The sequence below is a fragment of the Massilia sp. ZL223 genome (assembly GCF_018119395.1).
GTDB lineage: Bacteria > Pseudomonadota > Gammaproteobacteria > Burkholderiales > Burkholderiaceae_D > Telluria.
In genome coordinates, this window is record NZ_JAGPWD010000009.1 from 1 (window position 1) to 56,534 (window position 56,534).

48 protein-coding genes (1 of these 48 running past the window's edge) are annotated in these 56,534 nt (G+C 68.2%); 26 read left to right on the plus strand and 22 right to left on the minus strand.

Annotated elements, in window-relative coordinates; genetic code table 11:
• Window positions 1-54 precede the first annotated feature (54 nt).
• Complete coding sequence (locus tag KBW95_RS08125; protein WP_211527938.1) at window positions 55-990, minus strand: class I SAM-dependent methyltransferase; 936 nt, start codon at window positions 988-990, stop codon at window positions 55-57.
• Between the two features lie 166 nt (window positions 991-1,156).
• On the opposite strand from KBW95_RS08125, the gene KBW95_RS08130 reads away from it, so the two are divergent.
• The 5 genes from KBW95_RS08130 to KBW95_RS08150 all read left to right on the plus strand — a co-directional run bounded on the left by KBW95_RS08130 (window position 1,157) and on the right by KBW95_RS08150 (window position 6,262).
• Window positions 1,157-1,342: a hypothetical protein gene (locus KBW95_RS08130; protein WP_211525461.1), complete on the plus strand. Its 186-nt coding sequence runs from the start codon at window positions 1,157-1,159 to the stop codon at window positions 1,340-1,342.
• 24 nt (window positions 1,343-1,366) lie between these two features.
• Window positions 1,367-2,227, plus strand: coding sequence for a neutral zinc metallopeptidase (locus tag KBW95_RS08135; protein WP_211525460.1), 861 nt, complete (start codon window positions 1,367-1,369; stop codon window positions 2,225-2,227).
• 182 nt (window positions 2,228-2,409) lie between these two features.
• Window positions 2,410-3,594, plus strand: a complete 1,185-nt coding sequence (locus KBW95_RS08140) for a zinc-dependent alcohol dehydrogenase (RefSeq protein ID WP_211527939.1) — start codon at window positions 2,410-2,412, stop codon at window positions 3,592-3,594.
• 9 nt (window positions 3,595-3,603) lie between these two features.
• Window positions 3,604-4,185 (plus strand): hypothetical protein, encoded by a 582-nt coding sequence (locus tag KBW95_RS08145; protein ID WP_211525458.1) that lies wholly within the window; start codon window positions 3,604-3,606, stop codon window positions 4,183-4,185.
• 256 nt (window positions 4,186-4,441) lie between these two features.
• Complete coding sequence (locus KBW95_RS08150) at window positions 4,442-6,262, plus strand: M4 family metallopeptidase (RefSeq protein WP_229429621.1); 1,821 nt, start codon at window positions 4,442-4,444, stop codon at window positions 6,260-6,262.
• On the opposite strand, the gene KBW95_RS08155 is transcribed toward KBW95_RS08150, so the two are convergent.
• Window positions 6,252-6,971: a M23 family metallopeptidase gene (locus KBW95_RS08155; RefSeq protein WP_229429622.1), complete on the minus strand. Its 720-nt coding sequence runs from the start codon at window positions 6,969-6,971 to the stop codon at window positions 6,252-6,254. The genes KBW95_RS08150 and KBW95_RS08155 overlap by 11 nt on opposite strands.
• A gap of 30 nt (window positions 6,972-7,001) precedes the next feature.
• Entirely contained in the window at window positions 7,002-8,075 is a 1,074-nt protein-coding gene (locus KBW95_RS08160) for a L,D-transpeptidase (protein WP_211527940.1), read from the minus strand.
• A gap of 123 nt (window positions 8,076-8,198) precedes the next feature.
• Here KBW95_RS08160 and KBW95_RS08165 point away from each other — a divergent pair, with 123 nt between their 5' ends.
• Window positions 8,199-8,510: a 2Fe-2S iron-sulfur cluster-binding protein gene (locus KBW95_RS08165; protein ID WP_211525456.1), complete on the plus strand. Its 312-nt coding sequence runs from the start codon at window positions 8,199-8,201 to the stop codon at window positions 8,508-8,510.
• Here KBW95_RS08165 and KBW95_RS08170 read toward each other — a convergent pair.
• The gene (locus KBW95_RS08170) at window positions 8,500-9,390 is read right to left on the minus strand and encodes an alpha/beta hydrolase (RefSeq protein ID WP_211525455.1); all 891 of its coding nucleotides are present in this window, start codon (window positions 9,388-9,390) and stop codon (window positions 8,500-8,502) included. The two genes, KBW95_RS08165 and KBW95_RS08170, sit on opposite strands and share 11 nt — an antisense overlap.
• A 120-nt stretch (window positions 9,391-9,510) precedes the next feature.
• On the opposite strand from KBW95_RS08170, the gene KBW95_RS08175 reads away from it, so the two are divergent.
• Both KBW95_RS08175 and KBW95_RS08180 read left to right on the plus strand, forming a co-directional pair.
• Window positions 9,511-9,696, plus strand: a complete 186-nt coding sequence (locus KBW95_RS08175; protein WP_211525454.1) for a hypothetical protein — start codon at window positions 9,511-9,513, stop codon at window positions 9,694-9,696.
• 146 nt (window positions 9,697-9,842) lie between these two features.
• Window positions 9,843-10,037 carry a hypothetical protein gene (locus KBW95_RS08180; protein WP_229429623.1) on the plus strand — a complete coding sequence of 65 codons (195 nt, stop codon included), beginning with the start codon at window positions 9,843-9,845 and terminating at the stop codon, window positions 10,035-10,037.
• Window positions 10,038-10,062: 25 nt separating this feature from the next.
• On the opposite strand, the gene KBW95_RS08185 is transcribed toward KBW95_RS08180, so the two are convergent.
• Complete coding sequence (locus KBW95_RS08185; protein ID WP_211527941.1) at window positions 10,063-10,302, minus strand: hypothetical protein; 240 nt, start codon at window positions 10,300-10,302, stop codon at window positions 10,063-10,065.
• A 189-nt stretch (window positions 10,303-10,491) separates the two neighbouring features.
• Between KBW95_RS08185 and KBW95_RS24710 the strand changes: the two genes are divergently transcribed.
• Together KBW95_RS24710 and KBW95_RS08190 are read left to right on the plus strand one after the other, a co-directional pair.
• On the plus strand, window positions 10,492-10,626 hold the full coding sequence (locus KBW95_RS24710) for a hypothetical protein (protein ID WP_267875444.1): 135 nt from the start codon (window positions 10,492-10,494) through the stop codon (window positions 10,624-10,626).
• Window positions 10,627-10,711: 85 nt separating this feature from the next.
• A complete protein-coding gene (locus KBW95_RS08190) occupies window positions 10,712-11,083 on the plus strand; it encodes a hypothetical protein (RefSeq protein WP_211525452.1) in 372 nt (123 codons plus the stop codon).
• A 104-nt stretch (window positions 11,084-11,187) separates the two neighbouring features.
• Here the strand turns inward: KBW95_RS08190 and KBW95_RS08195 are convergent, their stop codons facing one another.
• From KBW95_RS08195 to KBW95_RS08205, 3 genes are all read right to left on the minus strand, one after another.
• Entirely contained in the window at window positions 11,188-11,397 is a 210-nt protein-coding gene (locus KBW95_RS08195; RefSeq protein WP_211525451.1) for a hypothetical protein, read from the minus strand.
• Between the two features lie 157 nt (window positions 11,398-11,554).
• Complete coding sequence (locus KBW95_RS08200; RefSeq protein ID WP_211527942.1) at window positions 11,555-14,404, minus strand: EAL domain-containing protein; 2,850 nt, start codon at window positions 14,402-14,404, stop codon at window positions 11,555-11,557.
• A gap of 146 nt (window positions 14,405-14,550) precedes the next feature.
• Window positions 14,551-15,324, minus strand: a complete 774-nt coding sequence (locus tag KBW95_RS08205; RefSeq protein WP_211527995.1) for a fused MFS/spermidine synthase — start codon at window positions 15,322-15,324, stop codon at window positions 14,551-14,553.
• A 110-nt stretch (window positions 15,325-15,434) separates the two neighbouring features.
• Here KBW95_RS08205 and KBW95_RS08210 point away from each other — a divergent pair, with 110 nt between their 5' ends.
• From KBW95_RS08210 to KBW95_RS08220, 3 genes are all read left to right on the plus strand, one after another.
• Window positions 15,435-15,710 (plus strand): hypothetical protein, encoded by a 276-nt coding sequence (locus tag KBW95_RS08210; protein WP_211525449.1) that lies wholly within the window; start codon window positions 15,435-15,437, stop codon window positions 15,708-15,710.
• Between the two features lies 1 nt (window position 15,711).
• Window positions 15,712-16,884, plus strand: a complete 1,173-nt coding sequence (locus KBW95_RS08215) for a sensor domain-containing diguanylate cyclase (protein WP_211527943.1) — start codon at window positions 15,712-15,714, stop codon at window positions 16,882-16,884.
• 65 nt (window positions 16,885-16,949) lie between these two features.
• A complete protein-coding gene (locus KBW95_RS08220) occupies window positions 16,950-17,870 on the plus strand; it encodes a hypothetical protein (RefSeq protein ID WP_211527944.1) in 921 nt (306 codons plus the stop codon).
• A 149-nt stretch (window positions 17,871-18,019) separates the two neighbouring features.
• Here the strand turns inward: KBW95_RS08220 and KBW95_RS08225 are convergent, their stop codons facing one another.
• Window positions 18,020-18,991 (minus strand): MYG1 family protein, encoded by a 972-nt coding sequence (locus KBW95_RS08225; RefSeq protein WP_211527945.1) that lies wholly within the window; start codon window positions 18,989-18,991, stop codon window positions 18,020-18,022.
• A 189-nt stretch (window positions 18,992-19,180) separates the two neighbouring features.
• Between KBW95_RS08225 and KBW95_RS08230 the strand changes: the two genes are divergently transcribed.
• The 4 genes from KBW95_RS08230 to KBW95_RS08245 all read left to right on the plus strand — a co-directional run bounded on the left by KBW95_RS08230 (window position 19,181) and on the right by KBW95_RS08245 (window position 24,741).
• Window positions 19,181-19,972 carry an ABC transporter substrate-binding protein gene (locus KBW95_RS08230; RefSeq protein ID WP_229429624.1) on the plus strand — a complete coding sequence of 264 codons (792 nt, stop codon included), beginning with the start codon at window positions 19,181-19,183 and terminating at the stop codon, window positions 19,970-19,972.
• Complete coding sequence (locus KBW95_RS08235) at window positions 19,953-23,060, plus strand: hybrid sensor histidine kinase/response regulator (protein ID WP_211527946.1); 3,108 nt, start codon at window positions 19,953-19,955, stop codon at window positions 23,058-23,060. Before KBW95_RS08230 ends, KBW95_RS08235 begins: the two co-directional genes overlap by 20 nt.
• On the plus strand, window positions 23,057-24,205 hold the full coding sequence (locus KBW95_RS08240) for a two-component system response regulator (protein WP_211527947.1): 1,149 nt from the start codon (window positions 23,057-23,059) through the stop codon (window positions 24,203-24,205). The genes KBW95_RS08235 and KBW95_RS08240 overlap by 4 nt, the downstream gene beginning before the upstream one ends.
• Window positions 24,206-24,273: 68 nt before the next feature.
• Entirely contained in the window at window positions 24,274-24,741 is a 468-nt protein-coding gene (locus tag KBW95_RS08245) for a hypothetical protein (protein WP_211527948.1), read from the plus strand.
• Here KBW95_RS08245 and KBW95_RS08250 read toward each other — a convergent pair.
• The 6 genes from KBW95_RS08250 to KBW95_RS08275 form a co-directional block, all read right to left on the minus strand.
• Window positions 24,738-25,028: a hypothetical protein gene (locus tag KBW95_RS08250; protein WP_211525441.1), complete on the minus strand. Its 291-nt coding sequence runs from the start codon at window positions 25,026-25,028 to the stop codon at window positions 24,738-24,740. The two genes, KBW95_RS08245 and KBW95_RS08250, sit on opposite strands and share 4 nt — an antisense overlap.
• Before the next feature lie 189 nt (window positions 25,029-25,217).
• The gene (locus tag KBW95_RS08255; protein ID WP_211527949.1) at window positions 25,218-25,862 is read right to left on the minus strand and encodes an ABC transporter ATP-binding protein; all 645 of its coding nucleotides are present in this window, start codon (window positions 25,860-25,862) and stop codon (window positions 25,218-25,220) included.
• Between the two features lie 25 nt (window positions 25,863-25,887).
• Complete coding sequence (gene phnE, locus KBW95_RS08260) at window positions 25,888-26,673, minus strand: phosphonate ABC transporter, permease protein PhnE (RefSeq protein WP_211527950.1); 786 nt, start codon at window positions 26,671-26,673, stop codon at window positions 25,888-25,890.
• Window positions 26,670-27,491 (minus strand): ABC transporter permease, encoded by an 822-nt coding sequence (locus tag KBW95_RS08265; RefSeq protein ID WP_211527951.1) that lies wholly within the window; start codon window positions 27,489-27,491, stop codon window positions 26,670-26,672. Before KBW95_RS08265 ends, phnE begins: the two co-directional genes overlap by 4 nt.
• A gap of 1 nt (window position 27,492) precedes the next feature.
• Entirely contained in the window at window positions 27,493-28,308 is an 816-nt protein-coding gene (locus KBW95_RS08270; RefSeq protein ID WP_211527952.1) for a phosphonate ABC transporter ATP-binding protein, read from the minus strand.
• Between the two features lie 13 nt (window positions 28,309-28,321).
• Window positions 28,322-29,203, minus strand: coding sequence for a putative selenate ABC transporter substrate-binding protein (locus KBW95_RS08275; protein WP_211527953.1), 882 nt, complete (start codon window positions 29,201-29,203; stop codon window positions 28,322-28,324).
• Window positions 29,204-29,407: 204 nt separating this feature from the next.
• Between KBW95_RS08275 and egtD the strand changes: the two genes are divergently transcribed.
• The 3 genes from egtD to KBW95_RS08290 are packed head-to-tail and all read left to right on the plus strand — an operon-like array spanning window position 29,408 to window position 32,535.
• A complete protein-coding gene (gene egtD, locus KBW95_RS08280; RefSeq protein WP_229429635.1) occupies window positions 29,408-30,340 on the plus strand; it encodes an L-histidine N(alpha)-methyltransferase in 933 nt (310 codons plus the stop codon).
• On the plus strand, window positions 30,341-31,579 hold the full coding sequence (gene egtB, locus KBW95_RS08285; protein ID WP_211527955.1) for an ergothioneine biosynthesis protein EgtB: 1,239 nt from the start codon (window positions 30,341-30,343) through the stop codon (window positions 31,577-31,579).
• Window positions 31,576-32,535 carry a YihY/virulence factor BrkB family protein gene (locus KBW95_RS08290; protein ID WP_211527956.1) on the plus strand — a complete coding sequence of 320 codons (960 nt, stop codon included), beginning with the start codon at window positions 31,576-31,578 and terminating at the stop codon, window positions 32,533-32,535. Before egtB ends, KBW95_RS08290 begins: the two co-directional genes overlap by 4 nt.
• Window positions 32,536-32,673: 138 nt before the next feature.
• On the opposite strand, the gene KBW95_RS08295 is transcribed toward KBW95_RS08290, so the two are convergent.
• On the minus strand, window positions 32,674-33,870 hold the full coding sequence (locus tag KBW95_RS08295; RefSeq protein WP_211527957.1) for an RNA-guided endonuclease TnpB family protein: 1,197 nt from the start codon (window positions 33,868-33,870) through the stop codon (window positions 32,674-32,676).
• A gap of 96 nt (window positions 33,871-33,966) precedes the next feature.
• Here KBW95_RS08295 and KBW95_RS08300 point away from each other — a divergent pair, with 96 nt between their 5' ends.
• Window positions 33,967-34,236 carry a hypothetical protein gene (locus KBW95_RS08300; protein WP_211527958.1) on the plus strand — a complete coding sequence of 90 codons (270 nt, stop codon included), beginning with the start codon at window positions 33,967-33,969 and terminating at the stop codon, window positions 34,234-34,236.
• Between the two features lie 49 nt (window positions 34,237-34,285).
• Entirely contained in the window at window positions 34,286-35,479 is a 1,194-nt protein-coding gene (locus tag KBW95_RS08305) for a glycosyltransferase (protein WP_211527959.1), read from the plus strand.
• Here the strand turns inward: KBW95_RS08305 and selD are convergent.
• From selD to KBW95_RS08325, 4 genes are all read right to left on the minus strand, one after another.
• The gene (selD, locus tag KBW95_RS08310) at window positions 35,476-36,531 is read right to left on the minus strand and encodes a selenide, water dikinase SelD (protein ID WP_211527960.1); all 1,056 of its coding nucleotides are present in this window, start codon (window positions 36,529-36,531) and stop codon (window positions 35,476-35,478) included. The two genes, KBW95_RS08305 and selD, sit on opposite strands and share 4 nt — an antisense overlap.
• A 26-nt stretch (window positions 36,532-36,557) precedes the next feature.
• Window positions 36,558-37,097, minus strand: coding sequence for a glycosyltransferase (locus KBW95_RS08315; RefSeq protein ID WP_307727640.1), 540 nt, complete (start codon window positions 37,095-37,097; stop codon window positions 36,558-36,560).
• Window positions 37,098-37,166: 69 nt separating this feature from the next.
• Window positions 37,167-38,000 carry a CheR family methyltransferase gene (locus tag KBW95_RS08320; RefSeq protein WP_211524399.1) on the minus strand — a complete coding sequence of 278 codons (834 nt, stop codon included), beginning with the start codon at window positions 37,998-38,000 and terminating at the stop codon, window positions 37,167-37,169.
• 31 nt (window positions 38,001-38,031) lie between these two features.
• On the minus strand, window positions 38,032-42,936 hold the full coding sequence (locus tag KBW95_RS08325; RefSeq protein ID WP_211527961.1) for a response regulator: 4,905 nt from the start codon (window positions 42,934-42,936) through the stop codon (window positions 38,032-38,034).
• 379 nt (window positions 42,937-43,315) lie between these two features.
• On the opposite strand from KBW95_RS08325, the gene KBW95_RS08330 reads away from it, so the two are divergent.
• Window positions 43,316-44,053 (plus strand): LuxR family transcriptional regulator, encoded by a 738-nt coding sequence (locus tag KBW95_RS08330; protein ID WP_229429625.1) that lies wholly within the window; start codon window positions 43,316-43,318, stop codon window positions 44,051-44,053.
• Here the strand turns inward: KBW95_RS08330 and KBW95_RS08335 are convergent.
• Both KBW95_RS08335 and KBW95_RS08340 read right to left on the minus strand, forming a co-directional pair.
• On the minus strand, window positions 44,028-44,303 hold the full coding sequence (locus tag KBW95_RS08335) for a DNA-binding transcriptional regulator (protein WP_211524358.1): 276 nt from the start codon (window positions 44,301-44,303) through the stop codon (window positions 44,028-44,030). The two genes, KBW95_RS08330 and KBW95_RS08335, sit on opposite strands and share 26 nt — an antisense overlap.
• Before the next feature lie 116 nt (window positions 44,304-44,419).
• Complete coding sequence (locus tag KBW95_RS08340) at window positions 44,420-46,480, minus strand: prolyl oligopeptidase family protein (RefSeq protein WP_211527962.1); 2,061 nt, start codon at window positions 46,478-46,480, stop codon at window positions 44,420-44,422.
• Window positions 46,481-46,564: 84 nt separating this feature from the next.
• Between KBW95_RS08340 and KBW95_RS08345 the strand changes: the two genes are divergently transcribed.
• From KBW95_RS08345 to recB, 3 genes are all read left to right on the plus strand, one after another.
• On the plus strand, window positions 46,565-49,693 hold the full coding sequence (locus tag KBW95_RS08345; protein WP_229429626.1) for a CHASE domain-containing protein: 3,129 nt from the start codon (window positions 46,565-46,567) through the stop codon (window positions 49,691-49,693).
• A 96-nt stretch (window positions 49,694-49,789) separates the two neighbouring features.
• Window positions 49,790-53,173 carry an exodeoxyribonuclease V subunit gamma gene (gene recC / locus KBW95_RS08350; protein ID WP_211527963.1) on the plus strand — a complete coding sequence of 1,128 codons (3,384 nt, stop codon included), beginning with the start codon at window positions 49,790-49,792 and terminating at the stop codon, window positions 53,171-53,173.
• Window positions 53,170-56,534, plus strand: the 5' portion of a protein-coding gene (recB, locus tag KBW95_RS08355; protein WP_211527964.1) for an exodeoxyribonuclease V subunit beta. It continues 280 nt past the right edge of the window; the window shows 3,365 of its 3,645 coding nt (coding positions 1-3,365); its start codon is at window positions 53,170-53,172; the stop codon falls past the right edge of the window. The genes recC and recB overlap by 4 nt, the downstream gene beginning before the upstream one ends.

Consider the following 56,534-nt stretch of genomic DNA (forward strand, 5'->3'; position numbering starts at 1 on the left):
CCCCGGCCCCGGGGGGGGGGGGGGGGGGGGGGGGCCGGGGGCGCCCCCCCCGCTTCAGCGCTTCACCGCATGCAGCCAAACGGCCGCGATGCGTTCCACCTCTTCATAGCCGGGCTCCCCGAGCTGTCCACCGAAAATATCCGGGTCCAGCTCCTCGTAATGCCAGTTGCCGCAGGCCCGCTCCAGCAGCGCCCGCACGCTGTCCAGGAAATGATCGTCCGGGCCGCTGATCGCTACCCCGGTGTACAACATGAGGCTGCCTCCCGGCCGCAGCCGTTCAAGCCCCTCTTCGACGATCCGGCGCGAGATTTCCGCGCCGCGCTCGCCGCCGCCATGGCGGTAGGGCCGCTCGTCCTCATCCAGGATGTAGGGAGGGTTCGAGACGATCAGGTCGAAGTCGCCTTCCAGCCCATCGAACAGGTCGCTCCGCCGCAGCGCCAGGTTGGCGGTACGCGCCAGGCGCCCGTTCACGGCGGCCAGCGCCAGAGCCTTCTCGTTGACGTCGGTCCCGATCACTTCCGCGTGCGGGAACTTGTGGGCGATCGTGATCGCCGCCGCGCCGCCTCCGCAGCCGATGTCGACCGCCCGCGTCGGCCCCGAACCCAGCCAGGGAAAGGCCCGTTCCATGGTGCCCACGAAGCGGTAGGTATCCGGACCGAAGAATACCGAGTCGTCCGCGTCGGTCGGGTAGGCCGAGTGGAACAGCAGCTGTTCGCCCAAGGTGGAGACCCGCAGGGTCGAGCGCAGCAGGCTGCCTTCCTCCTTCACGATGCCGGCTTCGCGCATCAGCGCGAGCATGCGCGGCGGCAGCAGGTCCGGCGCGAAAGGCCGGCTCCAGCCGAAGATGCCGCGCAGGTCCAGCGCGCGCTCGTTCCCGGGGCGGCAGTTGATGCGCCGGTGGGTGGAGGGCGTGACGGTCATGAAACGGTAGCCTGCCTGGCGCAGACTGTTGCCCAGTGAAAGCAGGGCGGTGGCGTGGGACGGGTTCATGCTCCCAGCCTCGCACGCGGGCGAAGCGGCTTCCGTGCGTTGCCCAACCCAAGCGTGCACGGCTTTCCTGCAAAATTGCTGCACTATGTGAATGGTCGTACAGTGAGTGTGCCGGCCCCTGTCCATACTGGGCAGGACAGCCGTTCACAACAATGGGAGAGAGACGATGGCTACCAGAGAACGGGACGATATTCCGCGCGACCGCATCGCACGCGAAATCGAACGCGAACGCCACGAGCGCAGCCTGCATGACGAGGCGCGCGCGGGGATAGCGCCGGCGGACGATTTCCGCACCAAGGATGCGCGCGAACGGCCCGATACGAGCAACCTGAAGCGGCACGGAGGCAAATAGACCCCGGCGCCGGAGGAGAACAGCATGAAATGGGAAGGCGACCGTCAGAGCGACAACGTGGAGGACCGCCGCGGCGGAGGCGGTGGATTCGGATTCGGCGGGCGCACGGTGGGCATCGGCACCCTGGTGATCGCCCTGATCGGCGGCGCCATCTTCGGGGTCGATCCCGGCACCATCCTGAGTCTGCTGGGCGGCGGCTCGCCGGCGCCGGTGCAGCAGCAGACCCGCGCGGAGCCGGCCAACGACCGCGAAACCCAGTTCGTGCGCACCACCCTGGCCTATACCGAAGACGTGTGGGCCGCCATCTTCCGCGAGCAGGGCGCCCAGTACACGCCGGCGCGCCTGGTGCTGTTCGAGGGCGCCACGCCCACCGCCTGCGGCACCGGCCAGAGCGCCACTGGCCCCTTCTATTGCCCGCCGGACCAGCGGGTCTACATCGACCTCGACTTCTTCCGCCTGATGCAGCAGCGCTTCAATGTGTCCGGAGAATTCCCGCAGGCCTATGTGATCGCGCATGAGGTGGGGCACCACGTGCAGAACCTGCTGGGCCTGTCCGACAAGGTGCATTCCGCCCAGCAGCGCCTGTCCGAAAGCGAGGGCAATGCGCTCTCGGTGCGCCTGGAACTGCAGGCCGACTGCTTCGCCGGCGTATGGGCCAACCGCACCAACCAGCGCGAACAGATCCTGGAGCAGGGCGACGTGGAAGCGGCGCTGGCGGCGGCCTCGGCCATCGGTGACGACGCGCTGCAGAAACAGTCGCGCGGCGTGGTGGTGCCCGATTCCTTTACCCACGGCAGCTCGGCCCAGCGGGTACGCTGGTTCCGCCGCGGCCTGGACAGCGGCAAGGTGGAGGATTGCAACACCTTTGAAGCGCGCCAGCTATAAGGATGCATGCGCCTAAAATTTCTGTACGTGAATGCTTTTGCGTGCATCTTCGTAAAAAATCGGCGAATTCATCATTTCGTTTCCGTGCGCGTATCGCCTTCCTTGGTATTTTGACATAACGTGTTGGCACAACAGTTCGTCCTGTTGGGCGGACTTCGTCAAACCATTGAGGAGGAGGACTTATGCTGGCAATGAACTACCGCGGGCCTTACCGCGTCCGCGCCGACCAGAAGCCCGAACCGGTCATCGAGCACCCGGGCGACGCCATCGTGCGCGTCACCCGCACCTGCATCTGCGGTTCGGACCTGCACCTGTACCACGGCATGGTGCCCGACACCCGCGTCGGACATACCTTCGGCCATGAATTCATCGGCGTGGTGCAGGAAGTCGGCTCCGGCGTGCAGAACCTGAAGGTGGGCGACAAGGTCCTGGTGCCCTTCAACATCTTCTGCGGTTCCTGCTTCTTCTGCCAGCACGAGCTGTACGGCAACTGCCACAACACGAACGCCGAGGCCACGGCGGTGGGCGCCATCTACGGCTACTCGCACACGGCGGGCGGCTACGACGGCGGCCAGGCCGAGCTGGTGCGCGTGCCGATGGCCGACGTCGGCCCGCTGGTGATCCCGCACGACATCGACGACGACGACGCCGTGCTGCTCACCGACGCGCTGCCGACCGGATACCAGGCGGCCGAGATGGGCGACATCCAGCAGGGCGACACCGTGGTCGTGTTCGGAGCAGGGCCGGTCGGCATCTTCGCCGCCAAGTCGGCCTGGCTGATGGGCGCGGGCCGAGTGATCGTGGTCGACGAAGTGGAATACCGGCTCGAGTTCGTCCAGCGCTATGCGCAGTGCGAAGTGGTGAACTTCCGCGAAGTGGACGACATGGCGCTGCACATCAAGAAGATGACCGACTGGATGGGCGCCGACGTCTGTATCGACGCGGTCGGCGGCGACGCGGCCGGCAGCATTGCCCAGACCCTGACCGGGCGCCTGATGAAAATGCAGGCCGGCGCGGCCACCGTGCTGCACTGGTGCATCAACTCGGTGCGCAAGGGCGGCAACGTGTCCATCGTCGGCGTCTACGGCCCGACCTTCAACGCCGTCCCGATGGGCAATGCCCTGAACAAGGGCCTGACCCTGCGCATGAACCAGGCCAGCGTCAAGCGCCACCTGCCGCGCCTGATCGAGCACATCCGCGAGGGCCGCCTGAACCCGAAGGAAATCATCACCCACCGGGTGCCGCTGGAGGAGGTCGCCGAGGCGTACCATATCTTCTCGAGCAAGCTCGACAACTGCATCAAGACCGTCCTGATTCCGCCCAACGCCGACCAGGTGCGTGCGGTGTCGGCAACCGCATTGCACTGAGGAGGGAATATGGAAACACGTCACGAGATGACCGAACACCACCACCACCACGGCGCGGAGGGGCATGTCCACGCGCATCCGACCCAGGGGCACATCGTGCCGCGCCGCCCGTCGCCGGATGAGCTGTCGCACATCCAGGGCTGGGGCGCGGACCTCGACCGCAAGAACCGCCCCGCCGTGCCGATGGAGCGCACGCCGCCGCGCTACACGGACGCCAAGGAAGGTTTGCCGGAGAAACAGCCGGAGCGCGTGGAGGTGCTGGTGTCGCCTGAGCGTCCCGGCATCACGCCGCTGTTCGGGACGGCGCAGCCGCCGTCCGGGCTGTCGGGGATGATCCGGCGTGCGGCGTTCAAGTCCACCGAGAACGATTTGCGGCACTGGATGCTTTTGCTGCTGGCGGACCGGGTCAATGTGGTCGAGGGCGTTGTCGACGACCTGGCGCATGGGAAGGTGCCGAATGTGTTCGCCGAGATGGGCTTGCAAGCCGAGTGGAAGCACAATCCGGGTGGGCTGGTGAAGAAGGCGGCGATTGCTACTGCTGTAGTAGGTACTGCCTGGTACCTCCTTAACCGGCGCGACCGCTATCGTTAAGCCCGTTCGCAGCATATGAACGTCGTTCCCGGCCAAGGGGGACGCCCAGTCCCGGGACGACGGTCTGTCGGCAAACTCAAAGGCATTAGCCGCCAGCCTTCCGCATCCGCATCACCACCTCCCTCACATCCTTTGCCGCCGCGCGACCCGCACCGGCAAATCTTTTGCGTCCAAGCAAATTCTCCTCTACAAGCTCGTCCACACTGGCCGATGACCCGTGCCCGCCCGAGGCCGGGACTGACCGGATGGAGACGAGATGATCCCCCACACGACCCCGCAGCATACTTCGCACAAAAGCCGGCCCTTCACCCGCACCGCGGCCTGTCTCGCGGCCGCGATCCTGCTCCTCCAGGGCGCAAGCGCCGCGCCCATCATGAGCCCGCCCCAGAGCCTGGACGCGAAGGGCAGGGCCTCGGTGCTGGGACAGCTCACCACCTCGCGCGCCGCCCAGGGCCTCGACCAGGACCATTCCTACCGCGTCCTCGGCCAGCATCCGGGCGCCCGCGGCACCCAGGTGGTGCGCGCGGCGCACACCTATAAAGGCTTGCGCATCTTCGGTTCCGATTCGGTGGTGGTGCTCGACGACAGGCTGAAGGTGGTGTCGGAAAGCGCCTCGCCGCGCCGGCTGCACCTGGGCCGGGGCGCGGCCAACCGCCTGGGCGCCAAGACCGTCAGCTTCAACGTCAGGCCGCAACTGGGCGCCAAGGCGGCGATCGCGGCGGCCATGGCCCACCTGGTGCCCGGCGCCGCCCACATCGTCGCGCCGCGCGCCGAGCTCCTGATCTATCCGGTCATGCGCGACGAGCGCGCACCGGGTGCGGAGAACAAAGCCGAGGAAGAACTGAACGCCGTCGACCTGCAGGAGACCGTCGACCACTACGAACTCGCCTGGCTGGTGCGCACTCGCATGCGCCTGGGGGAGCAGCCGCTGTACCACGACACCGTCGTCAGCGCGCGCGACGGCCAGCTGATCGACCAGTGGAGCATGCTGCAGACCGCGACCGGCGTCGGCAAGAGCCAGTACAACGGCGAAGTCCCGCTCAGCACGACCCTCTCCGACGGCCTGTACCGCATGCTCGACCCGGAGCGCGGCAAGGGCGGCACCTTCGGGGCGATGGCGATCACCAACGCCAACAACGGCGGCAGCGCCGGCAAGGTCTACACCAACGCCACCAACACCTGGGGCGACGGCAAGCAGTTCGTCGAAGGCAGCAGCACCACGGCTCCCAACGGCCAGACCGCCGCCGTGAACGCGATGTGGGGCCTGATGAACACCTACGACACCATGAAGAACGTGCTGGGCTGGCGCTCGCTCGACGGCCACGACACGGCCACCTACATCGCCGCCCACGTCAACCGCGGCTACGACAACGCCTATTACAGCGACACCTGCCGCTGCATGTTCATCGGCGACGGCACCTATTTCACCAGCCTGGGCTCGATCGATGTGATCGGCCACGAGATGGGCCACGGGGTGACGGCGGCGACCTCGAACCTGGTGTATGCGGGCGAGTCCGGCGGCCTGAACGAATCGAGCTCCGATATCTCGGGGGAAGTCGTGGAAGCCTACGCCCGCGCGGGCGGCAAGGGCGAAGTCATTCCCGACGAGGGCAACGACTGGATGCTGGGGACCGAGATCAGCCGCAACGGCACGCCGTTGCGCTACATGGTCAAGCCGAGCAAGGATGGCATCAGCCATGACGCCTGGAGCACCCGCCTGCGGCGCCTGGACGTGCACTACAGCAGCGGCCCGAACAACCGCATGTTCTACTTCCTGGCGCGCGGCTCGGATGCGGACAAGGACAGCGACGCCTACAGCAAGTACCTGGTCAAGGAACCGGCGGCCATGAGCGGCATCGGGACCGACAAGGCCTTCCGCATCTGGTTCCACGCCAATACCACCAAGTTCACGTCCAGCACCAACTACGCGGATGCGCGCGCCAAGATGATCCTCTCGGCGGAGGAATTGTACGGCAAGGACAGCGCCGAGGCGGTGGCCGTGCAGCGCGCCTACGCGGCGATCAACGTCGGGACGGACATCGACGAACCTGCCGGCGGCGCCGAGCTCACTCCTTGAGCAGCGGATACGGATTGAGCGGCGTGCCTTTCCACCACTGCTTTTCCGGCGTGAGTTCGACCACGGCGAAGTGCAGGTGGGGCGCGTTCGGATCCGAATTGCCGGTGACGCCCACATAGCCCAGCACGTCGCCGCGCTTGAGCACCATGCCTTCCTGCAGGCCGTCCGCATAGCGGTCGAGATGGGCGTAGTAGTAGGCGAATTTTTCGCTCGGGTCGAACTGGTAGACGGTCAGGCCGCCGGGCTTGCTCGTGAAGAGCTTGACGACCTTGCCGTCGGCGGCCGCGACCACTGGCGTGCCCTTGGGCGCCATGATGTCCAGCGCTTCGTGGTGGCGCTGGTTGCCGCGCGGCTGGTCGAAAGTGTCGGTCAGGGCCGAGGCCTTCACGCCCTGGACCGGCACCATCAGCTTGCCCGGAACGGCGGAAGCGGTCCCCGGCGTGGCGTTGGCGGCGGACAGGGAGCTGGAGGACGGACGCATCGGCAGCTCGGTGTCGGACAGGTCGGTCTGCACTACCGAGCCTCCCTGGCCCTGGGCGGGCGGCGCCGCTTCAGGCGCTGCGGGCGCCGCGGGAGCCGCCGCGGGTGCCGGTGGCGGCGGCGCCACTGCGGCCACCGGCGCCGGCTCTTCCGGCACCTCGTTCAGGAACACGAACAGCACCCCGGCGCCGACCAGCGCGCCGGCCAGGAAGGTCATCAGCCATTTCATCTCGTCCTCCGTTCGATCGTTTCTAGAGCATCAGTCCTGCAGGACCACCTCTGTTCCGGCCGCCACCAGGCCCGCCACTTCGGCGGCGCTCCAGTTGGTCAGGCGGATACAGCCATGCGATTCGGTCTTGCCCACGTGGCCTGGCACCGGGGTGCCGTGGATGCCGTAGTGCGGCTTCGACAAATCGATCCAGGCCACGCCCACCGGGTTGTTCGGCCCCGGCGCTACCTTGGCCTTCTTGTCGCCCGGCTCGGCATCCCAGAACAGCTTCGGGTTGTAGTTGTACACCGGATTCGCGTGCACGCCCTCGATCTTCCAGGTGCCGACCGGCAGCGGATCGTACTGGCTGCCGGTGGACGCCGGATACTGGGCCAGCAGCTGGCCGCCGGCATCGAACAGCATGAGGGTCTTGGTCGAATCGCGCACCACCACCTTGCTGGCCTTGGCCAGCGCGGACTTGCCGACGATGTTCGGCACAATGATCTGTTCGCCGGCGCGCGCCATGCTCTTGCCCGGGTTGAGGCGTTCGAGCAGCTTGGGGCTGGCGTGGAATTTCTCGCCCAGGCCCTCGACCGCGCTGGCGTAGCCGAGCGCCGGCAGCGAGGCCTTGGCCATCATATCTTCCGGCACCGGGCGGAAGGGACCGGCGACGTCGGCTTCCACCAGGGTGTAGGTCAGGAGGGTCGGACTGTTGTCTTCGTTGAGCGCGTTCCAGGTGGCCTCGTCCAGCTTGCCGGTGACCGGCAGCTTGCGTGCGGCCTGGAAGCCGCTCAGGGCCTGGCGCATGTTGGAGCCATAGGCGCCGTCGATCTCGCCGGGCGAGAAGTGGGCGCGGTCGAGCAGCACCTGGGCGCGCAGCAGGCGCTCGAATTGGGCCTGCTTGGCGCTCGCCTGGCCCCGGGCTGCCGGGGCCGTTCCCGGCATCGCCGGCTGGCCAGGCATGGCCAGGGTGGCGCCGGGCGCCGGGGCTTCCTGTGCGGGTGCGGGCAGTGCGGGCTGGGCCGCGGGCGGCTGCGTGTTGCCGGCCTGGGCTGCGCTGGCCAGGTGGGGAAGGGCGCCGATCAGGGCGGCCATGATCAGGGGGGCGGTCATCGTTCGTTTCATATCGTACTCCTGCTCTCGCTTCTGGAGTTTCCAGCGTAGAGAGGCCCAGCAGTCGAGTCTGTGCGAGAACGAACCCAGCATGCTTTCAGGAATGGAGGAGCGATCGCGCTACAATCGGCGCCTATGTCTCCCACGATCCATACGATTACTCTGCAGCCGAGCGGCGAAAGCTTCGGCGCGGACGAGAGCACCACCCTGTTGCACGCGGCGGAACACGCGGGGCTGGACTTGCCCAGTTCCTGCCGCAACGGCACCTGCCGCACCTGCATCTGCCGCCTGCGCAGCGGACAGGTGGCCTACCTGATCGAGTGGCCCGGCCTGTCGGCCGACGAAAAGCGCGAGGGCTGGATCCTGCCCTGCGTCGCGGTGGCGCGCAGCGAGCTGGTGCTGGAAGCGCCGCTGGCGCGGCGCGTGGCCTCGCTGTTCAAGGATTGAGGCCGAGCGCGCCCTCGATGACGCGCAGTACTTGCGGCCAGGCGGGCGAGCTGGCCGCCACCTCGTCGTAGTGGCTGGCCTCGGGCAGGATTACGACCTCGGCGCGGTCGCCGGCGGCGCGCGCGCGTGCGGCGTAGTCGTGCGCCACGCGCGGCGGCGAGATGGTGTCGAGGGCGCCGGTTACCAGCCAGGTGCGGCTGCCGTTCGGCGTGAGTTCGGCGGCATTGGTATCCACGAACACGTCCGGCCGCTGCGCGCTTGCCGTGCCGGCCAGCTGGGCGGTATCGCGCCCGCAGCTGGACTGGATCAGGGCCGCTTCCTTGCGCAGGTCGGCCAGGCCGCCCAGGCTCACGATATGGCGGACCGGCAGCGGATTGGTCCGGTACAGGGGGCTGCTTTGCGGAATGCGTTCCCGTCCGGCGATCCATTGCACCAGCTGGCCGCCGGCCGAATGGCCGACCGCCACGATGCGGTCCAGGTCGAGCGGCTGCTTGCCGGCCTGGGCGCGCAGGGCGTCCAGCGCCGCATGCATGTCCTCGTACATGCCCGGATAGCCGCCGCCCGGCTCGTCCACCCGCCGGTATTCGACGTTCCAGACCGCGATGCCGCGCTGCGCCAGGGCGCCCGCCATGTTGCGCAGCTGGGCGATGCCCCCGAACTTGCTGGTCCAGCAGCCGCCGTGCACCAGCACGGCCACCGGGAAGGGGCCCTGCCCCTGAGGCAGGAACAGTTCCGCGTACTGCGAGGCCGCCGGGCCATAGGCGATGCGCGCGCCGGGCGCGGGTCCGCTCAGCGCCAGGTAGTCGGCCAGTTTCATCGGCGCGGCCTGGGCGTGGAGGGCGGCCAGGAGGGAGAGCGGAAGCAGGCGAAGAAGGCGCATGGGCGGGTGTCGAATGAAGGGGCTTCCACTATAGCCGAGCCGCCGCACGATTGAAAACCTGCCCGCCGCATCCGTGCTAGGCTGCGCACGACACCCAACGTTTTGATCAGGAGGCATACGATGAGCAATTCCAAATCGAGCGGACAGCAGAACCAGCAATCGGCCAACAACAACAAGTCCGAGCAGGACCAGGCCAAGGAACGCGCCGGCGTGAGCGACAAGAGCAGCCATGACCACATGTCGCGCGAACGCGCCAGCACCGACAAGGGCGCGGGCGGCGGCGCGAAGCAGAAGCAGAACCATTAAGCCGCGGCCTACGCAGCTTTCGCGGCGGGCGCCCGCCCGCCGCAGCATTACCCACGGAGGCAAGCCCTTTGCCTTCCCGCTCTCGTGCGCCGCGCCGCATGGACGGCGCACGGTTTCGACTTCACTGAGTCACTGAGAGGCCCACCATGAACATGCTCACGGCGCAGGACCCTCTGCGCGATTTCACCACCATCGAGGCGCATATCACGCCCGAGCCCGACACGCCCACCGATCCGAAGCAGCCGCCGCCGCAGCCGCCGGTGCCGGACGACGTGCCGGATCCCACCAACGCTCCCGTCCAGGAGCCGCGCCTGCCCGAACCGCCGATCCGGGCAAGCTGAGTTAACGCTTCAGTTACCGCTTCATTCAGGCGCCGGAGGCCTGGCGGTTGCCGGACTCCGGCTGGGCGCCCTTGCCCTTGTCTCCTTCGCCCTGCAGCGGCTGTCCTTCGCTGGATTGCCGGTTGGAGGGCGGCAGCGGCGGAATCTGGCGGATCATCTCTTCGGTTTCGCGCTGGCCAGGGGTCTTTTCGCCGCTGCCGATGTCGGCCTCGTCGAAGATGCCGGGCCGGCTGTTGGCCGGGTCCGCCTTGGTCGGATCGTTCATGCTGTGCTCCGGTAAAAGTTGTCAATGTCGTATGATCCTAACAGGCCCCCATGCCGTCCGGCGCGCGCTAGGCGGAGGCCCGGTGTTGCTTTTTTGCCGCCCAGGTGTGCCGGCGTGCTGCTTGTCACGCGGCTGCAATGCATGGTTTTCTATAATTAAAGCCATACCACCCCACGGCAGGAGGAGACAATGGGTTCGACTTTGTACAACAAGATTTACCTGGGACGCGGCGTCGTCGAGACGCGCCGCATGCAGCTGGCGATGGCGCTGGGACTGGCCGCCAGCCTCGGGCTCGGGTGGTACGCCTTGCGTTCGCTGCGCTAGCAACGCAGCCCCGCGGCGTCGCCGCAGTTGCCGCAGACGGTCGCCCCGGTTACCATGGCGCGCCCTGATTGATTTGAAAGCGGTAATGAAGAACGAAAAGCTGACGACAGACGAATACGACGCCCTCGAGCTGGTGCGCCGTGGCACGAAGAAGGATACCTCCACCGCCTGCGTGGGGCGCAACGCCAAGCGCCTTTCGGGCCTGAAGATGATCGAATTCGGCCGCGACGGCCGCATCACGCTGACCAGGAAGGGGCAGGAAGTACTGTTCCTGCGCCGCTGCGTGGTGGGATTGCGCGCCCTGGCGGAGGATCCGCAGGCGGCGGTCGACGCCGAGGTGCTGCAGTTCCTGAACCTCAAATCGCACGTCGCCGCGAACGAGGCGGGTGGCTACCTGCTGACCGAGAAAGGACGGGAGTCGCTGGCCGACATCGTCCAGCAGGAAAAGAAGCGCTGAGGGACAGGCATGCCCGGCCCGAGCGGCCGCGGCATCGCGCGAAAACCGCGCCGCGCCTCGGCCCGGTTCGCGCTCAGCGTGCGCGCAAGGCGCACGTGAAGGACTCAGTTGGCGCGGCGGCGGTGCGGATAGACCAGCACCCGGACGGCCACTTCAGCCGGGACGTTCATCGTCGCCAGGAATTCGGCTGCGCGCTGCAGGCCGAGGGTCGGAACCGACGCGATCGCCTGGTTCACCAGGTCGCGCGTGCGGCTGTCGGTGCGCTGCCTGCGCTGTGCTGCTTCGGCGGGCAACTCACGCGTTTCGTTCATCATCGTATTCTCCGGGACTCGGGATTGCAAAAGAGACACGGATATTGTATCGCTAATGATGTCGTATTGGCCACAAAAAGTTATTTGTGGTCAATTTTTTTTGCTGTAGGAATTTTCCGAAGCCCGCCAGGGAGGGCGGCGAAGGCGCCGCACCCTGGTTTCAGGCCGCCGAAGCGGTGAAGGCCTCGTCTTCCGGCGCCGGCAGCGCCAGGCAGCGCCCCTGGCGCAGCATCTGCTCGAAGTCCGCGGCCGGCAGCGGCTTGCTGAAGTAATAGCCCTGCATCTCGTCGCAGCCGTGGGTGCGCAGGTAGTCCAGCTGTTCGGCCGTTTCCACGCCTTCCGCGATCACCGCCAGCTTCAGGTTGTGCGCCAGCGCGATGATCGAGGTGACGATCGCCGCGTCGTTGACGTCGTGGGTGATGTCGGCCACGAAGGAGCGGTCGATCTTGAGCACGTCGATCGGGAAGCGCGACAGGTAGGACAGGCTCGAATAGCCGGTGCCGAAGTCGTCGATCGACAGGTTCACGCCCAGCGACTTCATGCGGTGCAGCAACTCCACCGCCGGCGTCACGTCGCTCATGAACAGGCTTTCGGTGAGCTCGATCTCCAGGCAGTCCGGATCGAGGCCGGTGTCGTTCAGCACCGATTCCAGGCTGGCGATCAGGTCGGCCGCGCCGAACTGGCGCGCCGACAGGTTGACGGCCACCCTCAGCTTGCCCAGGCCCGCATCCTGCCAGGCCTTGTTCTGGGCGCAGGCGGTGCGCATCACCCAGGCGCCGATCTGCACGATCAGGCCGGTTTCCTCGGCGATGCCGATGAAGCGCACCGGCGGAACCATGCCCAGCTCCGGGTGGTTCCAGCGGATCAGGGCTTCCATGCCGACGATGCGGCCGCTCTTGAGGTCGACCTGGGGCTGGTAATGCAGCACGAATTCGTTGCGCTCCAGCGCATTGCGCAGCGCGCCCTCGATGCGCACGCGCTCCAGCGACTCTTCGTTCATCGCCGGGGTGTAGAACTGGAAGTTGTTGCGCCCCATCTTCTTGGCGCTGTACATCGCGATGTCGGCGTGTTCGATCAGGCTGTCGGCCGGCGTCCCTTCGCTCGGGTAGACCGCCACGCCGATCGAGCAGGTGACGAAGAATTCCTTGGTGCCGAGCATGACCGGCTGGGCCACCGAATCCATCACGCGCTGCACGATCTCGGGGCGCAGCGGCTCCTCGGCGTGCTCGGACAGGATCACCACGAATTCGTCGCCCGACAGGCGCGCCACGGTGTCGGTGTCGCGCAGCGAGCCGCGCAGGCGCGCCGCCACCGTCATCAGGAGCACGTCGCCGGCCTTGTGGCCCATGCTGTCGTTGACGAACTTGAAGCGGTCCAGGTCGATCAGCATCACCCATACCGGGTAGCCGCTGCGGGTGGCGTAGGCGATCGCCTGGCCCAGGCGGTCCTGGAGCAGGGAGCGGTTCGGCAGGCCGGTCAGCACGTCGTGCTGGGCCACATGGTGGACGCGCTGCTCGGTGAGCTTGCGCTCGGTGATGTCGCTGCCGGTGCCGCGGTAGCCGGCCAGGGTGCCGGTCTCGTCGAACACCGGCTGGCCGTTGACGCAGAACCAGCGGGTGTCGCCGAATTCGTCGACGGTCTTGTATTCGAGGTTGGCGAAGGGCTCGTGCGCCTTGACCTGGGCGATGTGGGCGCGCCCGGATTCGGTTTCCAGCAGGTCGGGCTGGAATTCCCAGCGCGTCTTGCCCAGCACGGTGTCGACCGGCACGCCGGTCTTTTCGGTGAAGGCGCCGGTCACCATGGTGAAGCGCAGCGCGGCGTCCTGCTCCCAGTACCAGTCGGAGGACATCGAGACCAGCTGGCGGAAGCGCTGCTCGCTCTGCTGCAGGGCCTTCTCGGCGCGCTCGCGGGCGATCATGTCCTCGACCAGGCGGCGGTTGGTGCGGCGCAGGTCGGCGGTGCGCTGGCGCACCAGCTGCTGGACCTTGCGCGCGCGCTGGCCGGAGGCCTGCACGAAAGCGGTGCTGAGCAGGGTGATCAGGATGCCGCCCACCAGCAGGGCGGTGGACGCCATGTGGTCGGCCAGGAAGGGGCGGGTCGCCGCGGCGACGTCGATGCGCCACGGGCGGCCGGCGATGCGCAGCACGGTGCTGTGCACGGCCGGGCCGTCGGGCATCAGCCAGTCGGCCAGGAAGTGGTCGTGCGAGACCTGGGTCGGGCCGGTGGACAGCAGGCGCTTGTTCGCGTCCGCATGTTCGCTGGCATACACCGACACGAAGATGTCGTTCGATTCGAGCAGGCCGGCGCCGGCCAGCGAGGAGCGCACCAGTTCGTTGCCGCGGATGATCACGGCGGTGTCGCCGGTCATCGCGCCATCCTTGTCCAGGATCGGCAGGATCATCTCGAAGCTGGGCTGGGGCGTGGCGTCCTGGGCCAGGGCGAACAGGCCGGTGGCGGCGGCGCGGCCGGAACCGCGGGCGATGTCGAGCGCGCCCATCACTTCTGCGTTCTGGGACACGTTCAGGCCGAAGGCGGCTTCGTTGCCCGCCATCGGTTCCAGGTAGTCGACCACGTGGTAGCGGCCGCGCATCGGGGCCGGTACCTGGCCTTCCGGGCGCAGCTCGGTGAAGATGGTGTTCGGGCGGACCTGCTGCAGGGCGGCTTCGGCCGCCGCGCGGTCCTCGGCCCGCACCACGCGGTGGTAGTTGAAGGCCTGGATGAAGCGGTGGCGTTCCAGCAGGGCCGAGGTGAAGTCGGCGAACTGCTGGCGCGATACCGGCTCGCCGCGCGCGAACAGCTGGTTGGTGACGGTCAGGACCTCGACCGCCTGGTCCATGCCCTGGCGCACCGCGGCCACGCGCTCGTCGGCGCGCTGCGCAAAGGCGAGCGCCATGTTGTCGCATTCGAGGTGGCTGACGCCCAGGAACAGGGCGCCGGATGCGGCCAGGCCGCCCCCGAGCGTGAGGGCCGCCGCGAGGGTGAGCGACAAGGGCAGGCGGCGACGCGGCATGTGTTGGTCCAGGGTGGCTACTTTGATCTGAGTGTAAGAGGGCTTGCCAATGGGCATTAGTGCGCGCCAGTTTGTCACAAAAACGGGTGGTTTCGCAAACGAAATGTGCCCCTCTGGACGATTCGTCCACCCCCTTGTGGCAGACCTCAGACAGCGCGGCGTGACAGCCAGGCAAGCACTGCGCGCGCCAGCAGGCGGTTGGTCCAGGCCCAGCCGAAGCCGCGCGGCCGCAGGATGCGCAGCAGCCGCCGTTCGGCGGCGCCCGGGGACGCCGCAGCGGCGCCGGGCCGCACGGCGAACAGGATCTGGTTGTTGCCGGCGATGCCGCGGAACCAGGCCAGCCTGCCGTCGAAGGCGGCGCGCAGGCGTTGCACCGCAGCGACATAGTCAGGATCGTAAGTGAAGATGTTGGCAACCATCACCCCGTCCGGGCGCAGGCAGCGCCGGCAATCGGCATAGAAGCGCGCGCTCGACAGGGCGGACGGCAGGCCGCTGGCGTCGAAGCCGTCCACCAGCAGCACGTCGGCCTGGCCGGGATTGGCCGCCAGCCAGCGCGTGGCGTCGCAGTGCAGCACGCGCAGGCGCGCATCGTCCGGCGGCACGTGGAATTGCTCGCGCAGGGCGATCACGTCGGCGCGCAGCTCGAGCACCGTGATCCGGGCGCGGGGAAAGCGCCGGTAGCAGAACTTGGCCAGCGAACCGCCGCCCAGGCCCACCATCACGATGTGGCGCGGGTGCGGCGCGAACAGGGCGAAGCACATCATGGCGCGGGCATAGGCCAGCACCAGCGCGTCGGGCCGCGACAGCCGCATTTCGCTCTGGATGTCGCCGGGCATGAATTCCAGGGTGCGGCGGTCGCCCTCGGTGCGTACCAGCGGAGGCGGCTGCTCGGGCGAAGGCGGGTCGGCGGGGGCGGACATGGTGAGCAGTATAGGCGAGGGCGGGGCGGCCCGGCGCAGCTTGTTGCCAGGCATCGCTTTCTGATAAGCTGGCCGCCACGCGCCACTCGACCAGACCCTATTGAGCTTCCATGTTCCTGGACCATCCCACGATCACCGCCACCAACAGCCCGACCGAGCCGGACAGGATCGAGCGGCTGCAGCGCGTGTACGGCTATGCGATGGCCCTGGCGGATGCCGACGGAAATCCGCGTTTCGTCGAGAAGCTGACCCAGCTGCACGATCACAAGGGCACCCTGATCGTGTTCTGGCACGAGCCGCCCAGCGGCGCGGAACAGGAATATTTCGCCCGCGCCTGGGCCAGCAAGGTCGGCGACGGCACCACCCAGGTCGAACACGAGTACTGACATGATGACCCTGGACGCCTCCACCATGGTATTGGTCCTGGCCCTGGGCAACCTGGCCCTGGTCGCGCTGCTGACCTTCTTCGATCACGGCCCGGTGCGGTCCCAGGCGCTGGCCGCATGGAGCCTGTCCAGGCAGATCCAGGGCGGCGCCTGGCTGCTGCTGGCGCTGGGCGCGAGCAATGTCGTGCCGCCGGCGATCGCGGTCCCCGGCGGCTATGCGCTGCTGCTGGCCGGCGTGGCGGTCGAGGCGGGCGCCTCCTGGGAAGCCGTCGGCCGCGAAGGCTGGCGCCGTCCGACCCTGGTGCTGGGCGGCCTGGCGATCCTGGCTTTCCTGATTTGCTACCTGATCGACGAGGACGGCCTGCGCAGCGTGGCCGTCTCGCTCCTGCTGGGCGCTTTCTATCTGTCCGGCGCGGCGGCCCTGGCCAGCCGCTGGAAGGACAGCAGCCTGCTGCAGCGCTTCCTGGCGCTGGTGACGGCGGTGCTGGCCCTGGTGGTGGCCGCACGAGGCCTGTTCGTGATGCTGCTGCCTGCCGGCTGGGGCTGGATGAGCAGCGAGATGCTCGGCCAGCTGTTCGTCGCCGCGCTCTACCTGCTGATGCTGGGGAACTGCTTCGGCATGCTGCTGCTGGCGCGCGAACGCGCGCAGCGCGAGCTGGCGCGCCTGGAACTGGTGGACCCGCTCACCGACGTGCCGAACCGGCGCGGCTTCTTCAGCGCGCTGGCCCCGTGGATGGCGCTGGCGCGCCGTCCCGGCCTGCCGACCGCCCTGGTGGTGCTCGACCTCGACCAGTTCAAGCGCGTCAACGACGGCTACGGCCACCCGGCCGGCGACGCCGTGCTGCGCCACGTGGTGGAGCTGTGCAAGCGCCAGCTGCGCGACAGCGACATGCTGGGCCGCCTGGTCGGCGTCGAGTTCGCGATCCTGCTGCCGCGCACCAATCTCGACGAGGCCACCCTGGTGGCCGAGCGCATCCGCGCCGCCATCGAGGCCACCCCCGTCAAGAGCGAGCGCGCGCTGATCAAGATGACCGCCAGCTTCGGCGTGACCACCATCCGTCCCGAAGACAGCACCGTGACCCTGTTCCAGCGCGCCGACGAGGCGCTGGTGGCCGCCAAGCAGGCGGGACGCAACCGCGTTTCCCAAGCCGTCGCGGCCGTGGCCGAGGTCTGAGCCGCCGCGTCACGCGCTTGTCACATCCGGGCCGTATCCTGCCGCACATCGCAGCAGGAACGACCATGACGCCACCCACTCTTGAATCTCCCTTGTACGCCGCCGTGGAACTCGGCTCGGACAGCTTTCGCCTGCACGTCGGGCGCGTCGAGAAAGGCGCGCTGGCCCTCGTGGCCACGATGGCCGAGCCGGTGCGGCTGGCCGCCACCCTGGACGAAGACGGCTACCTGTGCGCGGCGGCGATGCGGCGCGCATTGAGCTGCCTGGGCGAGTTCCGGCGTTCCCTGGACGCCTGGCGTCCGGAGGCGGTGCGGGTGGTGGCGACCTCGGTCCTGCGCCTGGCGCGCAACGCGCCGGTGTTCCTGCCGGCCGCCGAGCAGGCCCTGGGACGGCGGATCGAGCTGATCGACGGCAGCGAGGCGGGACGCCTGGTCTACCTGGGCGTGGCCAGCACGCTCGGCGCTGGGCTTGATGAGCCGCGCCTGGTGGCCGACATCGGCAGCGGGTCGACCGAGCTGGTGCTGGGGCGGGGAGAGCGTATCGAGCGCATCGAATCGTATGCGGTGGGGGCGGTGCGCCAGAGTCTGACTTTCTTCGGCGACGGCCGCATCGACGAGGTGGGCTTCGAGGCGGCGGTGCGCTCGGGACGCAGCCGCTTCGCCCAGTCGGTGCTGGGGCGGAAGGCCGGGCGGATTGCCTACGGCGCCTGCGGCACCGTGCGGGCGCTGGCCGAGATCGCCCAGGCGGATGGCCTGAATCGCGACAGCCTGATGCGCTTACGCCGCCTGGTCGTGGAGGCGGGTCACCTGGCTCGGGTGCGCCTGGCCTGGGAGCCGGCGGCGCGTGCGCCGCACCTGCCGGGCGGGCTGGCGCTCTTGATCGCGCTGATGGAGGAACTGGGGATCGACGAGGTGAAGCCGGTGCACGCAGGGTTGCGTGTCGGCGCGCTGTGGGATTTGCATGCGCGTGCGGCTGTTACCGCTTAAGACCGCTGCCGTCACCTTTTTCAGCTATCCGTAAAACCGTCGTCCCGGCGAAGGCCGGGACCCAAGTTCGATGCGCAGTCGTGACGCATGCAAAACTTGGGTTCCGGCCTTCGCCGGAATGACGGTCTTAAGGGTAGCGGTCGAAAATCCTATGCGGCCGGCGCCGCAGTAGCGGCAAGACGATCCACCTCCGCCAGCGCCAGGCGCGCCATTTCGCGGATACCTTCGTAGGACTTGGCCGAAGCAATGAAGCGCCCGTTGTGGCAGAACCCCGCATCCGGCACCCCGGTCACCGCCGCCAGGTCGGCATCTCTCAGCCCCGCCCAAGCTTCCGGCAAATCGGCGCGCGCGTCGAAGTTCTCCGTGCTGACCGACACCGTGTGGATCATGTGGCGCTGCTCCGCCATGTTGTAGCTGATGACGAACAAGACCTTCGGCATCTCCTTGCGCACCACCGCCGACCAGGGCAGGGCGCCGTTCTTCAGGAACAGCAGGCGTCCGCCTTCCAGCACTTCCGCGCCGCGCACCTGTTCCACCGCCAGCAGGGCGCCCACCCGGTACTTGACCGCATTGACCATGATGTCGGTCAGCACCGCCACCGCGCGCCGGAACTGCGCCGTGCGGTAGGCCTCGGCATCCGGTCCGTAGCCCAGGCGCTGCTCGTCCATCCAGCTCGGGTTGTAGCCCGAGATCACGGCCGACAGGCCGTAGCCGCCGGGCGCGTTCTTGGCCGCGCCCACGTCCGACAAATCCAGGTACTGGACGATGTCGGCGTCGATGGCATAGGCGAGCTGGCGCGCCGTGTCCTCGTCCAGGCTGCGGCCGGCGTGGGCCTCGGCCAGGGCGGCGACGCAGCGGGCGCCGTAGTCGCGCCACACCAGGCCGGCGCTCGCGTAGGGCACGCCGCTCTGGCGCGCGCCCTCGAAACCCTTCTGGTGGTGGTCGAAGCGGCCCGTGGCCGGGTCCCAGATGCCGCCGACGTCGACCGCGAAGTCGGCCGCCTCGATGATGGCGGGGTCGCGGGTGCGGACCAGCTCGGCCTCCGGGAAGAGGATCAACAACACCGCTACGGCCCAGGCATCGTCCGCGTGGAACTTGCCTCCGTGGGTCACAATACGCATACATGCTCCAGATCGCTACAGCTTCGTTACACAGCCGGCCGCACGCATGGCAGCGTTTCGCCGGAGCCTTCATGATACAGGCTCCGGCGGAGGTGTCGTATCCACGTGACTTTCGGTTCATTTTGCTGTTGTTCGGCAATTTCTGATGGCATACTTCAATACTTGTCCGTTCAACCACATTTTCCCGGCATGCGCATCCAGCAGCTCGTCGTTCCCGTCCTCGCCGCCTGGTGCATGCTGGGGCCTGCCCAGACCCAGGCTGCCGGGCCCGGCAGCGTGACCCTGTGCTTCGAGCGCCAGGAAGTGCCGCCCTGGCGCACGCTCGACGGCGGCGGGCTGAATTTCGAACTGCTGGCGGACGTCAGCAAGCGCACCGGCGTGAGCTTCGATTTCCAGAGCATGCCCTGGAAGCGCTGCCTGGAGCAGCTCAAGTCGAACCAGGTCGACGGCGCCTTCGCGGTCAGTTTCAATCCCGAGCGCATGGAGCTCGGCGCCTATCCGGGCGGCGCCAATGCCGACCCGGCCAAGCGCATGCACATCGACCGCTACGTGCTGGTGCGCCGCCGCGGCAGCCGCCTTGGCTGGGACGGCAAGCAATTCCACAACCTGGACGGCCGCATCGGCGTGCAGCTCGGTTACTCGGTGGCCGACTTCCTGCGCTCGCGGCACGTGCCGGTGGACGAGGGCAGCCAGCGTTCGGACGAACTGGCGCAGAAGCTGATCGCGGGGCGCCTGGCCGGCGCGGCGCTCGGCGGCGGCGACGCCAAGCGCCTGATGCGCGGGCCGCTCGGCGCCCGGCTCGAGATGCTGCCGGCGCCGCTGATCGAGAAGCCGTATTACCTGGTGCTGTCGCGCGCCTTCGTCGCCAACAAGCCGCAGCTGGCCGCGCGCCTGTGGGATGCGATCGAGCAGGGACGCAACAGCCCCGCCTATCGCAAGCGCGAGCAGGCCCTGAGCTCAGGTGGCGGGGGCGCGTATTAATCCCCTCAATCCCATCGGCAGGCGCCGCCGCCCGCTGCGCCTGGTCCCGCGCCGCCTGGTCGACAACTGGCGCCAGAACATCGTGTTCCGGCTCGGCGCGGGCATCGTGCTGGCGGTCGCGCTTTCGACCGGGGTGTATACCACCTACACACTGCATGCGCTGCGGGTGGAGGCCGACGCCAAGCTGCAGGAACGCATCGAACGCCAGGCCACCGTGCTCTCGCACGCCCTGGCGCGTCCGCTGTTCGACATCAACAGCGCCGCCGTGTCCTCGGTGGTCGACGCCCTTGGCGCGACACCCGAGGTGCAGACCCTGCGCGTGCTGGCGCCGGACGGCACCCTGCTGGCTGCCCTGGCCAACCGCGACAACGGCGAGGCCGCGGTGCGGGTGCGGCGCCGCATCACCTACAACGACGGCACCCGCGCCTATCCGGTGGGGGCCATCGAGCTGGCCTTCTCGCGCCAGCAGATCGACGAGGACCTGCGCGGCCAGATCGTCCATACCGCCGCCGCCAACATCCTCCTGACGCTGGCGATCGTGGGCTGCGTCTTCGTGGTGGGCCGCCGCATGTCGGAGCCGTTTGCCGACATCCAGGAATCGCTGGAAAAGCTGGCGCGCGGCGAGACCGACATCCGCCTGTCCGGCATCGGCCGGCGCGACCAGGTCGGGCGCCTGTCCTCGGCCGTGCGCAGCTTCCGCGACACCCTGAACCGCCTGCGGCAGGCGGAACAGGTGACCAATGGCCTGCTGCGCGAGAAGAGCCGCATCGAGCAGCAGTTGCGGGAACTGAACGAAGACCTGGAACAGAAGATCGCCGCCCGCACCGAGGAACTGACCCAGTCCAACCTGCGCGCCGAGGCGGCCAACGTGGCCAAGTCCGAATTCCTGGCCAACATGAGCCACGAGATCCGCACGCCGATGAGCGCCATCATCGGCATGGCCTACCTGGCGCTGCGCACCGACCTCAATCCCAAGCAGCAGGACTACGTGGGCAAGATCCACCGCGCCGCGCTCTCGCTGCTGGGGATCATCAACGACATCCTCGACTTTTCCAAGATCGAGGCCGGCAAGCTGGACGTCGAGCAGGTGCCGTTCTGCCTGGACGACGTGCTCTCCAACGTGGCCAGCGTCACCAGCCAGCGCGCCGCCGACAAGCAGCTCGAATACCTGTTCCACGTGCCGCACGCGGTGCCGCGCCAGCTGGTGGGCGACCCGCTGCGCCTGGGCCAGGTCCTGATCAACCTGGTCAACAACGCGGTCAAGTTCACGCCGGGCGGCGAGCTGCAGCTGTCCTGCATTCCGCTGCGCGGCGCAGCGAAAGATAAAGTCCGCCTGCGCTTCGCGGTGCGCGACACCGGCATCGGCATCAGCGAAGAGCAGCAGGCCAAGCTGTTCCGCGCCTTCAGCCAGGCCAACGGTTCGACCACCCGCGAGTACGGCGGGACCGGCCTGGGCCTGTCGATCTCCCAGCAGCTGGTCGGCCTGATGGGCGGCTGCATCGCGGTCGAGAGCGCCCCCGGCGCCGGTTCGACCTTCCACTTCGACCTCGATTTCGCCTTGTCCGGCGAGCCGGAAACCGTGCTGCAGGTGCCGCCGGAGCTGGCGGGTGCGCGCGTACTGGTGGTGGACGACAGCGCGCTGGCGCGCGCGGTGCTCCGCGAATCGCTGGCGGCGCTGCCGCTGCGCGTGGAGTGCTGCTCGGACGGGCGCGGGGCCGAAGGCGCGATCGCCGCGGCCGACGCCGCCGGCATGCCTTACCGCCTGCTGCTGACCGATTGCGGCATGCAGGGCATGGACGGCATCGAGCTGGTGCGCCGCGTCAAGGCCAACGCCGGCCTGCGTCACCAGCCGCTCACCATCCTGGTCAGCGCCTTCGGGCGCGACGGCGTGCAGGCCGAGGCGGAAGCCGCGGGCGTCAACGGCGTGCTGTACAAGCCCTTCGTGCAGTCGGCCCTGGCCGACGCCCTGGCCAGCCTGTTCGCACGCGCTGCCTTCGAGGGCGGCGCCAGCGGCGTGGCGCGCGCCAGCGCCCAGGGCTCGCGCGTGCTGCTGGTCGAGGACAACCTGGTCAACCAGCAGATCGCGCGCGAACTGCTGGAATCGCAGGGCATCGATGTCGACGTCGCCTCGACCGGCCGCCAGGCCCTGGACAAGCTGTTCGAGGCCGGCCCCGGCGCCTATCGCCTGGTGCTGATGGACCTGGAAATGCCCCAGCTCGACGGCCATGCCGCCACGGTGGAACTGCGCCAGGACCCGCGCTTCAACGAGCTGCCGGTGATCGCGATGACGGCGCACGCGCTGGCCGAGATCCGCGAGCGCTGCCTGCGCGAAGGCATGCAGGACTACATCACCAAGCCGGTCGATCCCGAGAAGCTGTACGCCACCCTGGCGCGCTGGCTGGGCAAGGGCATGCCTGGCCGCCCGGGCCAGGCAGCCCCAGATCCGGCCGCGCTGCAGGGCCTGCCCAAGCTGACCGGCCTGGACACGGCTTTCGGCCTGCGCAACGTGGGCGGCAACGCCAGGCTGTACCTGGAACTGCTCGACCGCCTGCGCGGCTCGCAGCGCGACGCCGGCAGCTGCATCCGCGCCGACCTGGTTGCGGGAAGATTGAACGACGCCGCCAGCCGCGCCCACTCTCTGCGCGGCGTGTGCGGCAACATCGGCGCGCGCGAAGTGCAGGCCCTGGCCCAGGAAGTGGAAGAGCAGGCCAAGCGCAGGACGCCGGATGCCGCGGCGCTGGGACGCGGCGGCGCGGCGCTGGAACAGGCCCTAGCCAGCCTGATGGCCGCGCTCGACCGCCACTTCGCCAGCGCCGGCACGCCGGCGGCCGACAGCCCGTGCGAAGCCGGCCAGGACGCGCAGGAGGCGATCGCCCAGCTGGACGGCCTGCTGGCCGAGTTCTCGGGCGAGGCGACCGATTACTTCGACAGCGTGCGCTGCGCCCTGGCCGGGGTAATGCCGGCCGCCGCGCTGGCGCGCCTGGAGACCCACCTGTCGCGCTACGAATTCGAGGAAGCCCGGGCGCTGCTCAAGCAGGCCAGTGCGACGCCCGGCGACTCCCCATCTGACATCGCGGAACACCTATGACTCTCGCACTCCGGGACAAGGCGGCGGACAAGCCGACCATCCTGATCGTCGACGACACGCCCGACAACATCATGCTGCTGTCGCGCCTGTTGAAGGACAAGTACCACACCAAGGTCGCCACCAACGGCAGCACCGCGCTGCAGATCGCGGGCAGTTCGCCGGACCTCGACCTGATCCTGCTCGACGTCATGATGCCGGGCATGGACGGCTACGAGACCTGCCGCCAGTTGAAGGCCAATCCGGCCACGGCCGACATCCCGGTGATCTTCCTGACCGCCAAGAACCAGGTCGAGGACGAGGCCATGGGCCTGTCGGTGGGCGCGGTCGACTACCTCGGCAAGCCGATCAGCCCGCCGATCCTGTTCGCCCGGGTGGCCACCCACCTGAGCCTGCGCGCGGCGCGCCGCGTACTGGAGAACCAGAACCAGGTGCTGGAACGCATGGTCCAGCAGCGCACCGCCCAGCTGACGATGATGCAGGAGGCGATCATCATGGCCATGGCCTGGATGGCGGAAACCCGCGGCAGCGAACGCGGCAACGAGAGCGGCGGCAAGCATCTCCGCCGCGTGCAGCAGTATGTGCGCACCCTGGCCCTGCAGCTGCGCGGCCATCCGCGCTTCGCGGACAAGCTCACGGACGAGAACATCGACCTGCTGTACCAGTCGGCGCCGCTGCACGACATCGGCAAGGTCGCCATTCCCGACCGCATCCTGCTCAAGCCGGGCAAGCTCGATCCGGAAGAATTCGAGATCATGAAGCTGCACGCGGCCTACGGGCGCGACACCATCATGCTGGTCGAGGAGCACATCGGCGGCAGCAACAGCTTCCTGATGTTCGCGCGCGAGATCGCCCATTCGCACCAGGAGAAATGGGATGGGACCGGCTATCCGGAGAAGCTGAGCGGCGAGGACATCCCCTTGTCGGCGCGCCTGATGGCGGTGGCCGACGTCTACGACGCGCTGATTTCGCGCCGCGTGTACAAGCCGGCCTTCTCGCACGAGCAGGCGCTGGAGGTCATGCGCCAGGGGCGCGGCACCCACTTCGATCCGGATGTGCTCGACGCCTTCTTCGCGGTCGAAGGCGAATTCGCCCGCATCGCCGCGACCTGGCGCGACGCGGAAGACGAAGAAACCACGTTCGCTTGACATGCGTCCCTATCGTTCAACGGGCAAATCGTTTATATTGTTTGCCCTTTTGAACGATGGAGCAGCACATGCCGAGAAAGACGCCCGCCAGCCCGGCGGCGAAAACGGCGAAGACGGCCAAGGCCACCAAGCCAGCCCCTAAGGCGGTCCCCAAGGCGGCGGCGCCCAAGGCGGCCGTGACCAGCAAGAGCAAGACCGGCGTCAAGACCGCCGTCAAGGCCGCCGCCAGGGCGGTGCTGGCTCCGCCGGCGAAGAAGACCGCACGCAAGGCGGCCGCGCCGGCAGCGGCCCCGCGCGAACCCGTGTCGGAAGCGCGTCCCGTCCTGGTACGCGACAGCTTCACCATGCCCGAGCAGGAATATGCGGTGCTGGCCGAGGTCAAGCAGGCCTGCCTGCGCGCCGGCATCGACGTCAAGAAGAGCGAACTGCTGCGCATCGGCGTGGCCCTGCTGGGCCAGCTGGACGTGGCCACCCTCAAGACCGTGCTCGGCGCGCTGCCCCAGCTCAAGACCGGACGTCCGCCCACGCAGAATTAATGGATCTGCGATGCGCTGGTCAGCTCCTTCAGTTCGCGGATCGGAATATTCGACTTTTCGTGCATGCGCAGCAGGATGGTCGCCCCCACGTTGAGTTTGCGGTGGCGGATCTTGCTGATGATCGGAGGCTGGACCTCGAGCACGCGGCACAGCTCGGCGTCGTTCTTGAGCTGCATGCGTTCGATCAGGGTGTCGAGTAGTTTATTGGGCACGAAGCTCGATGGCTCCAGGGCGCGCGCGCGATGCATCGCTGCGAGCATTTCCTGTTTTTTCTGTCGTACGCTCATGGCGGATCTCCACAATTAGGCACATGGATTCAAGACAGATCGACTGTTCTGGAAGGTAGCCCTGCCTGTTGTGGTGGCTTATGCGTGGCGGGTCGTTGTGATACTACTACGATTGCGTCTTACGCAATGCACGCTATTTAACGAATAGATGCGCGAACAGATGCCAAAAGCATTCTTTCTTCGCGGAATTTACGCCAATTTCAATCCGGATCGGGTCAGCAGCAGGACTTCGTCGGCCATCGCGGCGGCGGCGTGGGAGTGGGTGACCATGATGGCGCCGGCGCCGTGGGCCCGGGTTTCGCTGCGCAGCAGCTTGAGGATGCCGTCGGCCGTTTCCGGGTCGAGGTTCCCGGTCGGTTCGTCCGCCAGCAGCAGGGCGGGGCGGTGCACCAGGGCGCGCGCGATGGCGACCCGCTGCATCTCGCCGCCCGAGAGCTGGCGCGGGAAATCGTCCCCGCGTCCGGCCAGGCCCACCGCCGCGAGCATCGCGTCGGCGCGCTCGCTGGATTCCCGGTTGAGCAGCAGCGGCAGCGCCACGTTCTGGCGCAGGCTCAGGTGGGGCAGCACGTGGAAGGCCTGGAAGATGAAGCCCATGCGCGTGCGGCGCAGGCGGGTGGCGGCGTCGTCGTCGAGCGCGGACATCACCATGCCGTCGACGATCACACGTCCCGCATCGGGCGCATCCAGGCCCGCGATCAGGTTCAGCAGGGTCGACTTGCCCACCCCCGACTCGCCCATGATGGCCACGAAGCGGCCCGCTTCGAACACGTGCGACAGGCCGGCCAGCACGCTGCGGCCGCCATAGGATTTGCTGAGCTGGTCGAGTTCGAGCATGGCTTATCGCGTCATCATCGGGTCATCAACGGGTCAAGCTGCGCCGCAGCAGGTAGCTGGCTGCGTCGACGACGGCCACCAGCAGCAGCATCGCGATCACCACCGTGGCGGCGCTCTGCATCTGGAACAGGGACAAATGGTACTTGAGCATCTGGCCCAGGCCTCCGGCCCCGACCACGCCCAGCACCGCCGCCGCGCGGATATTGTTCTCCCAGCGGTACAGCGTGTACGACAGCATCTGCGGCAGCGCCTGCGGCAAGGTAGCGTAGAAGAAGGCGCTCAGGGCCGGCGCGCCGTTGCTGCGCAGGCTCGCTTCCGGCAGCGGCGGCACGTTCTCCAGCGCGTCGGCGAACAGCCGTCCCAGCACCCCGCTGGTATGCAGGGCCAGCGCCAGGGTGCCGGCCAGCGGGCCCAGGCCCGCCGCGATCAGGAGCACCGCGGCCCAGACCAGCTCGGGCACCGAACGCAGCACGTTGAGCACGATGCGCAAGGGGGCGCGCACGGCCGCGCCGAGCCGCCCGGACGCGGGCAGGGCCAGCGCCAGCCCGGCCAGCGCGGCAAGCAGGGTGCCGACGGCCGACATGGCCAGGGTCTCGAACAGCGCGTCCAGGCATTTGCGCAGGAAGCTCGGGGCGAGATCGGGTGGCGCGAAGCCGGCCAGGAATTCGCGCGCCGAGCCGATGGCTTCGACCGTGAAGAAGGCGCTCCATTGCAGCGGCAGCGAGGCGAAGCTGGCCGCGACCAGCGCCATCAGTCCGGCGAGCAGTGCCAGCGTACCGTAGGAGGGGCGAGGGCGCGGCGGCAGATTCATCCCAGCCTCCGGCGCAGCAGCTTCGAGACCAGGTCGGCGCAGGCCACCAGCAGCACGAACACGATCAGCATGGTCGCCACTTCGCCGCCCGCCATCATCTTGGTCGATTCGTCCAGGCGCTGGCCCAGGCCGCCGGCGCCCACGAAGCCCATCACGGCCGAGCCGCGGATCGCGCACTCCCAGCGGTAGACGGTGTAGGACACCAGCTCCGCGCTCGACTCGGGCAGGGCGCCGTAGAGCAGGGCCGGCAGGCGCCCGCTGCCGTTGGCGAGCAGGACGTCGGTGGCGTGGGCCTCGGAGGATTCGAGGATTTCGGCATACACCTTGGCCAGCATGCCGCAGTAGGACAGGGCGATGGCCAGCACGCCGGCGGTGGGGCCCAGGCCGACGATGCGCACGAACAGCAGCGCCCATACCAGCTCGGGGACGCTGCGCAGGAACACCAGCACCCAGCGCAGCCCCTGGCGCAGGGCGGCGCCGGCGGGATGCATGCGGCCGGTGCCCAGGCGCGACACCGACAGGCGCTCGGTGATCAGGATGGTCGCGGGGATGGCCGCGGCAAGCGCCAGGCTCAGGCCCGCGGTGGCGATGGCGATGGTCTGCCAGGTGTCGCGCAGCACCATGCGCAGGAATTCCGGCTCGAGCGAAGGGCGCAGGAAGTCGCCCAGGAACATGGCCGTGGCGCGCAGGCTTTGCGGATCGAACAGGATCCAGGGCTTGAATTCGCTGGCCGCCAGCATGGGCCACAGCAGGGCCAGGAAGGCGAGGGAAGCGGTGACGCGGGTGCGCCAGGCCGGATCGCGGAACTGCGCGCTCATTTCAGTAGCAGGCGCCGACCGCCAGCCGGTCCGGCGTTTCGTGCGGCGGCTGCGTCTGCGGCTGCACGCTTTCGTTGGCGTACAGCTCGGCGATCATGGCGTCGCTGACCTCGGCGCTGGGCGCGTCGAACACGATGCGGCCCTCGCGCAGGCCTACCAGGCGCGGGAACTGTTCGCGCGCGAGGTCGACCTGGTGCAGGCTGCACACCAGGGTAGCGCCGCGCGCCGAGGCTTCCTCGCGCAGGATGCTCAGCGTATGGCGCGCCAGCAGCGGGTCGAGGGCGGCGATCGGCTCGTCCACCAGGAAGGCTTCGGCGCTCGAGAGCAGCAGGCGCGCCAGGCCGCAGCGCTGGCGCTCGCCGCCGGACAGGCGGTCGACGCGCGCGTACAGCTTGTCGCCGAGGCCGAAGCGCGCCAGGGCTGCATGCGCGGCTTGCGGGTCGCTGGGGTGGACCAGCGAGGCCAGCGCGCGCCACAGGCTCCAGTGCGGCAGGCGCGCGGCCAGCACCGCCGTCACCACGCGCTGGCGCGGCGGCAGCGGCGGCGTCTGGGGCGCCAGGAACAGATGGGCGCGCAGGCGGTGCCGCTCGCCCTGGCTCAGGCGCCACGGCTCCTGGTGCAGCACTTCCAGACGGCCCTCGGCGGGACGGTGGGCGCAGGCCAAGGTGGACAGCAGGGTGGTCTTGCCGGCCCCGGAAGGGCCGATCAGGGCCAGCTGCTCGCCGCGCCGCACTTCCAGGTCGAGCGCGTGCAGGGCGGGCGCCTTGCTGCCCGCCAGGTGGCGCACCGTCACGCGCTGGAGCCGAAAGGTGGTCATGTAAGCGCCGGGATTACTTCAGCAGGCCCGCGTTGCGCGCGGCCGCTTCGATGGCGGCGTAGTTCGCGGTCTTGGTCGGCACGAATTTGGTCGCGCGCTGCAGTTCCAGGATCTCGCGGCCTTGCGGCGTCGATGCGTCCAGCGCCAGGAAGGCGTCCGTGATCTTCTTCTTGAGCGCCGGGTCCATGTCGCTGCGTACGGTCCAGTTGTAGTCGTAGTAGCCCGGCGTGGTGTAGAACACGCGCACCACCTTCGGATCGACCTTCTTGGCTTCGACCAGCTTTTCCCACACCGAGATGTTGAGCGCGCCGGCGTCGACCTTGCCGCCCGCCACCGCTGCGACGGTCGCGTCATGCGCGCCCGAGAAGGCGACGCGCTTGAGGTCTGTATCCGGATTGATCCTGGCGCCGAGCAGGAAGGAACGCGGCATCAGGTGGCCCGAGGTCGAGGATTCCGAACCGAAGCTCAGGGTCTTGCCGCGCAGGTCTTCCAGCTTGTTGATGCCGGGCTGGGTGGTGATGAAGACCGAGCGGAATTTCTCGTCTTCGGCGCGCTGCACCAGCGGCGTGACCTGGCCCTTGCTGCGCACGTTGGCTTGCACGAAGGTGAAGCCGCCGAACCAGACCATATCGATCTTGCGCTGGATCAAACCTTCGACCGAGGCCGCGTAATCGGTCACCGGGGTAAACTCGACCTTGAGGCCGGTCGCCTTGGCCAGGTAGTCGCCCAGCGGCTTGAACTTGCGCTGCAGTTCGGTCGGCGCTTCATCCGGGATGGCGGAGACGCGCAGCACGCCGCTGCTGCTCTGGGCAAAGGCTGCGCCGGTGAAGAGCAGGGCGCCGGCCGAGGCAGCGAACAGTTGGTGCAGGAAACGACGACGGAGGGAAAGGGTCATGACGGTTCTTCTTTTTGAGTCAGGGAAATGGTGCGCCGAAGGGGAAGCACGCTAGAAACTGGCGGGTGCGGTGCAATGGCGGATTCCGCTATGATAGCAAAAACTGCAAGAGTTCCAGGCCATCTCGCATGGTGCGGCATGGCGGCACGAATGATAAACCTTATGCTGACATCCTGCACGACCGACAATCTGTCCAGCGCTGCGATGGCGCAGGTTGCAAATGCGCACGTAGCCGACGAATTGCATGCGGGCCTGCTGGCGCCGGAGGCCTGGATCTCGCCCAAGTTCCTCTACGATGCGCTGGGCTCCAAGCTGTTCGAAGCCATCTGCGAGCTGCCCGAGTATTACCCGACCCGTACCGAGGCCGGCATCTTCGAGCGTCATGGCGCCGAGATCGCGCGCGTCGCCGGCAGCGGCGTGACCCTGATCGACCTGGGCGCGGGCAACTGCGCGAAAGCGGCCTCGCTGTTCCCCCTGCTGCAGCCGGCCCAGTACGTGGCGGTGGACATCTCGGCCGAGTTCCTGTGCGACGCCCTGGCGCGCCTGCGCCAGCGCTTCCCGCATATCGCCATGGAAGGCCTGGGCATGGATTTCTCGAACCGCTTCGAGCTGCCGCCGCAGGTAGCGGCCGAGCGCCGCCTGTTCTTCTATCCCGGCTCGTCGATCGGCAACTTCACGCCCGAGGAAGCCCACGGCTTCCTGCAGCGGCTGCGCGCCCAATGCGGCAAGGACGGAGGCGTGCTGATCGGCATCGACCTGGCCAAGGACAAGGCCGTGCTCGACGAAGCCTACGACGACGCGCTGGGCGTGACGGCCGCCTTCAACCTGAACATCCTGCGCCACGTGAACGCGCTGGTGGAAGCCGACTTCGACATCCGCCAGTGGCGCCACCACGGCTTCTACCGGCCCGAGCTCGGCCGCGTGGAGATGCACCTGGAGGCGCGCGCCGCCCAGGACGTGCACTGGCGCGGCGGCAGCCGGCGCTTCGAGCCGGGCGACTGCATCCACACCGAGAACAGCTACAAGTACCAGCAGGCCGACGCCATCGCGCTGCTGGAGCGTTCCGGCTTCGAGGCGACCCATGTCTGGACCGATCCCCAGCGCTGGTTCGCGGTCATCCACGCGCAGGCGATCTGAATGGACGCGCTGCGCACAGGGGGCATGCCGATGGGCGAACTGGCGCAAGCCTTTGCCGCCGTCCGCCAGCGCTCGCTGGGCATTGCGGCGCCGCTGTCCGCCGAGGATTGCTGCGCCCAGTCGATGCCGGACGCCAGTCCGGTCAAATGGCACCTGGCGCACACCACCTGGTTCTTCGAGACCTTCGTGCTGGAGCCGCACGAGGAAGGCTTCGCGCCTCACCACCCGGCCTTCCGGATGCTGTTCAACTCCTACTACAACGGCATCGGCGACAAGCATCCGCGTCCGCGCCGCGGCTTGCTGACACGGCCCTCGCTGGACGAGGTGCGCGCCTACCGCGAGGACGTCGACCGGCGCGTGCAGCGCCTGCTGGAAGGACAGCCGCGCGAGGCGCTGGCCAGGCTGGTGGTGCTCGGCCTGCAGCACGAGCAGCAGCACCAGGAACTGATGCTCACCGACCTCAAGCACCTGCTGGCCCAGAATCCGATGTATCCCGCCTACACGCCCGATGCGCTGGACGGCGCGGCGGCGCCGCCGCCACTGGAATTCATCGAGTTCGACGGCGGGCTGGCCGAGATCGGCTACGGGGGCAGGGGCTTTTGCTTCGACAACGAACTGCCGCGCCACCGGGCCTACGTGGCGCCGTTCTCGCTGGCTTCACGCCTGGTCACGAACGGCGAATACCTGGAATTCGTCGAGGCCGGCGGCTATCGCGATCCGGCGCTGTGGCTGGCCGAAGGCTGGGACCGCGTCTGCGCGGGCGAGTTCAGCCGGCCCTTGTACTGGCTGCGGCAGGACGGGACATGGCAGGAGTTCACCTTGCACGGCGTGCAGGCGCTCGACCTGGCGCGGCCCGTCACCCATGTGTCGCTGTACGAGGCCGACGCCTATGCGCGCTGGCGCAATGCACGCCTGCCGACCGAGTGCGAATGGGAATTCGCCGCGCGCCAGGCTTCGCTGTCCGGCGGCAGCCTGCACCCGGACGGCGCCGACGGCGAGGGCCTGCAGCAGATATTCGGCGCCTGCTGGCAGTGGACCAGCAGCAGCTACGGACCGTATCCGGGCTACGCCCCGGCGCCGGGAGCCATCGGCGAATACAACGGCAAGTTCATGGTCAACCAGTATGTCTTGCGGGGTTCCTCCTGCGCCACGCCCGACGGCCATGCGCGCCCGAGCTACCGCAATTTTTTCCCGGCTGGAGCGCGCTGGCAGTTCACCGGGATCAGGCTGGCGCGATGATCCGCGCGCGAGACTGGCGTGCGCGCCTGCTCGACCACCGCGCCAACCGCTACGTCCTGTCGCATCCGCTGGCCTTCACCCTGCAGGTCATCAAGTGCTTCCGGGCCAACCAGGGCCTGCTGCTGGCCGGCGCCGTCGCCTATTACGCGCTGCTGTCCATCGTGCCTTTCCTGATGCTGGTCGTGGTGGTGCTGTCCCACTTCATCTCCCAGACCGAGCTGCTCGACACCCTGCGCCGCTACCTCGAGCTGCTGGCGCCGGGCCAGTCGCGCTCGATCGTCACCGAGGTCGCGAACTTCCTCGACAACCGGCCCATCATCACCTGGGTGCTGGCGCTCACGATGCTGTTCTTCAGCTCCCTGGCGTTCACGGTGCTGGAGAATGCGATGAGCGTGATCTTCGTGCACCGTTTCGCGGTGAGGCGCCGCCATTTTCTGGTGTCGGCCGTGCTGCCGTACTGCTACATCGTGGCGCTGGGCTTCGGCATCATGATCGTCTCGCTGGTGGCGGGCGCCCTGCAGGTGATGGGCACCGAGAGCGTCTGGCTGTTCGGCTACGAATGGTCGCTGGGCGGGGTGTCGGGCGCGCTGCTCTACCTGCTCGGCCTGGCGGGCGAGATCCTGGTGCTGACCTCGATCTACCTGGTGATGCCGGTCGGCCGCCTGTCGGTCTGGCATGCCCTGATCGGGGGCGTGACGGCGGCCTTGCTGTGGGAGCTCGCACGCCACGTGCTGGTCTGGTATTTCTCGACCGTGTCGCAGGTGAACGTGGTCTACGGCTCCATGACCACGGCCATCGTGGTGATGTTCAGCCTGGAGATCGCGGCGACCCTGCTGCTGCTGGGCGCCCAGACCATCGCCGAATACGAACGGGTGGGACAGCTGGGCGGGGGCGCGCCGCCGCCGTCGACCGACACCTTGACGACCGAACCGGCGCCGCCGGTCACCGGTTCCTGAGTATTGCGCTTAATCAATTTTCCCTTCCAACCGTAGTGGCAGAGTACGGTCTTGCGCCAAACCAATCGGGCGCAACAAACCTGGAGGGATGTGATGAGCCAAGTCTTCTTGCCGTTCTTCCAAACTTACGCAAAGCTATCAGTGGTTAACTTTGCCGCTGGATTCCTGCTTCACCGGGGCCGGTTTCGTCCCGCGCTTGCGCGCAGGGCCAGAGCCTTCCCCTCCACAGGCAGTCACGGTGGAACTCACCGCGATATGCTTCAGATTGACGGCCGCATTGACGTCGCGCTCATGCGCCGTCCCGCAGTCCGGGCAGTTCCAGTGGCGGATCGCCAGGCCGAGCGCTTCCAGCCGGTAGCCGCAGCTCGAACATAGCTTGCTGCTCGGGTACCAGCGGTCCGCCAGCACTACCTGACCGCCGCGCCAGGCCGCCTTGTATTCCAGCTGGCGACGCAGCTCGTAGAAACCCATATCCGAGATCGCCCGCGCCAGGTGTCCGTTGGCCAACATGCCCTTGATGTTCAAGTCCTCGATACCGATCGCGTTAAAACGGCGCGTAATGCTGGTACTCAGCTGGTGCAGGCTATCGCGACGGATGTTGCCAATCCGGGCATGCAGGCGCGCCAGTTTCACCTTCTCCTTAGCCCGGTTGCGCGACCCTTTCACCTTGCGTGACAGGCCGCGCGACAGGCGGCGCAGGCGCGGCAGCAGGGTACGCAGCGCCTTCGGTCCTTCGAACTTCTCCCCAGTCGACAGGGTCGCCAGCGCCGACACTCCAAGATCCACCCCGACCGCGCCTTGGTTTTCGGCTGGCGGCAGGGACAGTTCAAGGGTGTCGACGGTGATGCTGGCGTACCACTGGTCGGCCACACGGGAAATCGAGGTCGATACGATCCGGCCGGTAAAACGCAGGGCTTCGCGCATGCGGACCCAGCCCAGCTTCGGGATGCGGATCCGCTTGTCCTCGACCCGGAACTGGTCGTTGCTGAGAGTGAAACGGTCGTCACGGCCCTTGCGGCGAAAGGTCGGGTAGCGGGCACGCTTGTTAAATAAATTATCGAAGGCACGGCCCAGCTGCATGATCGCCATCTGGGGCGCATTCTTGGTCACTTCCAGCATCCAGGGAAACTGTTCGCGTTTGATGGCATTGAGCTGGCGCCGCAGCGCCGCTTCGGACGGCTTGGGCAGCGATGGATCGGCCTTGCAGGCTGCGTACTGTATGCCCCACTCGACTAAAGCCCAGTTGTAGGCGAAGCGCGCCACGCCAGCCGCCCGGGAAAGGTACGTTGCCTGGACATTGTTGGGATCGAGCCGGATGCGGTGCGCTACGAGCATTGCGCCTCCTTGACGGTGCCCACGCCCTCGATACTGGTGGAGACTCCAATCGCCTTTGCGGCGGCACCGATTGTGGTTAGCTTGGTCATAATGCATATGACCGCACAAATTCGAATAAGTTCTGGGCTAACCGTTCAAACCCTGCCGGTCGCACTGGCGCTTGGCGCCTTGCTGCTGGTCCTGCTCGCGGTGACGGCCATCCTGGTCTCGCTGCGCAAGCCGGTCCGGGTGCGGGCGCCGGACTGGGTGCATGGACGCGAGTCCGAGGCAGCGCAGGGCGACGATGGGGAGCGGATGGTCCGTCTTGGCTGCCGCCGGATCGAGCCTACGGCCGGCCTGTCCGAGCCGCCCGACGGCCGGCGATGAAGGACTCGCGGCCTGGCCGCATGAGGCGCGCTCGGCTACACTGCCGAACATGGCGCACTTTACATTCTGCTGGGAGCTGGGCGGCGGACTCGGTCACGCCGGCCGCATCCGCTCGCTCGCACAGCCCTTGAGCGCGTGCGGCCACCGGGTCAGCCTGGTGCTGCGCGACCTCGTCCTCACCCGCAAGCTGCTGGCCGACCTGAAGCTGCCGAGCTTCCAGGCCCCGGTGTGGCTGCACCGCACCGCCGGCCTGCCGCCCGAGCCGGCCAGCCTGGCCGAGATCCTGCTCGCTTGCGGCTACCTCGACGCCGACGCGCTGGCCGGGCTGGTGGACGGCTGGCGCGCCCTGTTTACCCTGGACCAGCCCGATCTTGTGATCGCCGATTACGCACCCACTGCGCTGCTGGCCGCGCGCAGCATGGGGATCAAGAGCGCATCGGTTGGCGCCGGCTTTTATATGCCTCCGGCACACGCGCCTTTGCCGCCGCTGGCCCTGCACGGCGAACTGCCGGCCAGCCGCCTGGCCGCCGGCGAACAGCGCCTGCTGGCGTCCTGCAACGCGGTGCTGGCGGCGCACGGCGCAGCCCCGATCGCGCATGGCGCCGACCTGCTGGTGGGCGATCATCCGCTGCTGTGCACCTGGCCGGAGCTGGACCATTACGGACGCGGCGGCGCCAGCACCTGGCTGGGACCCAACCTGCCGGCCGGCGGCGGCATCGCCCCGGAATGGCCCCAAGGAGAAGGGCCGCGCGTCTTCGTCTACTTGTCGCGCAACGGGGAGGAAGACGGCGCCTGCCTGGCGGCGCTGGTCCGCCAGGGATGCCGGGTGCTGTGCTATGCGCCCGCGATCGCGGCGGGCAAGGCGCCGCCATTCGCCGCGCCGGCCTTGCGCTATGCCCGCGCGCCGCTGGCGCTGGAGCAGGTGTTCGCGCAGTGCGAACTGTTCGTCGGGGTGGCGGGGGAATCGAGTGTGACGCGCGCCCTGCTGGCGGGCGTGCCGGTGCTGTTGATGCCGCATTCGGCGGAGAGCTTCATGCTGGCGCGCCGGGTGCGCCATCTTGGCGCGGGCATCAACGTGGCCGAGACCTCCCGTCCGCACGACTGGGACGGGATGGTGCGAGCGCTCCTTGGCGCGCCGGGCTACCGCGCGGCGGCGAGGGCCTTCGCCGCGCGCTACGCGGACTACCGCCCCGTCGAGCAGGCGTGCATGCTGGCCGGGCGCTTCGAGCAGATGGTGGCTTAGGCGACGCGTACGCGCGCTGCGCCGGCTTCCATGCGGCCGATGACCGCGGCGTCGCCGAAGCCTTCGCGCTGGAACAGGGCCAGCACCTCGTCCACGGCGGACGGATCGCAGGAGACCAGCAGGCCGCCGGAGGTCTGCGGATCGGTCAGCAGGGCTTGCTGGGCCGGGGTGATCGCCGGGTCCAGGTCCACGTCCTTGCCGTAGGCGTCCCAGTTGCGGCCGGAGGCGCCGGTGAAGAAGCCGTCATGGGCCAGCTGCAGCACGCCGGGGAGCAGCGGCACCTTCGCCATGTCGAGCTGCGCCGCCAGCCTGGCGCCGCGCGCCAGTTCCAGCAGGTGGCCCAGCAGGCCGAAGCCGGTGACGTCGGTCAGCGCATGCACGCCCGGCATCTCGGCCAGCAGGCGGCCCGGCTTGTTGAGCTTGGTGGTGTTGGCGATCATCGCCGCGTAGCCGTCCGCGTCCAGCTTGTCCTTCTTGAGGGCGGCCGAGAGCACGCCGACGCCCAGCGGCTTGCCGAGCACCAGCACGTCGCCGGCGCGCGCGTCCGCATTGCGCTTGACCTTGGACGGATGCACCAGGCCCATCACCACCAGGCCGTAGATCGGCTCGACGGAATCGATGGTGTGGCCGCCGGCGATCGGGATGCCGGCTTCCGAGCACACCGACTCGCCGCCGCGGATGATCTGGCCGATGGTCTCCAGGGGCAGCTTGTTGACCGGCATGCCGACCAGGGCCAGGGCCATGATAGGGGTGCCGCCCATCGCGTACACGTCGGAGATCGCGTTGGTGGCGGCGATGCGGCCGAAGTCGAAGGGATCGTCGACGATGGGCATGAAGAAATCGGTGGTGGCGATCAGGGCCTGCTCGTCGTTGAGCTTGTAGACCGCGGCGTCGTCGGCGGTCTCGATGCCGACCATCAGCTCCTTCGGCACCGGGAAGCCGCTGGACTTCTGCAAGATCTCGGCCAGCACGCCGGGAGCGATCTTGCAGCCGCAGCCGCCGCCGTGCGAGAAGGAAGTGAGTTTGATGGCTTGTTCGGGCGTGGTGCTCATGTCGGTTCCAATCGTTATTTGTTGCGTTACATTTTTGCGCGCAGCAGATTATCCACCAAGTCGCGCAGGGCCGCTTGTTCGGCCCCTGGCGCGAACAGGCGGGCGCGTTCGGCGCACTGGCGGCGCAGCAGCGCGTAAAAAGCCGGGTCGGCGATGCTGCGCTCGATCAGGCGCGCCAGGGCCTCGTGGTCGCCGGGCGGGAAGTAGCCGGCGTAGTCCGCGCCCAGCATCCCGCGGTTGCCGCCGATGTCGGAAGCGAAGACCGGCACGCCGCAGGTCACGGCTTCGATGATGACGTTGGCGCCGCCTTCCATTTTCGAGGCGATCGCCATGGCGTGGCAGCGCTTCAGGCGCTGGCGCGCGTCGGCGTGGGGCAGGGGGCCGAGCCAGCGGTAGCGCGGGCGAGGCTGCATTGCCGCCTCGCCCAGCGCCGGGTCGAGTGCGCCGCCGATGTGCAGCAGGCGCGGCGCCCGGGGGGGGGGGGGGGCCGCGGGGCGGGGGGGGGGGGGGGGGGGGGTTTTTGGGGGGGGGGGGGGGGGCGGGGCGGCCCCCCCCCCCCCCCCCAAAAACCCCCCCCCCCCCCCCCCCGGGGGGGCCCCCCACGGTTCAAGAGCTGCGGGCCAGAAGTGTCAGGCTTACCTGACGCGCTTATACCAGGCCGCATCCTCGAACAGCCGCTGGTAATCCTCCACAAACGCATCGCTCGCCCCCAGCTCCTTGTCGATCCCCATCACCCCGAACAGCGCCAGGCTGTCGTGGAACAGGCGCAGCACGCGCTGGCGCAGCAGCGGGCCGAAGTCGGACAGGGCGCGGCAGCAGACGATGGCGTGGAACTCGTTGAACGAGGCGTCCGTGACCAGGCTGTACTGCGCCCAGGTGATGCGCTCGCGCAGGCGCGGCAGCAGGCGGGCTTCGCCGTTCGCCACTTCGAAGTAATCCGCCAGGCGCCCGGTACCGCCGCTCTGCTCGTACTGCGGCTGGAACTCGGCCAGCTGGGCGACCGGCACCGTGGCGTCGCGCAGCTCGGCCAGCAGTTCGTCGCTGGCCAGGGTGGCGAACACCTGGGTGCGCGCGTACAGCTTTTCTTCCGCCAGCAGGATCGCCAGGGTCCAGGCCTCACCCACGCCGGCCGGCTCGGCCAGCCAGACCCGGGGCAGGGCGGTGGGACGCAGGCTGTCGCCGAGGGCGATGCGCTGGCGCCGCACCCAGTCGGGACGGTCGAACAGCGGCGCGCCGGCCACCGCCAGCGTGCGCACCACGGCCAGCGCCGCGCCCGACTCGTGCAGCACCTTTTCCTGCAGCGCCGACACCGTTGCCAATCCGCGCTGGCGCAGCAGCGCCAGCAGCTTCCTGCGCAGCAGATTCCTGTCATACCCGCGGAAATCGAAACCGAAGCGCTGGAACAGGGCTTCCAGCAGCAATTCGATCTCGAGATCCTCGGTCGCCTGAAGGGTGGCGAACCCGGTCATTGCATCCAAGATGGCTCCATGCACGCAGCCATCAGTGCAGCCAGACGCGCATCATCGACAGCAGCTGGGCCACGTCCACCGGCTTGGTGATGTAGTCCGAGGCGCCGGCGGCGATGCACTTGTCGCGGTCGCCCTTCATCGCCTTCGCGGTCAGCGTGATGATCGGCAGCGAACGGAACTTCGGAATGCGGCGGATCGCCCGCATCGTGTCGTAGCCGTCCATCTCCGGCATCATGATGTCCATCAGGACGATCTCGATGCTCGGGTCCTTCTCCAGCACCTCGATGCCGTCGCGGCCGTTCTCGGCGAACTGCACCTGCATCTGCTGGCGCTCCAGCAGGGTGGACAGCGCGAAGATGTTACGCAGGTCGTCGTCGACGATCAGGACCTTGCGGCCAGCCAGGCCGCCGTCCAGCGCGTGGATCTCTTCCAGCATGCGGCGCTGGGTCTCCGGCAGCGATGCCTGCGAGCGGTGCAGGAACAGCGCCGTCTCGTCCAGCAGGCGCTCCGGCGAGCGGGCGTCCTTGATCACGATGGTCTTGGCGTAGCGCTTGAGCTTCGTGACTTCGGCGCGCGACAGTTCCTTGGCCGTGTAGATCACGATCGGCAGGTCGCGCAGGCGCTCGTTCTTGCTGATCTTGTCCATCAGCTCGAAGCCCGAGATGTCCGGCAGGGTCAGGTCCAGCACCATGCAGTCGAAGTGCGAGCTCTCCAGCGCTTCCAGCGCGCCTTTGCCGTCTTCCACGGTGACGATGTGGATGTCGGTGTTGCCGATCAGGGAAACGATCGACTCGCGCTGGGCCATGTCGTCTTCCACCACCAGCAGGCTGCGCTTGCCGCCCATCAGGAACTTCTGGATGCGCTTGAATTCCTCCTGCAGCTGCTCGCGGCCGACCGGCTTGTTGATGTACGAGATGGCGCCCTGGCGCAGTGCGCGCTCGCGCTCGCGCAGCGAGGACATCACGTGCACCGGGATGTGGCGGGTGTTCGGGTCGCGCTTGAGGCGGTCGAGCACCGTGAAGCCGTCGATGTCCGGCAGGTCGATGTCGAGCAGGATCGCCGACGGCAGGTAGTCGCGCGCCAGCGACAGCGCCGAGTCGCCGCGGTGGGTGACGATGCCCTTGAAGTTCTTCTCGCGGGCGAAGTCGAGCAGCACCTTGGCGAAGCGCTCGTCGTCCTCCACGATCAGCACCGACGGGTCGCCCGGGGTGACCAGGCCGCGGTCGTCCGCCATCGATGCGTATTCGATCACGGCGCCGGAGGCGTCCAGCACCTCGACCGCCGCGCTGTCGGCATGTTCCTGGGCGGCAGGCAGCTGGGCCGCCGGCGGCTGCTGCACCGGCGGCGCCAGGCGGGCCGGCTGCGGCTGGCGGGTCTGTTCGTAGTTGATGAAGCCCGCGCGGTTGTACGGCAGGTAGAGGGTGAAGGTCGAGCCGACGTTGACGGTCGATTCGACGCGGATTTCGCCGCCCAGCAGGCGCGCCAGTTCGCGCGAGATCGACAGGCCCAGGCCGGTGCCGCCATATTTACGCGCGGTGGAGCCGTCGGCCTGCTGGAATGCCTCGAAGATCAGCTGCAGCTTGTCGGACGGGATGCCCACGCCGGTGTCGCGCACCGAGAAGGCCAGCACCGCGTCGGCGTGCACCAGGTTCGGGTGGTCGGCGGTCCAGCCGCTGGCCACCAGGCTGATGGTCAGCGCGACGTTGCCGTGGCTGGTGAACTTGAACGCGTTCGACAGCAGGTTCTTCAGCACCTGCTGCAGGCGCGTGGTGTCGGTCATCAGGGCGGTCGGCAGGTTGTCCGCCAGGTCCACCTGGAAGCCGAGGTGCTTGGCTTCCGCCATGTGGCGGAAGGTGCGGTCCACGTAGTTGCGCAGGTTCGAGAAGCGGTACTCCGACACGTCCAGGGTGACGGTACCGGATTCGATCTTCGACAGGTCCAGGATGTCGTTAATCAGGGTCAGCAGGTCGGAACCGGAGCCGTGGATGGTCTTCGCGAATTCCACCTGGCGCGCCGACAGGTTGCCCTCGGGGTTATCCGAGAGCTGCTGCGCCAGGATCAGGAGCGAGTTCAAGGGCGTACGCAGCTCGTGCGACATATTGGCCAGGAACTCGGACTTGTACTTGGAGGACAGGGCCAGCTGGGTCGCCTTTTCTTCCAGCGCCAGCTTCGCCTGTTCCACCTCGCGGTTCTTGCGTTCCACCTCGATGTTCTGCTCGGACAGCAGGCGCGCCTTCTCCGCCAGTTCCTGGTTGGTCTGCTGCAGTTCCTGCGCCAGCGACTGCGACTGGGTCAGCAGCGATTCGGTACGGCTGTTCGCCTCGATGGTGTTCAGCACCACGCCGATCGATTCCATCAGCTGGTCGAGGAAGGACAGGTGGGTTTCGGTGAAGCGGTCGAGCGACGCGATTTCGATCACCGCCTTGACCTGCTGCTCGAACAGGATAGGCAGCACGACGATGTTGTTCGGCGGCGCCGAGCCCAGGCCCGAGGACACCACGATGTAGTCGCGCGGCACGTCGGTCAGCCAGATGCGGGTCTTCTCCAGCGCGCACTGGCCCACCAGGCCTTCGCCCGGCAGGAAGGAAGTCGGCAGCTTGCGGCTGGAACGGTAGCCGTAGCTGGCGATCATGCGCAGGCGTGCGTCGGATTCCTGCGAATCCATCATGTAGAACACGCCGTGGTGGGCCGAGACCAGCGGCGCCAGTTCGGACAGGATCAGCTTGGTCACGGCCTGGAGGTCGCGCTGGCCCTGGAGCAGGCGGGTGAAGCGCGCCAGGTTGGTCTTCAGCCAGTCCTGCTGCGCGTTCTTCTGCGTGGTCTCCTTCAGGTTACGAATCATCTCGTTGATGTTGTCCTTCAGGTAGGACACCTCGCCGCGCGCTTCCACCTGGATCGAACGCGACAGGTCGCCGCGGGTCACCGCGGTCGCCACCTCGCCAATGGCGCGCATCTGGTTGGTCAGGTTCGCCGCCAGCTGGTTCACGTTCTCGGTCAAGTCTTTCCAGGTGCCGGCCACGCCCGACACGTTCGCCTGGCCGCCCAGCTTGCCCTCGGTACCCACCTCACGGGCGACTCGCGTCACCTCGGATGCGAACGAGGACAGCTGGTCCACCATGACGTTGATGGTGTCTTTCAGTTCGAGAATCTCGCCCTTCACGTCCACGGTAATCTTCTTGGACAAGTCGCCGCGCGCCACGGCGGTGGTCACCGCCGCGATGTTACGCACCTGGCCCGTCAGGTTCGACGCCATGAAGTTCACGTTGTCGGTCAGGTCTTTCCAGGTGCCGCCGACGCCCGGCACATAAGCCTGGCCGCCCAGCTTGCCTTCGGTACCCACCTCACGCGCCACGCGCGTCACCTCGGATGCGAATGAGGACAGCTGGTCCACCATGACGTTAATGGTGTTCTTCAGCTCCAGGATCTCGCCCTTCACGTCCACGGTAATCTTCTTGGACAGGTCGCCGTTCGCCACCGCGGTGGTCACCTCCGCGATGTTACGCACCTGGCCCGTCAGGTTACCCGCCATCGAGTTTACGCCGTCGGTCAAGTCTTTCCAGGTGCCCGCGACGCCGGGCACGTTCGCCTGGCCGCCCAGGCGGCCTTCGGTACCCACTTCCCGCGCCACGCGGGTCACTTCGGATGCGAAGGAGTTCAGCTGGTCCACCATGACGTTGATGGTGTTCTTCAGTTCGAGAATCTCGCCCTTCACGTCCACGGTAATCTTCTTGGACAAGTCGCCGTTCGCCACGGCGGTGGTCACGTCCGCGATGTTACGCACCTGGCCGGTCAGGTTACCCGCCATCGAGTTCACCGAGTCGGTCAAGTCCTTCCAGGTGCCCGCGACGCCTTTCACGACCGCCTGGCCGCCCAGCTTGCCCTCGGTACCCACCTCACGCGCCACGCGGGTCACCTCGGATGCGAAGGAGGACAGCTGGTCCACCATGACGTTAATCGTGTTCTTCAGTTCGAGAATCTCGCCCTTCACGTCCACGGTAATCTTCTTGGACAGGTCGCCGTTCGCCACCGCGGTGGTCACCGCCGCGATGTTACGCACCTGGCCCGTCAGGTTGGACGCCATGAAGTTCACGTTGTCGGTCAAGTCCTTCCAGGTGCCCGCGACGCCAGGCACGTAGGCCTGGCCGCCCAGCTTGCCTTCGGTACCCACCTCACGCGCCACGCGCGTCACCTCGGATGCGAAGGAACGCAGCTGGTCCACCATGACGTTGATGGTGTCCTTCAGCTGCAGGATCTCGCCGCGCACGTCCACGGTAATCTTCTTGGACAAGTCGCCGTTCGCCACCGCGGTGGTCACCTCCGCGATGTTACGCACCTGCGAAGTCAGGTTACCCGCCATCGAGTTCACCGAGTCGGTCAAGTCCTTCCAGGTGCCGGCCACGCCCTTCACCTGCGCCTGGCCGCCCAGCTTGCCCTCGGTACCCACCTCGCGCGCCACGCGCGTCACTTCGGAGGAGAAGGAGGAGAGCTGTTCCACCATGGTGTTCGCGGTCATCGCCGCGCGCAGGTACTGGCCCTTCAGCGGGTGGCCGTCGACCTCCAGCGCCATGGTCTGGGACAGGTCGCCCTTCGCCACCGCGCCGATGACGCGCGCCATCTCGGTGGTCGGGCGCACCAGGTCGTCGATCAGGGTGTTGACCGAGCTGATGATCGTGCTCCAGCCGCCCACCACGCCCGGCAGGTCCGCGCGCTGGGTCAGGTGGCCCTCGCGGCCGACCACGCGCGACACTTCGGTCACGGTCTCGACCATCTTCTGCTTGGTTTCGATGATGTCGTTCAGCGTATCGGCGATCTTGCCGGACACGCCCGTCCAGTCGGAGGGCATACGAACAGAGAAGTCGCCCTTTTTGAGTGCCATCAGGGTGTTCAGCAGCAACTTGACGTCCAGCTGTTCGCCCATATCGGTCATCGTGTTCATCGACTAAATCCTTGTTTCCTAGAAGAGAGGGATCGGCAGGTGCAGGCGGCCTGCGGACTGTTACAAATTCAACGGTGAAAAGATACTCTTGTGTCTGCCCAAGTCAAGCGTTGCTGTTGAGCTTTTAACATTTTCAGAATGAAACTTGCAATATTGAAATGTTCAGACGCGAATCCGGGCGAGCGTACCCGAAAGCGCAAAGTGGACGGCGCACGATTGGTGAATCCGTTGTGTCTTTACTACAACAATAACTTTAGGTTGTAGGCCTATATTAGAAAATTATTTCTGGGTTGTTAATTTTCGTGAATCTTTAAGGGGGGGAAGTCAACTAGCATAGCGGTGTTGCATAGCTAACCGTGTCATAACCGAGTCCGCCTCCATGATCGATACCGCCTCACTTGCCGAGATGATGCACTGCCGCGACGTCCTGTCCTGGTCCGACCTGCTGTTCAAGCTGGCGCGCGGTCAGGGCTTCGACCGCGTCCTGTACGGCGTCGCCAATTCGCGGCACAGCCGCTTCGACTCGGCGTTTTTGCGCAGTAACTATGCATCGGAGTGGCGCGAACGCTACGACCGCAAGGGCTTCGCCCAGTTCGACCCGGTGGTCGGCCACTGCATGACCAGCAGCCTGCCGATCGTCTGGGAGCCTGCGACCTTCGCGGAGCCGGCCCAGCGCGCGATGTATGAAGAGGCGAGTGAATTCGGGATTCGCAGCGGCGTCACCCTGCCGGTCCATGGACCGCAGGGTGAGTTTGGCGTGCTGAGTTTTGCGTCGGATGCGGAGCCGGACGAGGCCTTCCACAAATCGGTGGCCGAAGTGCTGCCTGGCCTGTCCTTGATCCGCGACTACGCATTCGCCTCGTCGGCGAAGTTCCGGGTTCAGGAATCCCGGCAGGAAAGTGCTCCGCGGCTAACGCGGCGCGAGCTGGAAGTACTGCAATGGGTGGCGGCCGGTAAGTCTTCTTGGGAAATCGCCCGCATTACGACCTGCTCCGAAGCGACCGTCAATTTTCACCTGGCGAATGTGCGCCAAAAATTCGGCGTCAACACTCGCCAGCAGGCGGTCGTCAAAGCGATCGCCCTCGGCCTCATCAGCCCTGAAGATCCCCATCGTTAAGCTTACCGTTGATATAGAGGCGCAGCAGGATTGCAACCGGGGCGGGAATCGCCAGGCCGGTTTCGAAGCGGCTGCCGCTCGACTGGGTGACCCCGAAGCGGCTCCAGAACTTCTCCTGGCTTTCGCGCTTGCTGATACGGAGGCGGCGCAGCTCGTGCGGCGCCATGCGCAGTGCCCCCGCGGCCTGTTGTACTACTTGCTGGGCCTGGAGTTCGGCCGCCAGCGCGTCGCACATCAGATCGTTTGCCATGGTACTTCCTTTCCTGAAGAAACGTTAAATACAACAGGAAGAAGTATTCCACCGTCCCGCCCCGCCGCCACCTAGCAGAGCTGATAGTGTAGTGACATCGCTCGAAAGAAGGCCCTTCAGCGCAGCTGTTCCAGCAGGAAGGTATACGTCAAGGCATACATCCGTGCGGTCTGCGCATTGTCGGCCGCGCCCGCATGTCCGCCCTCGGTGTTTTCCCAGTACAGCACGTCGTGGCCTTGCTCCAGCATGCGCGCCGCCATCTTGCGCGCGTGGCCCGGATGGACGCGGTCGTCGCGGGTCGAGGTGGTGAACAGCACGCGCGGATAGTGCCGGTGCGCGAACACGTTGTGATAGGGCGAATAGCGCGCCAGGTAGGACCATTCCGCCGGGTCGTCCGGGTCGCCGTACTCGCCCATCCACGAGGCGCCGGCGAGCAGCTCGTGGTAGCGGCGCATGTCCAGCAGCGGCACCTGGCAGACCACGGCGCCGAACAGCTCGGGGCGCTGGGTGAGGGCGGCGCCCACCAGCAGGCCGCCGTTGCTGCCGCCCATGATGCCCAGGTGGCGTGGGCTGGTCAGGCCGCGCGCGGCCAGGTCCTCGGCCACGGCGATGAAATCGTCGAAGGCGCGCTGGCGGTGCTGCTTGAGCGCCGCCTGGTGCCAGCGCGGGCCGAACTCGCCGCCGCCGCGGATATTCGCCAGCACGTAGATGCCGCCCGCGTCCAGCCAGGCCGCGCCCGTCAAGCCGCTGTAGAAGGGCTTGAGCGCCACCTCGAAGCCGCCGTAGCCGTAGAGCAGGGTGGGGTTGGCGCCGTCGAGCTTGGTGTCGCGGTTCATCACCACGAAATACGGGACCATGGTGCCGTCCTGCGAACGCGCCGCGTGCTGGCCCACCGTATAGGGATGGGCGTCGAAGAAGGCGGGCATGGCCTTGAGCGGCTCGCGTCCGTCTTCGCCCACGCGCATCAGGTAGAGCGTGGTCGGGTGCAGGAAATCGGTCACGGTCAGGAAGAACTCGTCGGATTCGTCCGGGTCGAGGGCCGCCACGCCGAGCGCGCCCATGCCCGGCACCGCGACTTCGCGCCGCTGCCAGCCGCCGTCCCCGTCCACGTGGCGCAGCTCGACCACGCGGTTCTTGACCTTGTCGAGGATGGTCAGGAGCAGGGCGCCGCGGGTCACCGCGACGCCGTCGAGCGAGGTCTCGGGTGTGGGCGTGAACAGCAGCTGGAAGTCCAGGCCGCCCTGCATGAAGCGCTCGAAATCGGTGGCCAGCAGCGCGCCTTGCGGGTAGAGCAGGGCGCCCGGCTGCCAGTCCGAGCGCAGCTCGATCACCAGCTGGCCGCGCACCGTGAAGGCATTGGCGTCGAGCGGCTTGGGCACGGGGACCAGCTGTCCGCCGCGGCGCAGGAACAGTTCGCTGGTATAGAAGCCGATCTGGCGCTGCACGAACTCGCGCTCGAAGCCGGGCGTGCTGTCCTTGTGGCCTGATGCCGCCAGGTCGTCTTCCCTGGCTTCGTAGACGGTGAGCGCGCTCTCCAGGGGCGTGCCGCGCCTCCATTCCTTGACGATGCGCGGGTAGCCGGATTCGGTCAGGCTGCCCGGGCCGAAATCGGTGCCGACGAACAGGGTGTCGCGGTCGATCCAGGCGACGTCGCTCTTGGCCTCGGGCAGGAAGAAGCCGTCCGCGACGAAGCTGCAGGCGTCCAGGTCGAACTCGCGCATCTCGTGGGCGTCGCCGCCGCCGCGCGAGAGCGAGACCAGCACCCGGTCGCCGTGCGGTTCCAGCCAGGCCACGCCGGCCCAGACCCAGTTCTCGTTCTCAAACCTGGCCAGTTCGTCCAGGTCGAGCACGGTTTCCCATTGCGGTTCGGGCTGGCGGTATTGCGCGAGGGTGGTGCGGCGCCAGATGCCGCGCACGTGATCGGCGTCGCGCCAGAAGTTGTAGCACAGGCCGCCGTGCACGCCGACGTAGGGAATCTTTTCGCGGGAGTCGAGGATGGCCTTCAGGCGCTCGCGCAGCGGGGCGAAGCCGGGTCGGCTCTCGAGTTCGCCCTCGGACTCGGCATTGCGCCCGGCGACCCAGGCCCGGGCCTGTTCGCCGTCGATCTCCTCGAGCCACAGGTAGGGATCGTGCGGATTCCCGGCTTCCTTCGAACATTCTTCAGCGAACTGTTGCATTACAGCCTCTCCCCTTATCCCTTTGTCACCTGCGGCACTTATACTAGCAATTTTCAGGGGCCGAGACCGCCCGCTAGGAACAGCATGATGCGATCGAAACAGGGCAGCGCGGGCGCCGGGGCGGAGACGTCCGCGGGCTCCCACGTCCGTCCGGCGCGTCCGTCGCGCATGGCGCTGCTGTCGGGCGGCGGCATGGTCCTGGCGCTGGCCGCGGGCGCGGCGCTGCACTATGTGACGGCGCATGCGGTCGAGGAGGATGCGCGGCGCCGCTTCGACAACCTGGCGCGCGGGGCCCAGGAACGCCTGAACGCCGCGATCGCCTCCTATGGCCGGGCGGTGCGCGGGCTGACGGCCCTGCATGCGGCCGGCGACACCGCGGACGGCACGCTGTCGCGGCGCGCTTTTGAGCGCTACGTGGGCGCCCTCGACCTGGCGCACGACTACCCGGCGATCGAGGCCGTTTCCTTCGCCGCGTATGTACGAGAATCCGAACGCGAAGCTTTCGAGAAGGCCGTGCGCGCCGACCGCAGCGTCGATCCCAACGGCTATCCCGACTTCGCGATCCGCTCCGACGGACCGCGTCCCAGCTACGAGGTGATCGTCTACCAGTATCCGTCCAGCCTGCCCAGCGGCCGGGTCGGGGTCGACATCGCCGCCCATCCGCTGGTGGCCAGGTCGCTGGCCCACGCCCGCGACAGCGGTGCGCTGAGCGCTTCCGGCAATCCGGTGCTGATCCGCCACCCGGTGCCGCACTACGTACTGGGCATGCGCCTGCCGCTCTATCGCGGCGGCGTGCAGCCGCTGACGGTGGAGGCGCGCCGCGCCGCCTACCTCGGCTCGGTCGGCATCGCCTTCTCGGTGCAGGAGCTGGTGGGCGGGGCCCTTGGCTTCCTCGAAGACCAGCCGGTGCGGGTGAGCCTGTACGGCAGCAGCCTGCCGACCGGCAGCGGCAAGCTGGCGCCGGTGGCGGGCGACCGGCTGCTGTTCGGTGCTGACGTTCGCTCCCCCTTCCGCGAGGGCGCGCAAGCGGTCAAGGCGGCGCAGGACGACTTCGTCTCCCTGCTCGGCGTCGACTACGCCGGCAGCCAGTGGAAGGTGCACTTCTCGGCGCCGCGCAGCGGCATGATGGTGGGCGCGGACCGCTACCTGCCCGGCGCCGCGCTGGTGTTCGGCTTCGCCGGCACCCTGCTGGTCTACGGCCTGTTCCTGGCCCAGTACCGCGCGCGGCGCGAAGCGGTGCGCCAGCGCCTGCTGCTCGATTCCGTGCTCGACAACCTGGACGCCCACGTCTACCTGAAGGATGGCGCGCGCCGTTTCCGCTATGTGAACGCGAAAGGCGCCGACGCCCTGGGCCAGCCGGCCGGGCTGGTGGCCGGCCGCCGCGACGACGAGCTGATGTCCGCCGGCGCCGCCGACGCCGCCTGGGAACGCGACCGCGCCGTGCTCGAGAGCGGGCAGCGCAGCGCCGGCCAGGTGGAGCAGGCGGCGCCGGACGGCACGGCGCGCCAGCTGTGGAGCGTGCGGGTGCCGGTGCAGGTCGGCAGCGCCGGCCCGGCGGTGCTGTGCGTGTCGACCGACATCACCGAGCTGCACCAGCTCAAGGCGCAGGCCGACGCCGCCAGCAAGGCCAAAAGCGACTTCCTGTCGAACATGAGCCACGAGATCCGCACGCCGATGAACAGCATCATCGGCATGACCCACCTTGCGCTGCAGGGCGCGCCCGATCCGCGCCAGCGCGACTACCTGGAAAAGATCCACCATTCGGGCCAGCACCTGCTGGGCATCATCAACGACATCCTCGACTTTTCCAAGATCGAGGCGGGCATGTTCAAGCTCGACCAGGTCAGCTTCATGCTCGACAGCCTGATGCGCAATGTCGAGACCCAGCTGGGCCAGGCCGCGGCCGCCAAGGGCCTGGGCTTCGACGTCGACATCGCGCCCGAACTGATGCGCCCCCTGCGCGGCGACCCGCTGCGCCTGGGCCAGGTGCTGCTGAATTTCGCCGGCAACGCCGTCAAGTTTTCCTACCGCGGCCGGATCCGGCTGCGGGTGCGCCTGGAACGCGCCTTCGGCCCCGAGGTGCTGCTGCGCTTCGAGGTGCGCGACCAGGGCATCGGCATCGAGCCCCAGGCACTGAAGCACCTGTTCACGCCCTTCCAGCAGGCCGACGGCTCGCCCACCCGGCGCCACGGCGGCACCGGCCTGGGCCTGGCGATCAGCCGCCAGCTCGCCGAGCTGATGGGCGGCACGGTCGGCGTCGAGAGTACGCCCGGCCTGGGCTCGACCTTCTGGTTCACGGCCCGCCTGGCGCTGGAAGAAAGTTCCGGCGCCGCGGCGGCCGGCCTGGGCGCGGCCCCGGCGCCCCAGAGCGCCCGCCTGGACGGCTGCGCGGTGCTGCTGGTCGAGGACAATCCCTTCAACCAGCAGGTCGCGCGCGAACTGCTGGAGCAGGCCGGGGCCGCCGTGGTGGTGGCCAACCAGGGCGAGGAAGCGCTGGCGGCGATGGCCGGCCAGCGTTTCGACTGCGTGCTGATGGACATCCAGATGCCGGTGATGGACGGCCTGGAGGCCACGCGCCGCATTCGCGCCAATCCGGACCTGGCCGGCACCCTGGTGGTGGCCATGACGGCCAACGCCGGCGTGGACGACCGCACCCGCTGCCTGGAGGCGGGCATGAACGAATTCCTGACCAAGCCGGTAGTGCCGGAGCTGCTGGCCGCCACCATCGCGCGCTGCCTGGGCCGCACCTCGGCCCCGGTGCCAGACGTTGCCACGGTGGTGGCGACGGTCTCGGCGCCAGGGGCGGGCGACCCGGCCGCGCAGGCGGGCGCGGTCGGCGGCCTGCTCGACATGGGGCAGCTGGGTATCACCGCCAGCGGCGACCGCGCCAAGATGCGCAAGTACGCCTTCATGTTCCTGGAGGCGGCGCGCGAAGCGCTGACCGAGATCGACGCCGCGCTGGCGGCGGGCGACCTGGAGCAGGCCGGCCGCGTCGGGCACCGTATCAAGTCCTCGGCGCGGGCCGTGGGCGCGCGCGCTTTCGGCGCCGTGTGCGAAGACCTGGAAGCCCAGCCGGGGCGCCAGCAGGGCAAGAACGGGCCAACCAGCACGGCCCAGGCGCGGGCCCTGGTGGCGCGCCTGCGCGCGATGCTGGCGCGGCTCGAGCGCGAGGTCACGGCGCAGCTCGGCGACCGGGCGGGAGATCAGCGCTAGCGGGGGGGTGTCACGGGCGCCCGGCAAGGGCGTCCGCACTACCGCCGAGCGCCCAAAACGGGTAGACTTTGCCCCTCGGCTGTTCGAATTGAAACCATGTCATCCCCGATCTCTCCCGGCTTGTTAATCTTGCACGGCAACCATCTCGAGTTGCTGCGCAGCGCCGTGTTCGACTGGATGCGCAGCCACCCGCTCGGCCCCCTGGAAGAAGAAATCATCCTGGTGCAATCGAACGGCGTGGCCGAATGGCTCAAGATCGCGCTGGCCGAGGAACTGGGCGTGTGCGCCGCCACCCGCGTGGCGCTGCCGGCGCGCTTCATGTGGGAAGCCTACCGCGGCATGCTGGGGCGCGAGCGCGTGCCCACCCGTTCGCCTTTCGACAAGGATCCGCTCACCTGGCGCCTGATGCGCCTGCTGCCCGGGCTATTGCAGGAGCCGGGCTACGAGCCGCTGGCGCGCTTCCTGGCCGACGGCGACGCCGAGCGCCGCCTGCAGCTGGCGGAGCGCCTGGCCGACCTCTACGACCAGTACCAGGTCTACCGCGCCGACTGGCTGATCGACTGGGCCGCCGGCCGCGACCAGCTGCGCCGCGCCGTGGGCGATCCGGTGCCGCTGGCGCCGGACCAGAAATGGCAGGCCTGCCTGTGGCGCGCCGTTCACGCCAGTGTGCCGCCGGAACAACGTTTTTCCGGCCGCGCCACCATCCACCAGCAATTCCTGGCCGCCAACCTGGAGAACCGCCAGCCGGTGTCGCGCCTGCCGCGCCGCGTGATCCTGTTCGGCATGTCGACCCTGCCTTACCAGACCCTGCAGGGCTTCGCCGCGCTCTCGCTGCACACCCAGGTGCTGGTGGCGGTGCCGAACCCCTGCCGCTTCTACTGGGGCGACATCATCGAAGGGCGCGAGCTGCTGCGCGCGGCGCGCCGCCGCCAGCCGCTGCGCGAGGGCGCCGACCTGTCCGGCGTGCCGATCGAGGAACTGCACGCGCACAGCCATCCGCTGCTGGCGAGCTGGGGCCGCCAGGGGCGCGACTTCGTGCGCATGCTGGACGAATTCGACAGCGGCGAAGGTGCTCGGCAGGGCAACCTGCGCGTCGACCTGTTCGCCGAGGACGAAGGCGAGACCCTGCTGGCCCAGGCCCAGGCCGCCGTGCGCGACCTGCTGCCCCTGAGCGAGCACCCGCACGTCCCGCCCGCGCGCGAAGACCGCTCGATCGAATTCCACATCACCCACAGCGTGCAGCGCGAAGTCGAGGTACTGCACGACCAGCTGCTGTCCTGGTTCGCCCGGGACCCGAGCCTGCGCCCGCGCGACATCGTGGTCATGGTGCCGGACATCGACGCCTTCTCTGCCGCGATCCACGCCGTGTTCGACCAGCACCGCCGCAGCGACCCGCGCCACATCCCCTTCGAGATCGGCGACGTGCGCGACCGCAGCGTGAATCCCTTGCTGGCCGCCCTCGAATGGCTGCTGCGCCTGCCGCAGCAGCGCTGCCGCCAGAGCGAAGTGCGCGACCTGCTCGACGTGCCGGCGGTGGCGCGCCGCTTCGGCCTGCACGCCGAGGACCTGGCCATCCTCGGCCGCTGGATCGAAGGCGCGGGCGTGCGCTGGGGCCTGGACCGCGAGCACCGCGACGGCCTGGGCCTGGGCTCGGCGGGCGAACAGAACGCCTGGATCTTCGGCGTGCGCCGCATGCTGCTCGGCTACGCCAGCGGCGTGGGCCGCAGCTTCGGCGAGATCGAACCCTACGGCGAAGTGGGCGGCCTGGACGCGTCCCTGGCCGGTTCGCTGGCGCAGCTGGTCGAAGCCCTGCTCGCATGGCGCGCCGTGCTGGCCGCGCCGCGCCGTCCCCTCGAGTGGGGCGAGGCCGCGCGCGGCCTGCTGGCCGCCTTCTTCTCGCCCCAGGACGAGGCCGACCGCCTGACCCTGGCCCAGCTGAACGAAGGCCTGCAATGCTGGCTCGAGACGGTGGACGCGGCCGGCTTCGACGAACCGGTCTCGCTGGCCGTGCTGCGCGAAGCCTGGCTGTCCCAGCTCGACCAGCCGACCCTGAACCACCAGTTCGTCTCGGGCGGCGTGACCTTCTGCACCCTGATGCCGATGCGCGCCGTGCCTTTCCGCGTCGTCTGCCTGCTCGGCATGAACGACGGCGACTTCCCGCGCCGCGCCCAGCAGACCGACTTCGACCTGCTGGCATTGCCCGGGCTTGCCCGTCCGGGCGACCGCTCGCGCCGCGACGACGACCGCTACCTGATGCTGGAAGCGATGCTGGCGGCGCGCGACAAGTTCTACGTCAGCTGGGTCGGCCGCAACGTGCGCGACAACAGCGAGCAGCCGGCCTCGGTGCTGGTGGCCCAGCTGCGCGACTACCTCGTCAACGGCTGGGACCTCGACCTGTCCGAGCGCACCGTCGAACACGCGCTGCAGCCCTTCAGCCGGCGCTACTTCGAGCGTGGCGGCCTGCTGACCTATGCGGGCGAATGGCGCTCGGCCCACGGCGCGGAAGAAGGGAAAGAGGGCGACGATCTGCCGCCGTATGAACTGGAGCCGGGCTTCGTGCTGCGCCTGGGCGAACTGGGCAGCTTCCTGCGCCAGCCGGCGCGCTACTTCTTCCGGCGCCGCCTGGGCGTGAGCTTCGCCGACGCCGCGGTCGTTGGCGAGGACGAGGAACCCTTCGCCCTCGACGCGCTGGAGCGCTTCTTCATCGAAGACCACCTGCTGGACGACAGCGGCCCCGCCGAGGGCCTGCACGAGGTGCGCGCCACCTTGAAGAACCGCGCCGAGCGCCTGGCGCGCGAAGGCGTGCTGCCGATCGGCCTGCTGGGCCGCCAGTGGCAGGAACAGCTGGTCGACGGCCTGGTGCCGGTGCGCAGCAGCTGGCTGCGCCTGGGCGCGCGCTTCCCGCAGCCGGCGCCCAAGCTGGCCGTCAGCCTGGTGTTCGACGACGGCCTGGCGCTGGAAGACTGGATCGACCGCCTGAGGAGCGACGGCGAGCGCAGCGCCTGGCTGGTGCAGATCTCGTCCAAGGTGCTGGACAAGCAGGGACAGCCGCGCGGCGACAAGCTGATCGGGCCCTGGCTGCGCCAGCTGGCCAGCGCCGCCTGCGGCCATCCGGTGGCGGGCTACCTGGTGGCGCGCGACGCGGTGCTGGAAATGGCGCCGCTGGAGCAGGATGCCGCGCGCAAGGCCTTGCGCGAGCTGGCGCTGCTCTGGCGCAGCAACCTGGACCAGCCGCTGGCCGTGGCCTGCAAGACCGCGCTGGCCTACCTGGCCGAGGGCGACGCCCGCACGACCTACGACGGCGCCTTCGAGATCTCGGGCGAGGTCACGGAGCCTTGCCTGGCGCGCCTGTGGCCGGACTTCGAAGCCTTGACCGCGGCCGGCGACTGGCCGCAGGTGGCGGTCCAGCTCTACGGCCCGCTGGCGCGCTGGCTGGACGAACAGGTGACCGTGACGCCGATCGGGGGAGACGAGGCATGAGCATTGAACTTGCTCCGCTGTCCTTCCCGCTGCACGGCTCGCGCCTGATCGAGGCCTCGGCCGGCACCGGCAAGACCTGGACCATCGCGGCGCTCTACCTGCGCCTGGTCTTGGGGCATGGCGGCGAGGACGCCTTCGTGCGCCCGCTTTTGCCGTCCGAGATCCTGGTGATGACCTTCACCCGCGCCGCCACGCGCGAGCTGTCCAACCGGGTGCGCGAGCGCCTGGTGCAGGCAGCCGCCTTCTTCCGCGGCGAACTGGACCTGATCGATCCCTATTTGCGCGACCTGGCCGAGGCCTACCCGGAGGGCAATGCCCGCAGCGTGGCCGCGCACCGCCTGATGCTGGCCGCCGAGACCATGGACGAAGCGGCGATCTTCACCATCGACGCCTGGTGCCAGCGCATGCTGCGCGAGCACGCCTTCGACAGCGGCAGCCTGTTCGACGAAGAGCTGGTCACCGACGAGCGCGCGCTGTTCGAGGACGCGGCCCACGATTACTGGCGCCAGCATATTTATCCGCTGGGCGCCGAGGCCCTCGACACGGTGCTGGGTTCCTGGAGCAGCGTCGAGGCGCTCAAGGAGAGCGTGCGCGAGCTGGTCTACCGCACCGCGCTGCTGGGCGAGCTGCCGGAGGAGCCGCTGGGCGCCCTGGTCGGCCGCCTGGTGGCCGCCCAGCGCGCCCAGTTGGCCGCCCTGAAGGATGGCTGGCATGAACGCGCGGGCGAGATGGAGCGCTGGATCGCCGGCCATCGCGAGCGCAATCCCAAGTGCTTCAACGGCAACAAGATGCGCGCCGATTCGCTGGTCAAATGGTTCGAGGCGCTGCGCAGCTGGGCCCTCGATCCGGACCTGCACCTGCCGGCGCTGCCCGACACGGCCTGGAAGCGCCTGAGCGAAGACGGTATCGTCGACGCCTTCAGCAAGGACTTCCATGCCGAGGTGCCGGAGTGCTTCGGCTGCACCGCCCAGCTGCAGGAAGATCTCAAGGCGATCGACCCGATCGCGCACGCGCTGCTGCGCCACGCCGCCGGCCACATCGCCCAGCGCATGCGCGAACTGAAGCGCCGCAACCGCCAGTTCGGCTTCGCCGACATGCTCGAGCGCCTGAAGGACGCGCTCGAAGGCGAGAACGGCGAGGCGCTGCGCGCCCGCATCGTGGCCCAGTTCCCGGTGGCGATGGTCGACGAATTCCAGGACACCTCGCCCGACCAGTACCGCATTTTCGACCTGCTGTACCGCGTCGCGGACGACGCCCCGCAGCAGGGCCTGTTCCTGATCGGCGACCCCAAGCAGTCGATCTACGGCTTCCGCGGCGCCGACATCCACAGCTATCTGTCGGCGCGGCGCGCCACCGAGGGCCGCCACTACAAGCTGGGCACCAACTACCGCTCGACCGCGCCGCTGGTGTCGGCCGTGAACCGCGTGTTCGCCGTGGCCGAAGGCGTGGACGGCGATGGCGGCTATCCGCAGGGCGCCTTCCGTTTCCGCCGCGGCGAGGACAATCCGCTGCCTTTCGAGCCGGTGGCGGCCAAGGGCCACCGCGAGCGCCTGGTCGGCATCGACGGCGCCCAGCCGGCCATGACGGTGGCCTGCTGCCACCGCGAAGACCTGAAGGGCGAGGAATACCGCGAGTTCTTCGCCCACCACTGCGCCGAAGACATCGTGCGCCTGCTGAACGACGAGCGGGTCGGCTTCTCCGACGGCGAACGCTTCCGGCGCCTGATGCCGGCCGATATCGCGATCCTGGTGCGCGACCGGCGCGAAGCCGCGGCCGTGCGGCGCGCCCTGGTGCGCCGCATGGTGGCCAGCGTTTACCTCTCGGACAAGGATTCGGTGATCGAAAGCGAAGAGGCGGCCGACATGCTGCGCTGGCTGTACGCGGTCGCCAATCCGCTCGACGGCGCCCTGGCGCGCGCCGCCTTCGCGACCCGCACGGCCGGCCTGCCGCTGGGCGAGCTGGCGAAATTGTCGAGCAACGAGGAAGCCTGGGAAGAGCGGGTGGAACAGCTCAAGGCCCTGCACGGCAGCTGGCAGCGCCAGGGCGTGCTGGCCATGCTGCGCCGCTTCGTGCATGAACTCGGCCTGCCGGCGCGGCTGCTGCGCGAGCCGGGCGGCGAGCGCCGCCTGACCAACCTGCTGCACCTGGCCGAACTGCTGCAGGAAGCCAGCACCCAGCTGGAAGGCGAGCAGGCCCTGATCCGCTGGTTCGCCGAGCAGATCGAAGGCCTGGGCGAGGGCGGCGACGAGCGCGTGCTGCGCCTGGAGAGCGACGCCGAGCTGGTCAAGGTCGTCACCGTGCACAAGTCCAAGGGCCTGGAATACCCGCTGGTCTACCTGCCGTTCGCGGTCACCGCGCGTCCGGTGGAAAAGGGCAGCCGCGCCTTCTTCGAATTCATCGACCAGAACGGCGAGCGCCGGCTGGACCTGAGCCTGAGCGCCGAAGCCCAGGCGGCGGTCGACCGCGCGCGGCTGGAAGAAGACCTGCGCCTGTTCTACGTGGCGCTCACGCGTGCGCGCCACGCGGTGTGGCTGGGCACGGCCGTGGTTCTGCACCGGGGCAAGAACCGGCTGCACGAATCCGCCTTCGGCTACCTGCTGGCCGGCGGCGAAGCGATTCCCCCGGCCGGCCTGCGCGAACGCCTGCGGCAGCTGTGCGGGGGCATTGAGTGCATCCGCCTGCTCGACCTCGAGGAAGACCAGGCCTCGACCGCCTTCGCGCGCGAGGACGAGCGCCCCGACCTGCTGGAGGCGCCGCGCTACGCGGCCAGCTTCGAGCGCGACTGGGCGATCGGCTCCTTCACCTCGCTGACGCGCCATGCGGTGGCGCCGCCCGCGCCAATGAGGGCGCAGGAACAGACCCTGCTGGAAGAAGAGCCCTCGGTGGCGACCCCGCCGCGCATCGAGGACGCGCCCTGGCACCGTTTCCCGCGCGGCTCGGTGCCGGGCAACTTCATGCACGAGCAGCTCGAATGGCTGGCCGGCGAAGGCTTCGGCTGCCTGGAAGATCCGGCCTGCGAGCTGCGCCTGGTGCAGCGCATCGAACGCGCCGGCTGGGCCAAGCGCATGGACGACGCCCTGGCCTGGCTGAAGGCCATCGTCGGTACCGAGCTGCCGCCGCTGGGCGCGGCCCTGGGCGACTTGCAGGATCCGCTGCCGGAAATGGAATTCTGGTTCCCCAGCGAGCGCCTGGACCTGCCGCGCCTGGACCGCCTGTGCCGCGAGCGCATCTTCGGCGGCGCCGTGCGCCCGATCTTGCCGGAGCGCGCCCTGCACGGCATGCTCAAGGGCTTCGCCGACCTCGTGTTCGAGCACGACGGCCGCTTCTGGGTGCTGGACTACAAATCGAACGCGCTGGGACC

Excerpts from the sequence above, each read along its gene's own strand:
- KBW95_RS08125 (WP_211527938.1), bottom strand. The coding sequence starts at position 990 with ATGAACCCGTCCCACGCCACCGCCCTGCTTTCACTGGGCAACAGTCTG.
- KBW95_RS08130 (WP_211525461.1), top strand. The coding sequence starts at position 1,157 with ATGGCTACCAGAGAACGGGACGATATTCCGCGCGACCGCATCGCACGC.
- KBW95_RS08135 (WP_211525460.1), top strand. The coding sequence starts at position 1,367 with ATGAAATGGGAAGGCGACCGTCAGAGCGACAACGTGGAGGACCGCCGC.
- KBW95_RS08140 (WP_211527939.1), top strand. The coding sequence starts at position 2,410 with ATGCTGGCAATGAACTACCGCGGGCCTTACCGCGTCCGCGCCGACCAG.
- KBW95_RS08145 (WP_211525458.1), top strand. The coding sequence starts at position 3,604 with ATGGAAACACGTCACGAGATGACCGAACACCACCACCACCACGGCGCG.
- KBW95_RS08150 (WP_229429621.1), top strand. The coding sequence starts at position 4,442 with ATGATCCCCCACACGACCCCGCAGCATACTTCGCACAAAAGCCGGCCC.
- KBW95_RS08155 (WP_229429622.1), bottom strand. The coding sequence starts at position 6,971 with ATGAAATGGCTGATGACCTTCCTGGCCGGCGCGCTGGTCGGCGCCGGG.
- KBW95_RS08160 (WP_211527940.1), bottom strand. The coding sequence starts at position 8,075 with ATGAAACGAACGATGACCGCCCCCCTGATCATGGCCGCCCTGATCGGC.
- KBW95_RS08165 (WP_211525456.1), top strand. The coding sequence starts at position 8,199 with ATGTCTCCCACGATCCATACGATTACTCTGCAGCCGAGCGGCGAAAGC.
- KBW95_RS08170 (WP_211525455.1), bottom strand. The coding sequence starts at position 9,390 with ATGCGCCTTCTTCGCCTGCTTCCGCTCTCCCTCCTGGCCGCCCTCCAC.
- KBW95_RS08175 (WP_211525454.1), top strand. The coding sequence starts at position 9,511 with ATGAGCAATTCCAAATCGAGCGGACAGCAGAACCAGCAATCGGCCAAC.
- KBW95_RS08180 (WP_229429623.1), top strand. The coding sequence starts at position 9,843 with ATGAACATGCTCACGGCGCAGGACCCTCTGCGCGATTTCACCACCATC.
- KBW95_RS08185 (WP_211527941.1), bottom strand. The coding sequence starts at position 10,302 with ATGAACGATCCGACCAAGGCGGACCCGGCCAACAGCCGGCCCGGCATC.
- KBW95_RS24710 (WP_267875444.1), top strand. The coding sequence starts at position 10,492 with ATGGGTTCGACTTTGTACAACAAGATTTACCTGGGACGCGGCGTCGTC.
- KBW95_RS08190 (WP_211525452.1), top strand. The coding sequence starts at position 10,712 with ATGAAGAACGAAAAGCTGACGACAGACGAATACGACGCCCTCGAGCTG.
- KBW95_RS08195 (WP_211525451.1), bottom strand. The coding sequence starts at position 11,397 with ATGATGAACGAAACGCGTGAGTTGCCCGCCGAAGCAGCACAGCGCAGG.
- KBW95_RS08200 (WP_211527942.1), bottom strand. The coding sequence starts at position 14,404 with ATGCCGCGTCGCCGCCTGCCCTTGTCGCTCACCCTCGCGGCGGCCCTC.
- KBW95_RS08205 (WP_211527995.1), bottom strand. The coding sequence starts at position 15,324 with ATGTCCGCCCCCGCCGACCCGCCTTCGCCCGAGCAGCCGCCTCCGCTG.
- KBW95_RS08210 (WP_211525449.1), top strand. The coding sequence starts at position 15,435 with ATGTTCCTGGACCATCCCACGATCACCGCCACCAACAGCCCGACCGAG.
- KBW95_RS08215 (WP_211527943.1), top strand. The coding sequence starts at position 15,712 with ATGATGACCCTGGACGCCTCCACCATGGTATTGGTCCTGGCCCTGGGC.
- KBW95_RS08220 (WP_211527944.1), top strand. The coding sequence starts at position 16,950 with ATGACGCCACCCACTCTTGAATCTCCCTTGTACGCCGCCGTGGAACTC.
- KBW95_RS08225 (WP_211527945.1), bottom strand. The coding sequence starts at position 18,991 with ATGCGTATTGTGACCCACGGAGGCAAGTTCCACGCGGACGATGCCTGG.
- KBW95_RS08230 (WP_229429624.1), top strand. The coding sequence starts at position 19,181 with ATGCGCATCCAGCAGCTCGTCGTTCCCGTCCTCGCCGCCTGGTGCATG.
- KBW95_RS08240 (WP_211527947.1), top strand. The coding sequence starts at position 23,057 with ATGACTCTCGCACTCCGGGACAAGGCGGCGGACAAGCCGACCATCCTG.
- KBW95_RS08245 (WP_211527948.1), top strand. The coding sequence starts at position 24,274 with ATGCCGAGAAAGACGCCCGCCAGCCCGGCGGCGAAAACGGCGAAGACG.
- KBW95_RS08250 (WP_211525441.1), bottom strand. The coding sequence starts at position 25,028 with ATGAGCGTACGACAGAAAAAACAGGAAATGCTCGCAGCGATGCATCGC.
- KBW95_RS08255 (WP_211527949.1), bottom strand. The coding sequence starts at position 25,862 with ATGCTCGAACTCGACCAGCTCAGCAAATCCTATGGCGGCCGCAGCGTG.
- phnE (WP_211527950.1), bottom strand. The coding sequence starts at position 26,673 with ATGAATCTGCCGCCGCGCCCTCGCCCCTCCTACGGTACGCTGGCACTG.
- KBW95_RS08265 (WP_211527951.1), bottom strand. The coding sequence starts at position 27,491 with ATGAGCGCGCAGTTCCGCGATCCGGCCTGGCGCACCCGCGTCACCGCT.
- KBW95_RS08270 (WP_211527952.1), bottom strand. The coding sequence starts at position 28,308 with ATGACCACCTTTCGGCTCCAGCGCGTGACGGTGCGCCACCTGGCGGGC.
- KBW95_RS08275 (WP_211527953.1), bottom strand. The coding sequence starts at position 29,203 with ATGACCCTTTCCCTCCGTCGTCGTTTCCTGCACCAACTGTTCGCTGCC.
- egtD (WP_229429635.1), top strand. The coding sequence starts at position 29,408 with ATGGCGCAGGTTGCAAATGCGCACGTAGCCGACGAATTGCATGCGGGC.
- egtB (WP_211527955.1), top strand. The coding sequence starts at position 30,341 with ATGGACGCGCTGCGCACAGGGGGCATGCCGATGGGCGAACTGGCGCAA.
- KBW95_RS08290 (WP_211527956.1), top strand. The coding sequence starts at position 31,576 with ATGATCCGCGCGCGAGACTGGCGTGCGCGCCTGCTCGACCACCGCGCC.
- KBW95_RS08295 (WP_211527957.1), bottom strand. The coding sequence starts at position 33,870 with ATGCTCGTAGCGCACCGCATCCGGCTCGATCCCAACAATGTCCAGGCA.
- KBW95_RS08300 (WP_211527958.1), top strand. The coding sequence starts at position 33,967 with ATGACCGCACAAATTCGAATAAGTTCTGGGCTAACCGTTCAAACCCTG.
- KBW95_RS08305 (WP_211527959.1), top strand. The coding sequence starts at position 34,286 with ATGGCGCACTTTACATTCTGCTGGGAGCTGGGCGGCGGACTCGGTCAC.
- selD (WP_211527960.1), bottom strand. The coding sequence starts at position 36,531 with ATGAGCACCACGCCCGAACAAGCCATCAAACTCACTTCCTTCTCGCAC.
- KBW95_RS08320 (WP_211524399.1), bottom strand. The coding sequence starts at position 38,000 with ATGACCGGGTTCGCCACCCTTCAGGCGACCGAGGATCTCGAGATCGAA.
- KBW95_RS08325 (WP_211527961.1), bottom strand. The coding sequence starts at position 42,936 with ATGAACACGATGACCGATATGGGCGAACAGCTGGACGTCAAGTTGCTG.
- KBW95_RS08330 (WP_229429625.1), top strand. The coding sequence starts at position 43,316 with ATGATCGATACCGCCTCACTTGCCGAGATGATGCACTGCCGCGACGTC.
- KBW95_RS08335 (WP_211524358.1), bottom strand. The coding sequence starts at position 44,303 with ATGGCAAACGATCTGATGTGCGACGCGCTGGCGGCCGAACTCCAGGCC.
- KBW95_RS08340 (WP_211527962.1), bottom strand. The coding sequence starts at position 46,480 with ATGCAACAGTTCGCTGAAGAATGTTCGAAGGAAGCCGGGAATCCGCAC.
- KBW95_RS08345 (WP_229429626.1), top strand. The coding sequence starts at position 46,565 with ATGATGCGATCGAAACAGGGCAGCGCGGGCGCCGGGGCGGAGACGTCC.
- recC (WP_211527963.1), top strand. The coding sequence starts at position 49,790 with ATGTCATCCCCGATCTCTCCCGGCTTGTTAATCTTGCACGGCAACCAT.